The sequence below is a fragment of the Bradyrhizobium sp. Arg237L genome, from assembly GCF_029990105.1.
Taxonomy (GTDB): domain Bacteria; phylum Pseudomonadota; class Alphaproteobacteria; order Rhizobiales; family Xanthobacteraceae; genus Bradyrhizobium.
On the sequence record NZ_JAQMIL010000042.1, the window covers coordinates 1 to 55,380 of the forward strand.

The 55,380-nt window shown below is 63.4% G+C and carries 60 protein-coding genes (1 of these 60 only partly in view); 24 read left to right on the forward strand and 36 right to left on the reverse strand.

The features are described 5' to 3' along the window. Positions 1–683 precede the first annotated feature (683 nt). Complete coding sequence (locus OZ411_RS24085; protein WP_349017031.1) at positions 684–1,259, forward strand: Rieske 2Fe-2S domain-containing protein; 576 nt, start codon at positions 684–686, stop codon at positions 1,257–1,259. Between the two features lie 90 nt (positions 1,260–1,349). Beyond that, a complete protein-coding gene (locus tag OZ411_RS24090) occupies positions 1,350–3,077 on the forward strand; it encodes a methanol/ethanol family PQQ-dependent dehydrogenase (protein ID WP_282529944.1) in 1,728 nt (575 codons plus the stop codon). Between the two features lie 96 nt (positions 3,078–3,173). Here OZ411_RS24090 and OZ411_RS24095 read toward each other — a convergent pair whose 3' ends face one another. The 6 genes from OZ411_RS24095 to xoxF5 all read right to left on the reverse strand — a co-directional run bounded on the left by OZ411_RS24095 (position 3,174) and on the right by xoxF5 (position 10,713). Beyond that, entirely contained in the window at positions 3,174–5,492 is a 2,319-nt protein-coding gene (locus OZ411_RS24095) for a molybdopterin cofactor-binding domain-containing protein (RefSeq protein WP_282529945.1), read from the reverse strand. Position 5,493: 1 nt separating this feature from the next. After that, complete coding sequence (locus OZ411_RS24100; RefSeq protein ID WP_130580673.1) at positions 5,494–5,946, reverse strand: (2Fe-2S)-binding protein; 453 nt, start codon at positions 5,944–5,946, stop codon at positions 5,494–5,496. Positions 5,947–6,459: 513 nt separating this feature from the next. After that, entirely contained in the window at positions 6,460–7,023 is a 564-nt protein-coding gene (gene gfa, locus OZ411_RS24105) for an S-(hydroxymethyl)glutathione synthase (protein WP_282529946.1), read from the reverse strand. Positions 7,024–7,162: 139 nt separating this feature from the next. After that, a complete protein-coding gene (locus OZ411_RS24110; protein WP_130580675.1) occupies positions 7,163–8,272 on the reverse strand; it encodes an S-(hydroxymethyl)glutathione dehydrogenase/class III alcohol dehydrogenase in 1,110 nt (369 codons plus the stop codon). A 44-nt stretch (positions 8,273–8,316) separates the two neighbouring features. Continuing rightward, complete coding sequence (locus OZ411_RS24115; RefSeq protein WP_130580691.1) at positions 8,317–8,805, reverse strand: c-type cytochrome, methanol metabolism-related; 489 nt, start codon at positions 8,803–8,805, stop codon at positions 8,317–8,319. 102 nt (positions 8,806–8,907) lie between these two features. Then, positions 8,908–10,713: a lanthanide-dependent methanol dehydrogenase XoxF5 gene (xoxF5, locus tag OZ411_RS24120; protein WP_282529947.1), complete on the reverse strand. Its 1,806-nt coding sequence runs from the start codon at positions 10,711–10,713 to the stop codon at positions 8,908–8,910. Positions 10,714–11,088: 375 nt separating this feature from the next. Here xoxF5 and OZ411_RS24125 point away from each other — a divergent pair, with 375 nt between their 5' ends. Together OZ411_RS24125 and OZ411_RS24130 are read left to right on the forward strand one after the other, a co-directional pair. Beyond that, positions 11,089–12,069, forward strand: a complete 981-nt coding sequence (locus tag OZ411_RS24125; RefSeq protein WP_282529948.1) for a helix-turn-helix domain-containing protein — start codon at positions 11,089–11,091, stop codon at positions 12,067–12,069. A 98-nt stretch (positions 12,070–12,167) separates the two neighbouring features. After that, positions 12,168–12,566: a calcium-binding protein gene (locus OZ411_RS24130; protein WP_349017032.1), complete on the forward strand. Its 399-nt coding sequence runs from the start codon at positions 12,168–12,170 to the stop codon at positions 12,564–12,566. 6 nt (positions 12,567–12,572) lie between these two features. Here OZ411_RS24130 and OZ411_RS24135 read toward each other — a convergent pair whose 3' ends face one another. Continuing rightward, positions 12,573–12,812 (reverse strand): hypothetical protein, encoded by a 240-nt coding sequence (locus tag OZ411_RS24135; protein WP_282529950.1) that lies wholly within the window; start codon positions 12,810–12,812, stop codon positions 12,573–12,575. 158 nt (positions 12,813–12,970) lie between these two features. On the opposite strand from OZ411_RS24135, the gene OZ411_RS24140 reads away from it, so the two are divergent. Beyond that, positions 12,971–13,297 carry a hypothetical protein gene (locus tag OZ411_RS24140; protein WP_130580680.1) on the forward strand — a complete coding sequence of 109 codons (327 nt, stop codon included), beginning with the start codon at positions 12,971–12,973 and terminating at the stop codon, positions 13,295–13,297. Positions 13,298–13,551: 254 nt separating this feature from the next. Next, a complete protein-coding gene (gene pqqA / locus OZ411_RS24145; protein WP_035689484.1) occupies positions 13,552–13,632 on the forward strand; it encodes a pyrroloquinoline quinone precursor peptide PqqA in 81 nt (26 codons plus the stop codon). A gap of 98 nt (positions 13,633–13,730) precedes the next feature. Here the strand turns inward: pqqA and OZ411_RS24150 are convergent, their stop codons facing one another. After that, complete coding sequence (locus tag OZ411_RS24150; RefSeq protein ID WP_282529951.1) at positions 13,731–14,039, reverse strand: EthD family reductase; 309 nt, start codon at positions 14,037–14,039, stop codon at positions 13,731–13,733. 209 nt (positions 14,040–14,248) lie between these two features. On the opposite strand from OZ411_RS24150, the gene OZ411_RS24155 reads away from it, so the two are divergent. Then, positions 14,249–15,082, forward strand: coding sequence for a hypothetical protein (locus OZ411_RS24155; RefSeq protein WP_282529952.1), 834 nt, complete (start codon positions 14,249–14,251; stop codon positions 15,080–15,082). A 106-nt stretch (positions 15,083–15,188) separates the two neighbouring features. Then, on the forward strand, positions 15,189–15,425 hold the full coding sequence (locus tag OZ411_RS24160; protein ID WP_130580682.1) for a hypothetical protein: 237 nt from the start codon (positions 15,189–15,191) through the stop codon (positions 15,423–15,425). A gap of 2 nt (positions 15,426–15,427) precedes the next feature. Here OZ411_RS24160 and OZ411_RS24165 read toward each other — a convergent pair whose 3' ends face one another. Genes OZ411_RS24165 through OZ411_RS24180 form a run of 4 tightly spaced genes read right to left on the reverse strand, consistent with a single transcriptional unit; the run spans position 15,428 to position 18,242 of the window. Next, on the reverse strand, positions 15,428–15,781 hold the full coding sequence (locus OZ411_RS24165) for a hypothetical protein (RefSeq protein WP_282529953.1): 354 nt from the start codon (positions 15,779–15,781) through the stop codon (positions 15,428–15,430). 39 nt (positions 15,782–15,820) lie between these two features. After that, a complete protein-coding gene (locus OZ411_RS24170; protein WP_282529954.1) occupies positions 15,821–16,531 on the reverse strand; it encodes an ATP-binding cassette domain-containing protein in 711 nt (236 codons plus the stop codon). Next, a complete protein-coding gene (locus OZ411_RS24175; protein ID WP_130580685.1) occupies positions 16,521–17,258 on the reverse strand; it encodes an ABC transporter permease subunit in 738 nt (245 codons plus the stop codon). Before OZ411_RS24175 ends, OZ411_RS24170 begins: the two co-directional genes overlap by 11 nt. A 3-nt stretch (positions 17,259–17,261) precedes the next feature. Further along, complete coding sequence (locus OZ411_RS24180) at positions 17,262–18,242, reverse strand: ABC transporter substrate-binding protein (protein ID WP_282529955.1); 981 nt, start codon at positions 18,240–18,242, stop codon at positions 17,262–17,264. Positions 18,243–18,326: 84 nt separating this feature from the next. On the opposite strand from OZ411_RS24180, the gene OZ411_RS24185 reads away from it, so the two are divergent. Beyond that, positions 18,327–18,686 carry a hypothetical protein gene (locus OZ411_RS24185; protein WP_282529956.1) on the forward strand — a complete coding sequence of 120 codons (360 nt, stop codon included), beginning with the start codon at positions 18,327–18,329 and terminating at the stop codon, positions 18,684–18,686. Positions 18,687–18,798: 112 nt separating this feature from the next. Here OZ411_RS24185 and OZ411_RS24190 read toward each other — a convergent pair whose 3' ends face one another. Continuing rightward, on the reverse strand, positions 18,799–19,629 hold the full coding sequence (locus OZ411_RS24190) for a quinoprotein dehydrogenase-associated SoxYZ-like carrier (protein WP_282529957.1): 831 nt from the start codon (positions 19,627–19,629) through the stop codon (positions 18,799–18,801). A 59-nt stretch (positions 19,630–19,688) separates the two neighbouring features. Beyond that, entirely contained in the window at positions 19,689–20,615 is a 927-nt protein-coding gene (locus tag OZ411_RS24195) for a quinoprotein relay system zinc metallohydrolase 2 (protein WP_282529958.1), read from the reverse strand. Between OZ411_RS24195 and OZ411_RS24200 the strand changes: the two genes are divergently transcribed. The 3 genes from OZ411_RS24200 to OZ411_RS24210 all read left to right on the forward strand — a co-directional run bounded on the left by OZ411_RS24200 (position 20,584) and on the right by OZ411_RS24210 (position 22,326). After that, on the forward strand, positions 20,584–20,814 hold the full coding sequence (locus OZ411_RS24200; protein ID WP_165421262.1) for a hypothetical protein: 231 nt from the start codon (positions 20,584–20,586) through the stop codon (positions 20,812–20,814). The genes OZ411_RS24195 and OZ411_RS24200 overlap by 32 nt on opposite strands. A gap of 67 nt (positions 20,815–20,881) precedes the next feature. Continuing rightward, positions 20,882–21,766, forward strand: a complete 885-nt coding sequence (locus OZ411_RS24205) for a substrate-binding domain-containing protein (RefSeq protein ID WP_282529959.1) — start codon at positions 20,882–20,884, stop codon at positions 21,764–21,766. Beyond that, positions 21,763–22,326: a PQQ-dependent catabolism-associated CXXCW motif protein gene (locus OZ411_RS24210; protein ID WP_282529960.1), complete on the forward strand. Its 564-nt coding sequence runs from the start codon at positions 21,763–21,765 to the stop codon at positions 22,324–22,326. The genes OZ411_RS24205 and OZ411_RS24210 overlap by 4 nt, the downstream gene beginning before the upstream one ends. 69 nt (positions 22,327–22,395) lie before the next feature. Here the strand turns inward: OZ411_RS24210 and OZ411_RS24215 are convergent, their stop codons facing one another. The 8 genes from OZ411_RS24215 to OZ411_RS24250 all read right to left on the reverse strand — a co-directional run bounded on the left by OZ411_RS24215 (position 22,396) and on the right by OZ411_RS24250 (position 29,017). Then, positions 22,396–22,689: a copper-binding protein gene (locus OZ411_RS24215; protein ID WP_282529961.1), complete on the reverse strand. Its 294-nt coding sequence runs from the start codon at positions 22,687–22,689 to the stop codon at positions 22,396–22,398. Between the two features lie 130 nt (positions 22,690–22,819). After that, positions 22,820–23,434, reverse strand: coding sequence for a hypothetical protein (locus OZ411_RS24220; RefSeq protein WP_282529962.1), 615 nt, complete (start codon positions 23,432–23,434; stop codon positions 22,820–22,822). Then, the gene (locus tag OZ411_RS24225) at positions 23,431–24,279 is read right to left on the reverse strand and encodes an ABC transporter permease (RefSeq protein ID WP_130576782.1); all 849 of its coding nucleotides are present in this window, start codon (positions 24,277–24,279) and stop codon (positions 23,431–23,433) included. Before OZ411_RS24225 ends, OZ411_RS24220 begins: the two co-directional genes overlap by 4 nt. Beyond that, on the reverse strand, positions 24,276–25,046 hold the full coding sequence (locus tag OZ411_RS24230; RefSeq protein WP_282529963.1) for an ABC transporter ATP-binding protein: 771 nt from the start codon (positions 25,044–25,046) through the stop codon (positions 24,276–24,278). Before OZ411_RS24230 ends, OZ411_RS24225 begins: the two co-directional genes overlap by 4 nt. Positions 25,047–25,093: 47 nt before the next feature. Beyond that, entirely contained in the window at positions 25,094–26,065 is a 972-nt protein-coding gene (locus OZ411_RS24235; RefSeq protein ID WP_282529964.1) for a YVTN family beta-propeller repeat protein, read from the reverse strand. Between the two features lie 14 nt (positions 26,066–26,079). Continuing rightward, positions 26,080–27,261: an ABC transporter substrate-binding protein gene (locus tag OZ411_RS24240; protein ID WP_282529965.1), complete on the reverse strand. Its 1,182-nt coding sequence runs from the start codon at positions 27,259–27,261 to the stop codon at positions 26,080–26,082. 202 nt (positions 27,262–27,463) lie between these two features. After that, a complete protein-coding gene (fghA, locus tag OZ411_RS24245) occupies positions 27,464–28,309 on the reverse strand; it encodes an S-formylglutathione hydrolase (RefSeq protein WP_130576786.1) in 846 nt (281 codons plus the stop codon). Positions 28,310–28,396: 87 nt separating this feature from the next. Then, on the reverse strand, positions 28,397–29,017 hold the full coding sequence (locus OZ411_RS24250) for a response regulator transcription factor (RefSeq protein WP_028162622.1): 621 nt from the start codon (positions 29,015–29,017) through the stop codon (positions 28,397–28,399). A 192-nt stretch (positions 29,018–29,209) separates the two neighbouring features. Here OZ411_RS24250 and OZ411_RS24255 point away from each other — a divergent pair, with 192 nt between their 5' ends. Continuing rightward, positions 29,210–30,577: a histidine kinase gene (locus tag OZ411_RS24255; protein WP_282529966.1), complete on the forward strand. Its 1,368-nt coding sequence runs from the start codon at positions 29,210–29,212 to the stop codon at positions 30,575–30,577. A gap of 98 nt (positions 30,578–30,675) precedes the next feature. Here the strand turns inward: OZ411_RS24255 and OZ411_RS24260 are convergent, their stop codons facing one another. After that, positions 30,676–32,286 carry a rhodanese-like domain-containing protein gene (locus OZ411_RS24260; protein WP_282529967.1) on the reverse strand — a complete coding sequence of 537 codons (1,611 nt, stop codon included), beginning with the start codon at positions 32,284–32,286 and terminating at the stop codon, positions 30,676–30,678. Positions 32,287–32,481: 195 nt separating this feature from the next. On the opposite strand from OZ411_RS24260, the gene OZ411_RS24265 reads away from it, so the two are divergent. Continuing rightward, entirely contained in the window at positions 32,482–34,920 is a 2,439-nt protein-coding gene (locus tag OZ411_RS24265; RefSeq protein WP_282529968.1) for a TonB-dependent receptor, read from the forward strand. On the opposite strand, the gene OZ411_RS24270 is transcribed toward OZ411_RS24265, so the two are convergent. The 3 genes from OZ411_RS24270 to OZ411_RS24280 all read right to left on the reverse strand — a co-directional run bounded on the left by OZ411_RS24270 (position 34,917) and on the right by OZ411_RS24280 (position 36,605). Continuing rightward, the gene (locus OZ411_RS24270) at positions 34,917–35,291 is read right to left on the reverse strand and encodes a YkvA family protein (RefSeq protein WP_282529969.1); all 375 of its coding nucleotides are present in this window, start codon (positions 35,289–35,291) and stop codon (positions 34,917–34,919) included. The two genes, OZ411_RS24265 and OZ411_RS24270, sit on opposite strands and share 4 nt — an antisense overlap. A 73-nt stretch (positions 35,292–35,364) precedes the next feature. Beyond that, positions 35,365–35,739, reverse strand: a complete 375-nt coding sequence (locus tag OZ411_RS24275) for a response regulator transcription factor (protein WP_130576791.1) — start codon at positions 35,737–35,739, stop codon at positions 35,365–35,367. Beyond that, positions 35,736–36,605: a S1C family serine protease gene (locus OZ411_RS24280; protein ID WP_130576792.1), complete on the reverse strand. Its 870-nt coding sequence runs from the start codon at positions 36,603–36,605 to the stop codon at positions 35,736–35,738. The genes OZ411_RS24275 and OZ411_RS24280 overlap by 4 nt, the downstream gene beginning before the upstream one ends. Positions 36,606–36,795: 190 nt before the next feature. Between OZ411_RS24280 and OZ411_RS24285 the strand changes: the two genes are divergently transcribed. After that, the gene (locus OZ411_RS24285; RefSeq protein WP_282529970.1) at positions 36,796–38,025 is read left to right on the forward strand and encodes an amidohydrolase family protein; all 1,230 of its coding nucleotides are present in this window, start codon (positions 36,796–36,798) and stop codon (positions 38,023–38,025) included. Between the two features lie 25 nt (positions 38,026–38,050). After that, positions 38,051–38,476: a DOPA 4,5-dioxygenase family protein gene (locus OZ411_RS24290; RefSeq protein ID WP_282529971.1), complete on the forward strand. Its 426-nt coding sequence runs from the start codon at positions 38,051–38,053 to the stop codon at positions 38,474–38,476. Between the two features lie 147 nt (positions 38,477–38,623). On the opposite strand, the gene OZ411_RS24295 is transcribed toward OZ411_RS24290, so the two are convergent. Beyond that, positions 38,624–39,067 (reverse strand): MarR family transcriptional regulator, encoded by a 444-nt coding sequence (locus tag OZ411_RS24295; RefSeq protein WP_028162613.1) that lies wholly within the window; start codon positions 39,065–39,067, stop codon positions 38,624–38,626. Positions 39,068–39,250: 183 nt separating this feature from the next. Between OZ411_RS24295 and OZ411_RS24300 the strand changes: the two genes are divergently transcribed. From OZ411_RS24300 to OZ411_RS24335, 8 genes are all read left to right on the forward strand, one after another. Then, the gene (locus OZ411_RS24300) at positions 39,251–40,429 is read left to right on the forward strand and encodes a substrate-binding domain-containing protein (RefSeq protein ID WP_282529972.1); all 1,179 of its coding nucleotides are present in this window, start codon (positions 39,251–39,253) and stop codon (positions 40,427–40,429) included. A gap of 158 nt (positions 40,430–40,587) precedes the next feature. Further along, on the forward strand, positions 40,588–42,102 hold the full coding sequence (locus OZ411_RS24305; protein WP_282529973.1) for an amidase: 1,515 nt from the start codon (positions 40,588–40,590) through the stop codon (positions 42,100–42,102). A gap of 36 nt (positions 42,103–42,138) precedes the next feature. Further along, positions 42,139–42,996 carry a branched-chain amino acid ABC transporter permease gene (locus OZ411_RS24310; protein WP_282529974.1) on the forward strand — a complete coding sequence of 286 codons (858 nt, stop codon included), beginning with the start codon at positions 42,139–42,141 and terminating at the stop codon, positions 42,994–42,996. 4 nt (positions 42,997–43,000) lie between these two features. After that, positions 43,001–44,221, forward strand: coding sequence for a substrate-binding protein (locus tag OZ411_RS24315; protein ID WP_130576799.1), 1,221 nt, complete (start codon positions 43,001–43,003; stop codon positions 44,219–44,221). 7 nt (positions 44,222–44,228) lie between these two features. Then, positions 44,229–45,323, forward strand: coding sequence for a branched-chain amino acid ABC transporter permease (locus OZ411_RS24320; protein WP_282529975.1), 1,095 nt, complete (start codon positions 44,229–44,231; stop codon positions 45,321–45,323). Next, positions 45,310–46,044, forward strand: coding sequence for an ABC transporter ATP-binding protein (locus OZ411_RS24325; protein ID WP_130576801.1), 735 nt, complete (start codon positions 45,310–45,312; stop codon positions 46,042–46,044). Before OZ411_RS24320 ends, OZ411_RS24325 begins: the two co-directional genes overlap by 14 nt. Then, positions 46,037–46,738: an ABC transporter ATP-binding protein gene (locus OZ411_RS24330; RefSeq protein ID WP_282529976.1), complete on the forward strand. Its 702-nt coding sequence runs from the start codon at positions 46,037–46,039 to the stop codon at positions 46,736–46,738. The genes OZ411_RS24325 and OZ411_RS24330 overlap by 8 nt, the downstream gene beginning before the upstream one ends. A 287-nt stretch (positions 46,739–47,025) precedes the next feature. Beyond that, a complete protein-coding gene (locus OZ411_RS24335) occupies positions 47,026–47,922 on the forward strand; it encodes a DUF2778 domain-containing protein (protein ID WP_282529977.1) in 897 nt (298 codons plus the stop codon). A 51-nt stretch (positions 47,923–47,973) separates the two neighbouring features. Here OZ411_RS24335 and OZ411_RS24340 read toward each other — a convergent pair whose 3' ends face one another. The 9 genes from OZ411_RS24340 to OZ411_RS24380 all read right to left on the reverse strand — a co-directional run. Then, a complete protein-coding gene (locus OZ411_RS24340) occupies positions 47,974–49,020 on the reverse strand; it encodes a 5-methyltetrahydropteroyltriglutamate--homocysteine methyltransferase (RefSeq protein ID WP_282529978.1) in 1,047 nt (348 codons plus the stop codon). A gap of 23 nt (positions 49,021–49,043) precedes the next feature. Beyond that, the gene (locus OZ411_RS24345) at positions 49,044–49,913 is read right to left on the reverse strand and encodes a fumarylacetoacetate hydrolase family protein (protein ID WP_282529979.1); all 870 of its coding nucleotides are present in this window, start codon (positions 49,911–49,913) and stop codon (positions 49,044–49,046) included. Next, the gene (locus OZ411_RS24350; protein WP_282529980.1) at positions 49,910–50,575 is read right to left on the reverse strand and encodes a polysaccharide deacetylase family protein; all 666 of its coding nucleotides are present in this window, start codon (positions 50,573–50,575) and stop codon (positions 49,910–49,912) included. Before OZ411_RS24350 ends, OZ411_RS24345 begins: the two co-directional genes overlap by 4 nt. Before the next feature lie 12 nt (positions 50,576–50,587). Beyond that, positions 50,588–51,388 (reverse strand): ABC transporter permease, encoded by an 801-nt coding sequence (locus OZ411_RS24355; protein ID WP_282529981.1) that lies wholly within the window; start codon positions 51,386–51,388, stop codon positions 50,588–50,590. Between the two features lie 8 nt (positions 51,389–51,396). Then, positions 51,397–52,203 (reverse strand): ABC transporter ATP-binding protein, encoded by an 807-nt coding sequence (locus OZ411_RS24360; protein ID WP_282529982.1) that lies wholly within the window; start codon positions 52,201–52,203, stop codon positions 51,397–51,399. Beyond that, positions 52,182–52,925, reverse strand: coding sequence for an ABC transporter permease (locus OZ411_RS24365; protein WP_282529983.1), 744 nt, complete (start codon positions 52,923–52,925; stop codon positions 52,182–52,184). Before OZ411_RS24365 ends, OZ411_RS24360 begins: the two co-directional genes overlap by 22 nt. A 13-nt stretch (positions 52,926–52,938) precedes the next feature. Continuing rightward, positions 52,939–53,910, reverse strand: a complete 972-nt coding sequence (locus OZ411_RS24370; protein WP_282529984.1) for an ABC transporter substrate-binding protein — start codon at positions 53,908–53,910, stop codon at positions 52,939–52,941. Positions 53,911–53,962: 52 nt separating this feature from the next. Then, positions 53,963–54,691: a GntR family transcriptional regulator gene (locus OZ411_RS24375; protein ID WP_282529985.1), complete on the reverse strand. Its 729-nt coding sequence runs from the start codon at positions 54,689–54,691 to the stop codon at positions 53,963–53,965. Between the two features lie 223 nt (positions 54,692–54,914). Continuing rightward, positions 54,915–55,380, reverse strand: partial view of an EAL domain-containing protein gene (locus OZ411_RS24380; protein WP_282529986.1) — the end only. The gene runs 1,493 nt beyond the window's last position; only the last 466 of its 1,959 coding nucleotides appear in the window; its start codon lies off the right edge, out of view — the gene reads right to left on this strand; it ends in the stop codon at positions 54,915–54,917.

Below are 55,380 nucleotides of genomic sequence, written 5' to 3' on the forward strand. Positions count from 1 at the left end.
GTTGCACGGGACCCACGGGTGCAACCAGCACCCGGCTTTCCCTGCGCCCTCTGATATCGAGGAGGGTGGAACGAGACGCAAAGCTCGGACGCAAAGCGTCGCGAGAACGCGGACACATATCCTCACGCTGTTTGAATCAAACGTAGGATGGGTAGAGCGAAGCGAAACCCATCGCGATGAAGCAAGCGGCGTGAATGATGGGTTTCGCTCCCGCTCTACCCATCCTACGATCCTGCGACGGCGTCGTAGGGTGGGCAAAGCGAAGCGTGCCCACCATTACGAGCGGAGTGCTGATGGTGGGCACGCTGCGCTTTGCCCACCCTACGGCTGATTGACAACTGAATCGGAATTTCCCCTCGCGCCGGGCACGAGCGAGGATGTGTTAGCGGGCTATTACAATTGGCGCTGTCATCTGCACGCGCTGCACACTTTGCTTGGCGCGCCGCACAAATTCAGGAACGTCCAAGCTGACGCGCAATTCATCATTGACGCATTGCTGCTCGCGCGTGATGTGATGAGAGCTTGAGCATCGCGGCTGCTGCCAACAACGAGCAGCGAGAGAAAGAATGACTCGCTTCGACGGAGTCGTGGATTGCCTTCTTTTCGGCAGAGTTCCGGCGCTCATTTGCACCGGGTCTGAATTCAAGCTCGGTGTTACACCTCAACCCAAGATGGAACTCGAGATGCACCATCCAGACCAGACACGTCGTTCGCTTCTGAAGGTTCTTGCCACCGGCGCCTGCGTTGCGGCCACCGGGCCTGCTGCGGCGCAAGAGGATCAGCCCGGCAGCAGCGAGCGGCCGAAGAAAGGCGATCTCCTCGTTCTCTCCGAAGGAGACCGCGCCGGCCAAGTCATCAAGTCCGACGATCTCAAGCCAGGCGGCCCGCCGGTACGCGCCTGGCCGAAGGATCCCGCCACCTCGGTGGTCCGCAAAGGTTCGCGTTTGAATGAAGTGCTTGTCATCAGGCTAAATCCCGATGAACTCGATGATGACACGCGCGCGCGTTCGGCCGACGGCATCGTCGCCTATTCAGTGATCTGCGCGCATGCCGGATGTCCGATCACCGGCTGGGTGAAGGCGGCCGAAAGCGACGAGAAGGTCCTCAAGTGTTTTTGCCACAATTCCGAATATGACCCGCGGCACAGCGCGGACGTCGTGTTCGGGCCGGCAACCCGTCGTCTGGCGGCGCTTCCGCTGGCTCTCACTGACGGTTCGCTCACCGTGTCTGCGGTGTTCGTAGGAAAGGTAGGTGTTTGAGGCAAAGGATCAGGCAACGCTGTTGAATTGGAATTTTACAACCGAAGGTTGTGATCGCAAATGAAAAACAGAGCAGGGAGGTAGCATCTAATGACCAGGAAACAATGGCTTCTCACGAGTGCAGCGGCGTTCGCGTGCCTTGTCTCAACCGCCGCAGTGGCCGGCCCGATCGAGAATTACAGCCCGGTGACCTCGGCGCGTCTCGAAAATCCCGAGCCGGGCAACTGGATGCTGTATCGGCGGACCTATGACGGGCAGGGCTATAGCCCGCTCGAGCAGATCAACGCCTCGAACGTCAAGAGCCTGACCCCGGTATGGACCTTCTCCACCGGCGTGATCGAAGGCCACGAGGCGCCGCCGATCGTCAACAACGGCGTAATGTTCGTTGCAACCCCGATGGGGCAGGTGATCGCGCTCAACGCCAAGACCGGCGATGAATATTGGCGCTACAAGCGGCAGCTTCCGGAAGACCTGTTCCAGTTGCATCCGACCAGCCGCGGCGTCGGCCTGTGGCAGGACAAGCTCTATCTCGCCACGACGGATGACCATGTGGTCGCGCTCGATGCCAAGAGCGGCAAGGTGGTCTGGGATACGAAGGTGCAGGACTACAAGAAGGGCCAGTACATGACCCTGATGCCGTTGGTCGTCGACGGTAAGGTTATCGTCGGCGGTTCTGGCGGCGAGTTCGGCGTTCGCGGTTATGTCGTCGCCTACGACGCCAACAACGGCAAGGAACTGTGGCGCACCTTCACCATTCCCGCGCCCGGCGAGCCCGGCAGCGAGACGTGGAGCGGCGACGACTGGAAGACCGGCGGCGGATCGGCCTGGATGACGGGCAATTACGACGCGGATACCAAGACGGTCTATTGGGGCGTCGGCAACGCCGCACCATGGCCCGGCTCGGCGCATGCCGGCGACAATCTCTACACCAGCTCCGTGCTGGCGCTCGATCCGGACACCGGCAAGATCAAGACGCACTTCCAGTATCACCAGAACGATTCCTGGGACTGGGACGAGGTCGAGGCGCCGATCCTGGTCAACCTGGAACGGGAAGGCCGTCCGTTCAAGGCGCTCATCCATCCGGGGCGCGATGCGATCTTCTGGGTTCTGGAAGCGAAGCCCGATCGCATCAACTATGTGACCGGCTGGCCGTTCGTGTACACGAATGTCTGGAAGGGCATCGAGAAGGAGACCGGCAGGCCGATCGTCGATCCCGAGCACAAGCCGGTGCTCGGCAAGCGTGTCGAATTCTGTCCGTCGCTGTGGGGCGGCAAGGATTGGCCGTCGGCGGCCTATAGCCAGAAGACCAAGCTCGTCTACGTTCCCGCCAACGAGAACTTCTGCGGCGGCTTCTCCGGCGAGAAAACACCGCTGGTTCCCGGCCAGCTCTGGCTCGGCACCAAGCCGGAGGATATCGGTCTGACGGTGCGCCCGGGCGCCACTCACATGGGCGAGTTGCAGGCCTGGGATCCGGCCACCGGCAAGAAGGCCTGGTCGCACACCTTCCCGAAATCGCAACTGTTCGGTTCGGTGCTGGCGACCGCGGGCGATCTGGTCTTTGCCGGCGGCACCAACGATCGCAACTTCCGCGCCTTCAATGCCAAGAGCGGCGAGCTGCTGTGGGAGCAGAAGACCAATTCCGGCATCATGGGCATGCCGATGTCCTATGAGGTCGACGGCACGCAGTATATTGCGATCCAGTCCGGCTGGGGCGTCGACGCGCAGCGCATCCAGGATGCCTTGGCCACCCAGAATGTCGGCGTGGAGAACAACGTTCCCCAGGGCGGCGTCGTCTGGGTGTTCGCGGTCAAGAAATAGCGACGCGCAGGACAGCCAGCAAAAAAAGCGGCGGACCGAAAGGTCCGCCGCTCTTCTTTAGGGATCAGTTGATCGATGAACTGCTTGCGTTCGGCCTTACGCCTCCAGTTGCTTGCCGATCGGCATCGCGCGGATGCGCTTGCCGGTCGCGGCGAAGATCGCGTTGATCAGCGCCGGCGCGAATGGCGGCACGCCGGGTTCACCGACGCCGCTCGGCGGCGTATCGGGGCTGGCGGGCGGCACGATGTAGACATTGGTCACGGCAGGGGATTCGTCGATCCGGATCACCGGGTAATCGTCGAAATTGCCCTGCTGCACCTTGCCGTCCTTGAAGGTGACCTCGCCGTACTTGGCGAGGCTCAGGCCCATGATCGCCGCGCCCTCGATCTGCGACTGGATGCGCTCGGGGTTGACGTAGGTGCCGCAGTCGATCGCGGTGTCGACCCGCGGCACCGTCAGCTTGCCCTTGTCGTCGATAGCCACCTCGACGATGGTCGCGATGTAGCTGACGAAGCTCCTGTGCACCGCGATGCCGAGGCCATGGCCCTTGGGCACCGAGCGTCCCCAGCCGCCCTTGTCGGCGACCAGTTCGACCACCTTGCGCAGCCGCGCGGTGTCGATCGGGTAGCTGTCATAGGGCTCGCCATAGTTCCAGGGATCCTTCACCGAGGAAAGATTGACGATCCGCGGCGAACCGATCAGCTCCAGCAGCATGTCCTTCGGATCGCGGTTGGTGGCTTGGGCGATTTCGGCGACCATGGACTGCACCGCGAAGGCGCGCGGGATGTTCGACACCGACCGGAACCAGCCGATGCGGGTATGCGCGGCCGCTTCCGGATTCTCGCACTGCAGGTTGGCGATCTCGAACGGATTGTCGATCAATCCCATGCCGAGCTCGAACGGCGCCTGGTGGACGGTCCCGGCGGCGAACGTCGAAGCGATCGACGGGGCCACGCTGCGATGGCGCCAGGCGATCACCTTGCCACTCTTGTCGAGGCCCGCCTCGATCCGCTCGACGGACACCGTGTGCAGGAAGTCGTGGCGCACGTCGTCTTCGCGCGTCCACTGCACCTTCACGGGCACCCCAAGCTCTTTCGAGAGCAGCGCGGCCTCAAGCGCGAAGTCGCATTTCGACTTCCGCCCGAAACCGCCGCCGAGCAGCGTGACGTTGACGGTCACGTTCTCCTCGGGGATGCCGAGCGTCTTGGCGACGTCCTCGCGCGTTCCGCCCGGGCTCTGCACGGGAGCCCAGACCTCCGCCTTGTCACCCTTGACGTTGGCGACCGCGACCGGCGGCTCCATGCTGGCATGGGCGAAATGCGGCAGGTAGTACTCGCCGACGATGACCCTGTCGGCGCTCTTCAACGCCGCCTCGACATCGCCCTCCTTGCGCACGATGAGGCCTGGCTTGCGCGCGGCCGCCTCGAGCTCGGCGCGATAGGCGACCGAGTCGTATTTGGCATTGGCGCCGTCGTCCCAGGTCACCTTCAGCGCGTTGCAGCCCTTGATCGCCGCGCCGGTGTTGCGTGCGATCACGGCTACGCCGCCGAGCGGCTGGAATTTCGACGGCCACGGCCATCCCTTCACTTCCATCACCTTCTCGACGCCGGAGACCTTCAGCGCATCGGCGGGATCGAAGGAGACGAGCTTGCCGCCGGTCACCGGCGGACGCGCGATGACCGCATATTTCATGCCGGGCAGCCGTACGTCGCCGCCATAATGAGCGGCACCGGTCGTGATGTCGTGGAGGTCGACGATGCCAATCTCGCCCTTGCCGAGATAGCGGAAGTCCTTCGGGTTCTTCAGCTTCAAGCCTTCAACGCTCGGTACCGACTCCTTTGCGGCATCGGCCGCCAGTTCGCCGAAGCCGAGCTTGCGCCCGCTCGCGCTATGGACCACTTCGTGATTAGCGGCCTTCACCTCGCCTGCCGGCACGCCCCAGCGTTTTGCGGCGGCCTGCTCGAGCATGGTGCGGGCCGAGGCGCCGATCTCGCGCATCGGGATCAAATAGTGCCGCGTGCTGCGCGAGCCGTCGGTGTCCTGGTTGCCGAACTTGGCCTCATCGCCGTGCGCCTGCTGAACGCGGACGCGCGACCAGTCGGCTTCCAGCTCTTCGGCCACGATCAGCGGCAGGCTGGTGCGCACACCGGTTCCCATCTCGGAGCGGTGCGCGACGATCGTGACCATGCCATCCGGCGCGATCGAGACGAAGACGCGCGGGTCGACCACAGTACCGTGCGGCATCTTCCCCGCGCCGGTCTCGTAGGCAAAGCTCGGCCGCATCATCACCGGTGCAGCGAGCACGAACCCGCCGGCCAGCCCCAAGGTCTTCAGGATGCTGCGCCGCGAAACGTTCTCGATCTTGATGTGCTTCTCGAAACCACGAAGCTTGTTGGGATTGGTGAGGAGATTCATGTCACACCCCCGTCGATGCGAGATGAACGGCGTTCTCGATCCGCTGGTAGCAGCCGCAGCGGCAGATGTTGCCGGACATGGCCTCGCGGATCTGGTCGTGCGACGGTTTTGGATTGTCCGTCAACAGCGCGGCGGCCTGCATGATCTGGCCGGCCTGGCAATAGCCGCATTGCGGCACGTTGACCTGGCGCCAAGCCTTCTGCACCGGGTGATCACCGGTCGGATGCAGGCCCTCGATGGTGGTGACCTCGCGTCCGGCCGCATCCGAAACCGAGGTGATGCAGGCGCGCACCGCCTGCTTATCGATGATCACGGTGCAGGAGCCGCACAGCGCCTGACCACAACCGAATTTGGTGCCGGTGAGTCCTATTTCGTCACGGATGAACCAGAGTAGCGGAAGATCGGGATCGCCATCCCAATTCTGTTCCTGACCATTAATCTTCAACTTGACCATGATCGTCCCTCGCTCTTCTTAAGCTGTTGATGTTTCCAGGCCACGAGCGAGAACATATTTCTCCCTACGCTCGCGACCACTCCTGGGTCTCGTACGGCGGGCCGGTCCTTTGGAGATGCTTAAGGGGAGCCCGTTGCACGCTCGGTAGTCCGTGTCCGGCTGCTCCTTTGCTATGTTCAAATGAAATGCGCCGCCCGCGCGCATCGGGAAAAACAAACGTTACCAGAAACCGATGCGACAGTGACTTCACAGCCCGGTGTTCTGCATTTGCCGTTTGTCAAAAGCGGGGCCGACAGTCGATGATATGAGATCGTCAGGATATTTTTGCAAACGCGGCCGGCGAAAATGCACCGCCGCCGGGCAGGCGCGGATCGGGAAAAGGCGGAATTGACCTATTCACGGAAGCAATATGAAGGATAGGCGCGTGCGGCTAAATGCTGCGGTGCGGGCGCGAATGGCACCGCTGGCGGTCGAGCACCGCCAGCGGGAGCGCGGGCAAATCAGGCAGCCTTGTTAAGCGGCCTTGGATTTCGCCACGTGGGTCGCGATCGCATCCATCAATGCCGGCGACAGGCAGTCATAGGGCTCGAGTCCCAATTCCTTTAGCCGGCCGCGGATCGCCGGCATGTCCTCCGGCTTGGCGCCGGACTCGATCACCGACGAGACGAACGCAGCAAATCCCGGCGCCGCCGAGCCGCTTTCCTCGAACAGCTCGGGATGGATGAAGTCGAGGCCATAGAACGGATGCGCCTTGTTTTCGATCCGCCCGTACATATGCGTGCCGCAGTCCTTGCAGGCATAGCGCTGGATCACGGCCGCGGGGTCGACGACCTGCAGCTTGTCGCCATTTTCCAGGACCGTCAGGTTCTGTCTCGGCACCACCGCAACGACCGAGAACATCGCTCCTTCCGGCTTCCAGCATTTGGTGCAGCCACAGGCGTGGTTATGGGCAACGTCGCCCTTGATCGCCACTTTCACCGGTCGGTCCGCGCACTTGCAGACCAGCGTGCCGCCGGCAAAGCTGCCAGAGCCCTTCTGGACGCCGTTGTCAATCGACGGGTGGAGATGAACAGTCATGGGTCAATCCTCCTGGTGTTTGACACGTTGTTTCTGGAGCGGGACATCGTGATCCCGTTCCACCTTTTGCTGGAGCATGACCCTTCCGGGGAGCCGGGTCCGCTTCCGCCGACGAGGCTCTCCGGATTCGGATCACGCCCTAGTAGACGACGACCGAACGGATCGACTTGCCCTCGTGCATCAAGTCGAAGCCCTTGTTGATTTCCTCGAGCTTGAGCACGTGGGTGATCATCGGATCGATCTGGATCTTTCCGTTCATGTACCAGTCGACGACTTTCGGCGTATCGGTACGGCCGCGCGCGCCGCCGAAGGCCGTGCCCTTCCAGACCCGTCCCGTCACGAGCTGGAACGGCCGGGTGGCGATCTCCTTGCCGGATTCCGCAACGCCGATGATCACGGAGACGCCCCAGCCGCGGTGGCAGGCTTCCAGCGCCTGGCGCATCACATTGGTGTTGCCGGTGCAGTCGAAGGTGTAGTCGGCGCCGCCTTCGGTGAGTCCGACCAGGTGCTGGACGATATCGCCGCCGACTTTCGTCGGATTGACGAAATGCGTCATGCCGAAGCGGCGGCCCCAATCTTCCTTGGAGTCGTTGATGTCGACGCCGATGATCTTGTCCGCGCCGACCATCTTGGCGCCCTGGATCACATTGAGCCCGATGCCGCCGAGGCCGAACACCACGACGTTGGAGCCTGGCGTGACCTTGGCGGTGTTGACCACGGCGCCGACGCCCGTGGTCACGCCGCAGCCGACATAGCAGCTCTTGTCGAACGGGGCGTCCTCGCGGATCTTCGCCACCGCGATCTCCGGCAGCACCGTGTAGTTCGAGAAGGTCGAGCAGCCCATATAGTGGTAGATGGTCTTGCCCTTGTAGCTGAAGCGCGAGGTGCCGTCCGGCATCACGCCCTTGCCTTGGGTGGCGCGGATCGCGGTGCAGAGGTTGGTCTTCTGGCTCAGGCAGCTTTTGCACTGCCGGCACTCGGGCGTGTAGAGCGGGATCACGTGATCGCCCGGCTTCACCGAGGTCACGCCCGCACCGACCTCGCGGACGATGCCGGCGCCCTCATGGCCGAGGATGGAAGGGAAGATTCCCTCACTGTCGAAGCCGTCAAGCGTGTAGGCATCGGTATGACAGATGCCGGTCGCCTTGATCTCGACCAGGACTTCACCGGCCTTCGGGCCTTCCAGGTCGAGCTCGACGATCTCAAGCGGCTTCTTGGCTTCGAATGCGACGGCAGCGCGTGTCTTCATGTTGATCTCTCCGTAAAGCGTGTTGTCGCCCGCGCTCCGCAGCTTCAGTTCTTGCCCATGCAGGACTCTTCCGCCTGCTTATAGGCGGCGGGCTTCTCTTCATGCTTTGCGGGGCGTACGCGCCCCACCGCGTCATTCGCGCGGGCGCGCAGGTAGACATAGAGGTCGTCCATGTAGCAGGCGACGTTTGGATTGTCACCGAACGCCGGCATGACATTTTCCTGTGCGGTACTGATGTTCTTGCGGCCGCTGGCGACAACGCCGAGGAAATCGGCATAACTCATGGTCTTCAGCGAACTCGCCAGTGCCGGTGCATAGGTCGAACCCATGCCGTCCGGGCCATGGCAGACATGGCACTCCGAATGATAGCGCCGGTATCCGGAGTAGGTGTACCAATCTACCGCTCCGTCGGCTGCGACCTTGAAGGTCGGGTTACCTTCCTTGTCCAGATATTTGCCGTTCTCTTCCTTCACGGCGGTCGGATCGACCGCATCGTCGGCAAAGGCGAATCCTCCAGATACGGCGATGATCATCGCCGCAACTACAAACCAGCTTTTACGCAAGAGCATGTCCTCAAGATCAGATACAGGCAAAACCGGCGCGTGGATGGTCCACGCGCCGGAACGACGTTCGGCTCACTGCGGGAGGGAGAACACGGTGAGCGTTCCGCCGAGGGCGGTATAGTTGCTCAGCGCCGCGTAGCCGCCGACTGCGCCGAGACCGGCAGTCGGATCGGTCAGGCCGGCAGCAAGGCCGATGCCCGCCCAGCCGCCAACACCGGACAGCACGGCCACGTACTGCTTGCCACCCTGCTCATAGGTCGTGACGTTGCCGATGATGCCGGAGGGAGTCTTGAACTTGTAGAGCTCCTTTCCGGTCTTGGCGTCGACCGCCTTGAGATAGCCTTCGAGCGTGCCGTAGAACACCACGCCGCCGGCGGTCGCAAGCGCGCCTGACCAGACCGAGAACTGCTCCTTGTTCGACCAGACGATCTTTCCGGTCTTGTTGTCCCAGGCGATGAAGTTGCCCATGTGGGACTCGCCGGGAGGCGGATACATCGAGAGCGTCGCGCCGACATAGGGCTGACCCGCGGTGTAGCTCACCTTGAACGGCTCATAGTCCATGCAGACGTGGTTGGTCGGCACGTAGAACAGTTGCGTCTCCGGCGAGTAGGCTGCCGGCTGCTCGTCCTTGGTGCCGAGCGCGGCCGGGCAGATGCCCTTGACGTTGACATCCTCGCCCTGCTTGTCGGTCGAATATTGGTCGAGGACCTTCGGCCGGCCATAGGTCGGCGAGCTCTTGTTCATATCGACGCCGCTGGTCCAGTTGACCTTCGGGTCGAACTTCTCGGCGACGAGCAATTCGCCGTTGGTGCGATCGAGCGTATAACCAATGCCGTTACGATCGAAATGCGTCAACAGCTTGCGCTCCTGGCCGTTGAAGGGCTGGTCGGTCAGGATCATCTCGTTGACGCCGTCATAGTCCCATTCGTCATGGGGGGTCATCTGATAGACCCATTTGGCCGTGCCGTTATCCGGGTTGCGCGCGAAGATAGTCATTGACCATTTGTTGTCGCCGGGACGCTGCTTCGGGTTCCAGGTCGATGGATTGCCCGAGCCGTAATAGACGAGGTCGAGCGACGGATCGTAGGCTAGCCAGCCCCAGGTGCAGCCGCCGCCGACTTTCCACTGGTCGCCCTGCCAGGTCTTGAGGCTCGAGTCCTTGCCGACCGGCTTGCCGAGAGCGGTGGTCTTCTCGGGATCGACCATGATCTGGTCGTCAGGTCCTTCGGAGAAGGCACGCCAGACTTGCTTGCCGCTCTTGGTGTCGTAGGCGGTGAGGTGGCACTGCACGCCGAACTCGCCGCCGGAGATGCCGACCAGGACCTTGTCCTTCACGACCATTGGGGCGGAGGTGCCCGTCTGACCCTTGCCGGGATCGCCGTTCTTGGCGGTCCAGTCCACCTTGCCGGTCTTGGCGTCGAGCGCCACCAGCGTGGTGTCGGCCTGGTGCAGGAAGATCTTGCCGTCGCCATAGGCCAGGCCGCGGTTGACCGTATCGCAGCACATGACCGGGATCACGTTCGGATCCTGCTTCGGCTCGTACCTCCAGACGATCTTGTTGTCCTGCGACAGGTCAAGCGCATAGACCTTGTTCGGGAAGGGCGTGTGCACGTACATCATGTTGCCGATGATCAGCGGCCCGCCCTCGTGGCCACGCAGCACGCCGGTCGAAAATGTCCAGGCGACCTGCAACTTTCCGACGTTCGAGGCGTTGATTTGATTCAGCTTCGAGTAGCGCGTATTGGCATAGTCGCCCGTCGGCATAACCCAGTCCTTCGGGTTTTGCGCCATCTTGCTGAGTTCTTCATTGGCACTGGCAATACCTCCGCCTAACGCCGCCACGGCGCCGAGAGAGGTCGCGATTAGCACCTTGCGCATAGTGATTTCCTCCCAATGATGACCTTCCGCTTTCCATCGAAACGGCCCATTTTTTTGGTTCCTCCTCCTATCCCCTTCGTTGACGCGCGACTTGCCCAAGAGAGAAGGGCGGCTTGCTCAGAAGTGAAACTCGAAGAACTTTTTTGCTTGCAGTGCAGTGCGGTGGCGCGCCGGCGTGACGCCGGCCGCGGGCGCACGAGACTGATTTTCCTTGACGGCACTTGAAGTAAAGTCGAGGATTAACCCTCTAGGTTGTCAGGAGGAACGCTGCTCAGGGGTCAAAGACCGCATTAAGATTGAGGTAACGGTACTTCACGGTGACCAAAGCCTCTTGCGGCGAGCAGTCACGCTTTCATCTCGAATCGGTGGCTGGATATGCCCGATACCGTCCGTTCGCTCACTACCTCCGGATTGACGCCGAAGAAGCAGGTTCAATGTTGGACAGACGCACTGACCGATCTATGCGGCCGGTTTGATGTCGATCCGATGGACGCCTCGTCGCTCGAGGCACGGGTCAACTACACCACAGTCTCGCGGCTGAAACTCTGCCAGATCGAGGTGAGTCAGCACCGTATCGCACATGTGAACGCGCGCTCGAAACTGAGCGACCATCCCTATATCAAGATCCTGTTCCAGACCCACGGCATCTCCTATTTCGAGCAGGATGGCCGCCATTTCGAGCTCGTTCCCGGCGATTGCCTCGCCTACGACGTTTCCAGCCCACACACCATCATCAGCCCGTCGCTGACGCGGCATGAGGTCGTGATCGTGCCGAAGGCGCTGTTGCAGGAGCGCGGTTTCCGTTCGGCGCGGATGCCGGCCTGCAAGCTCTCGGCCCGCAGCGGCACCGGCCGCATCGCCTACGATTTCGTGCATGCGGCTTTTTCCGAGGCGAGTCGATTGTCGCCCTACAATGCGATGGGCGTCGCCGATTCGTTGATCGATCTGTTGCTGTTGCCGCTGCGTGAAGCCGAGACGACGTTCAATCATGGCGGTGCGGAGGCGACCTATATCCGTGCGCAGTTCTTCATCCGCGAACACCTGCGCGATCCGGATCTCTCCATCGACCAGATCTCGACCGCGCTAGGTTGCACCAAACGCTACCTGCACATGCTGTTCAGCGAGCGCGGCATGACCGTGAGCGACTATATCTGGCGTGCCCGGCTGCAGCATTGCCGCGAGGAACTGGAAGCGCAGCCCGGCAAGACGATCACGGACGTCGCATTCTCCTGGGGCTTTTCCAGCTCCTCGCATTTCAGCCGCGTGTTCCGGAAGTATTTCGGCATCGTGCCATCAGCCGTCCACCGGCAACAGCAGCTCGGCTCCACCGCGGAATTTTCCGCAACCTCGGACTAGATCGTAAGGCGCGCCGTGGGCGGCCGGCGTGCGCTCCGCTATCTATGCAAGCTTCTCTGCCGCCCTTGCCGTGCAGGCTCTGCCAAGGGAGATGAGAGATGAAATTGCGTGGTCTTGTTGTCTTGATATTGGCCGCTGCAGTGTTTTCGGCGCCGGCTCTGGCCGCGCCGAAACGCGCCGATCCGATCAAGATGTTCGACACCGATAACGATGGCACCCTCGATCTGGCCGAGGTGAAGAAGGCGGCATCGGCGCTGTTTGCCAAACTGGACCGGGATCATGACGGCACGCTCGATGCGCAAGAACTTCGCGGCCGCTTAAGCGCCAAGGAGCTGGCGGCTGCCGATCCTGACCACGACGGAACGCTGACGCTTGATGAATATCTTGCGGTCGTGGAGCAGCGCTTCAACGCGGCGAATCCGGACAAGGATGGAACACTTGACGCCAAGGAATTGCAGTCGCCCGCCGGTCGCGCTCTGCTACAGCTATTGCGATAGGACTTGCTAGCTGGCAGGCCCGTGCGCGCAGGCTAGAGGCCGCGGCCTGGAGCCACGCTTGTCGGGCGGAACGTTGCAATTATCGATCCGCTGCTCGTCCATCCATTTCCTGCCGAGCCGTTCCTTGCCGGTCAGCGTTGCCGGCACCTGCGTCCGCCCGGACTGAGGCCGTTGTTCGGCGGCGGCTGGCGACGCAACAGCGATCATGATGAATGGAACGAGCAAAACGCGGAACAATGTTCTCATGCGAGGCCTCAAAAAGCGCTTGCAACTAATGCGGCGTGAACGGCGGCATTGAACAGCATCGGATTTCACCTCGCCACCCGGAACCTGGGACGTGTGCTTCGGTTCTTCCGTGATACCGGCGCGCAGGGGCGCGCGCCGATTCGAGAAGGAGATGAGACATGAGCACAAGACGCATCATTTTCGCGGGTTGCTCCGTCCTGGTGTTGAGCGCCGGCGCCGCGCTGGCAGGTCCCTGCAATACCCAAGGCCAAAGCGCCAATAAGGATGCAGGTTCTGGCCCGGCATCGACCAGCAGCCAGACCACAACAGGCATGGCGAGCGACAAGGAGCATCCGCCGACCAGCACGATGAATAGGGCAACCGGAGATGTGGCCACGTCCTCGCAGGACGTGCAACGGCAGATGCAGGGCGAGCCGACGGCAGCACAACAAGCTGAAGGTAAGAAGCCCGAAGGCCAAATGGCGAGCAAGGACAACGATTGCTGAACGCGGGGCCCTTGAAAAGCGTCACGCCTCACGCTTCATCGTGCGATTGAGCGCGGAGGCGTCCGTGTGTGAGTGTGTGCCCAACTGACAGACTTGGCCCAAGAGGGAACTGGTTTGCCCAGGAGGGAACTATCGGCGCTCAACTGCGGCGCAGATGCGCTCGCTGGTCGATCTTGTCCACTTGCGCCACGCGCGAGCTGGCCATAGGTTCGACCTTGGCGTGAAACTCGCGCCAAGCCATTTGGGAGGATCGAATGAGCTGGAAGACTCCGAAGATCGTCGAAGTGCAGGTCGGCATGGAAATCAACATGTACGCCTGCGCATCGCGCAAGTAAGTGTCGAGCGCCTGCCCGGCTCGCGCAGCGATATCTGCGCAAGCCGCGGCAGGCGAATTCGTTGGGCTCACATTCGTTTGTCTCTATGTGAGACGCCCTCAAACTTCCTTCGTATTGAAAATGTAGAGATCGGCGCCGCCATCGGCAAAGTTGGCGAGGTCCGCGCCTGCGGCCTTTCCTTCCGCTGATCCCATGCCTGCCTTCAGCGCGTCGAGCGAGTCGAAATACAGCGTTGCAGCAAGGTGGATGTTGCTCTCGCCCGCTGGCGTCCTGAGCGGAGCCGTGCTGATGTCGTATTTCTTCAGTCCCGGGATCTTCTTGACCAGCGGAATGTGCACCGATGCATAATATTTGTCGAATGCCTCGGAGCTTTTCGGCGTCTTATAAAGTACCAGAACTCGTGCCATTCGGTTTATTCTCCCTGAAACGATTGTTCTTCCGCGGGCCCTTCCCGGGTCTTGCATTGCAGCCGAAATGGTCCATGCAATCAAGCTTCCAATCGCTGCCGCTCGACTGGACGTTGTGGTAGGGGTTTTCTTGTCAGCGCTGCTGACGCTTTCGATTCGCTCTCGGGACTGGAATGTCTTTTCGCGCAACGATGCTCCGGGCGGCTGCCGTGTGCTTTTTCACACTGCTTGCTGCCGTCGTCGCGCGTGCCGAGGAAATCGATACCGAGCATCTGTTCGGCTTCCTGATCGGCACCGACATCGGGCATGTCGGCGAGCGCGAATTCCAGACCGAGACCACGGGACGCTTTTCCAGGAATGGCGGCGGCTATCGTGCGGTTGCCCAGGAGTTCGAAGTGGAATTCGTGCCGGCCCGCGACATCCGCATCGAGCTCGGCGGTGCCTTTGTGGCGCACCAGATCTACGGCATTCCCGGCCTTGAAGATCGGCGCCAATTGACCTGGCAGGGTCTCTCGTTGGACGTCCGTTACCGATTTCTCGACCGTGAGACGGCGCCGTTCGGCCTGACCCTCGCAGTGGAAAGCCACTCTGACCGGATCGACGAGACCACGGCCGATCGCATCCGCAATTTCGGCACTGAATTGCGGTTGGCCTTCGATCGCGAGTTGGTACCGAACTTCCTGATCGCGGCACTCAATTTCATCTACCAGCCTGAATGGACGCGTTTTCTTGCCTCGCGCGCCGCGGAGCAGGAGGCGACAGTGGGCGCGGCCGTCGGCCTGATGGCGCAGATCAAGCCCGGCGTTTTCGTTGGCGGCGAGGCGCGCTATTTCCGCCGCTATGATGGGATCGGGCTGAACGAGTTCGAGGGGCAGGCCCTGTTCATCGGTCCGGTCGCCTATCTCCAGCTCTCGGAGCGTTCGCGGCTGACCGCGGCCTGGAGCGTGCAGGCCTGGGGCCGTCCGTCCGGATCGGCTGCGGCGCTCGATCTGGTCAATTTCGAGCGTCATCAGGCCCGGCTTGTATTTGGCATGAATTTCTAGGAATCTCCGGCGGTGGTTCTGGCTTTCACGGTGAGGCGAAACCTGGCCTTGCCGCCGACGTAGCTCGTAGTGCTATTGCTTTACCCGAGCACCAGGGATTTGAGGCATGAATCCGATTGATCTCATCGTGACCGTCTGTGCCGTGCTGTCGCCCGCCACCTGCGAGGAGACCCATCTCGTGTTCTCCTTCAACGGTTCGCCGCAGCAATGCGCGATGGCAGCGCCGCCCTATATTGCGCAATGGGTCGGCGAGCATCCGAAATGGACTGCCGTCAAATGGCGCTGCGAATATCCGCACAGCCATGATCGAGCGGAGAAGGGGGCGGCCCCGATCGCGGGCTGACCCTATTTGTTGCAGTCCTTCAGATCCTTGTCAGAGATCGAGAACACCGCGTCGGCCTTGATCTCGATGTCGCGGACGAAGCACTGCCTGGCGCCGGCATAACTCACCTTGGCGTCGTAACGTCCGGGCTCGACGCCGACGATGCGCAGCCGTTCGTCGTGGTCGACCTCCTTGTCCTTGTCATTCAAGGTCTGGTTGGGACCCCAATCGTTCTTGCCGGCCGGCGAAAGCTGGAAACCGGAGATGGTTGAACTGGTGAGATTCCAGAGTCTGATGCCTTTACCTTTGGCCTGCGCGCTGAGTTCGCTGGGCAGTGCGACCAGCAGGATGGCGACAGCAATCAATCGGCGCGGCATCGTGACCTCCCAAGTTTTTCTCAATATGAAGACCACGTCTCATATCTTTGCAAGCCGCCGCCGCACCAGGTCGGCCTTGATGTGGTTGATCTCGGCAGCGCTCCGTGCCGCGCGCGGTGTCGGGATCGGCACTTCCTGCAGAATCCTGGCCGGCCGTGCCGACAGCAGGAACAGCCGGTCGCCAAGGTAAACGGCATCGTCGAGATTATGCGTCACCAGCAGCGTTATCATCACACGGCTTTCCACCAGCGTTGCGATCTGCTCGCGCAGGTGGGCGGCGAGGGCGTCGTCGAGCGAAGCCAGGGGCTCGTCGAGAACGAGGAAATCCGGCTCGATCGCGAAGGCCCGCGCGAGCGCGACGCGGCGCGCAAGGCCAAGCGAGAGCTCGCCGGGGAAATGGCTGCGATGCTCTGTCAATTCCAGGACGGAGAAGAGTTCTGAGAGCCGCTTCTCGTCAATGTGTGGCGCGGCAAGCCGGATATTGTCCTCGACCGATCGCCACGGCAGAAGCCGCGGCTCCTGGAATACCATCCCGAGCCTTGCTGTGGCCGGCCGCGAGACCTTTCCCTGATAATCGTGGTCGAGGCCAGTCAGGATCTTGAGCATAGTGCTCTTGCCGCATCCGGAAGGGCCGACGAACACGCCGACTTCGCCGGCCGGAAGCGAGAACTTGATGCCGGCGAGCACGTGGTGCCGCTCGCCCGCCGCATTCTCGAAATGCTTACCGGTGATATCGACCTCAAGCTGCACGGGGCCGCCACCGGGATGAGCGTACTTCGAATGGTTGCACCAGCACCGTCTCGATCACCAGCACGACCGCGGCAAAGGTCAGCGAATAGGCGAGCAGGAGCGGAATGTCGAACAATTGGAAGGCGACGCCGATTTCGAAGCCGACGCCGTTCGGACGTCCGAGATATTCCGCAACCAGCACGATCTTCCATACCAGCGAGAGCCCCGATCGCGCGGCGGCTGCGATATAGGGGCTAAGCTGCGGCAGGATCACATGCCGGAACGCTCTCCCGCGCGGGATCGCGAACACGCTTGCCATCTCGTCCAGCGAGCGGTCCAGCGCCCGCGCGCCCTCGCGCAGCGTGACGACCGCGGTCGGCAGCTTGTTGACGGCGATGGCCGCGATCGCGGCGACCTCGGTGAGCCCCGCCCAGATATAGGCGAGCACGATGACGACGAGCGCGGGCAGATTGAGCAGCAGGATCAGCCAAGGATCGCCGATCCGGTCGGCGAGCTTGACCCGGCCCATCAGGTAGCCGATGGCGGCGCCCAGCGCCATCGCGAGCGTGAAGGACAGTGCCACCCGCGCCAGGGTCACGCCGAGATTGATGAACAGCGCGCCGGATGCTGCTTCTCTCAGCATCACCGCCAGCACTGCCGGCGGCGCCGGCAGCTTCACGTCACCGATCAGGAGCGCCGCAATCCACCACGTCGCAAGGAACAGGAGGAAGGACAGAAGGCGCACCACGGCTCAATCTCCTGATATCGCGTGATAGAACGTGCCGGGATCAAGCTCCGTTGCCGATCCCACCAGTTCGCGGCCGCCGATCTTGGCGAGCACCCGGTACAGCACCTGTGCGTCGGCCTCTTCGTCCGCGATCGGGCGGCGTGGAATTCCTTCACGATAGCGGTCGCGATAGGCATGCAGCGTTGCAGCGTCCGCCGCGCCGGTCAACGGCGCGATCCTCTCCCATTCGTCGTCGGACTTCGTAAGGATCTCCTTGGCCGCGCGGGTCATCGTGATGAAGCGCTCGACCGCGTCGCGGTTCGCATTGGCCCAGCCTTCGTCGAAGACATAGCCGACCATCGCGATGCGGCCCTTGGCGCCGAGTTTCGGCAGGATATCCTCGATGCCGGCGAGGCGGCGAAAGCCCTTGGCTTCCAGCGCGGCGCAAAAATTCCAGTAATTGACGACGGCATCGACCTCACCGCCTACGGCCTTGGCCGCGAGCAGCGGCGGCGCGCCATAGACGATGGTCGCCGCCGACTTCAGGTCGAGGCCTTCCTGCTTCAAGGATGCCTGCAGCAGGAGCCAGCTCTTGTCGATCGGCCCGCCGGCGACGGCAAGCTTGCGACCCCGGAGATCGGTGAGCGAACGGATCGGCGATGAGGTCGGCACCATCACCGCGCCGAGCGCGCTCGAATAGGGATAGAAAGCGAGCTTGGCGCCGAGCATGCGCTCGCGCGACACCCACAGCCAGTCGGAGACCATGACATCGGCATTGCCGGCGCGGAGCGCGATCTTGCCCGCCTCGGGGCTTGCGAGCTCGGTGGCCTCGATCGTGAGATTGGCCTTCTTGTCGAGGCCATGCGCGCGGATGACCGCCAGTTCCCAGGCAAAGGTGCCGGTTTTCTGCACTGCAACGCGGATTGTGTCTGCGCCGAAGCAGGCGGCGAGCGGCGTCACCGCAAGAACCGCGGCAACCAGCAGCGTGCGAATGATGGCACTCATTTTGTTGAGCCGTTTCCTCGAACGTGTTCTTTTCTATCACGTAGTCATAGCATAGCTTGCGCCATTGAAAGCGGGAGGATGGCTATGATGCGTGCGGGACCGGTACGACCTATTGTCGCCGCTTTGATCGTATTCGCGGCAACCGCGGCGATCGCGGGTGGCGAGGAGGTCAACGATTATCCGACGGCCGCCCGCGCGGAATACGTGTTCGGCTGCCTGAAGGCGAATGGCGAGACACGGCACGCCATCGAGCAATGCTCGTGCTCGATCGACGTGGTCGCGTCGCTGATTCCCTATGATCGCTATATCACCGCCGAGACGGTGCTGAGCCTGTCCCAGGTGAGGGGCGATATGGGTTCGCCGTTCCGCACGTCCGAACAGGCAACCAATGCTCTCAACGATCTCCGCCGGGCCCAGGCCGAAGCTGAAGTCAGGTGCTTCTGAGACCGGCCAGAGCGTTTTCGAGCGAAGCTTGCCCTCGGACTTGATCCGTGGGTGGATACCGGTTCGCGTGAAGAAAACGCATCAAAACAAAATAAGGGCGGAGCCCGGCCGTTCAACTATCCGAATCGATCTTCCATTCGTGCTCGAACACGTGGCCGTCGGTGTCCTTGGCCTCGGCGCGGAAACGCTTGGCGCCATTCGAGACATAGGTGAAGCGGATATTGGGATCCTCGGAGATCGAGATTCCGCCTTCCATCGTCAGCACCAGGCTGTCGTCCTGCCAGAGCTGCAGCCGGTCGACATAGAAGGCGGGAATATAGAGCTGGGTCACCTGGTCCATCTGCAGGCCGGAATTGTTGGGATGGCCGATCATGACCTGCGCCTCCCGAGCTCCGCTCGTGGAACCTTCACCAGGTTTCGAAAGCTGCCGGTATCGTATCTGGCCGAGCCTGGCCTTGGCCTCCTCGGCGTTCTTCAGTGCAGGCGCGGCGCAGCCGCCCGACGCCTTCACGTAAGTCTTCACCATATAAAGCTTGCCGTCGGTGAGTTCGGCCACGGCATGGACGTCGGTGTAGTTGTTGATGCGCACGCGGGTCGAGATTTCCGTGACGTTGGCGTCCGGCCCAAGCTCGAACTTGGCCGCCATTGGCGCCGGATTCTGGTCGATGACGAGGGTGATCGCCCGCACGCGGCGGGTGTCGTCGGGCGCGAGCTTGCTGCGCAGCGTCACCGGCACGATTGCGGCATCTTCCGCACGGGCCGGCATCTCGATCGCGATCACGTTGCTGCCGTCGCTCATCGGGCGATTGTTGAAGATGTCCTGGACCAGGCCCGGCCAGGGATCATAGGCCTCGGCGCTCACCGCGGGCGCAAGGCGTGCGCCAAATGCGATGCTGCTGAGCAGGCCGGCGACGCAGAGCAGACGGAAAGGTGCTCCGAACATGGTCGTTCTCCCCGCGGCGACGATGGAAGCAACGCCTCCACTATACGGCCTCGCCAAACCTATTCCCACTCCAATTGCGAAAATGCTGCAGTTGCGTTGCGGGCGTTGTAGTCGTCGAACAGTTTCCAGCGCGGCCGCTCCGATGCCGCGGCGGTTTCGGCGGCAGCGGTGATCGGCTTGCCCTTGGCGATCAGCGCGCGCACGTCGGCTGCCAGCGTCTCGAGGTAGCGGCGTTCATCGGCCAGCCCCGCGGGCCATTCGCTCACAGGCCCGTGACCGGGAACCACGCGCTGCGCGGGCAGGGCGGCAAGCTGGCCGAGGATGGCGAGCCAGCCCTTGATGCTGCCGTCCACGACCGGGATGTGCGTGACGAATACGAGGTCGCCGGCGAACAAGGTCCGGGTCTTCTCATCGAACACGGTGAGATCGTTATCGCTATGCGCAGTCGGCCATGCTCGCAGCGTGAGCGATCGTCCACCGAGATCGAGGGCGAGGCTGCCGTCGACCAGTATCGTTGGCGGCACGATGCGCACGTCATCCATCAGTTCCGCGCCCATCGTCCGGCGGAAGGCGTCGAGATAGAACTGGCCTCGTGCGGTCAGCGCGTCGGGAAGCTTCTTGTGGCCGACGAAAACGGTTCCAGCACCCGCAAACGCCGCGTTGCCGAAGGCATGATCGGGATGGGCGTGGGTGTTGATGACATAGCGGATCGGCTTGTCGGTGCGGGCGCGGATGGCGGCCAATAATCGCCGTCCTTCGCGGACGCTGCCGCCGGTATCGATCACGGCAACGGCGCTGTCGCCGACGACAAATCCGATGTTGGCAATGGCGCCTTCATTGTCGCCGGTCATCAGGGCGATCTCGCCGATATGCACCAATATTCCGGGCGCGACTTCGCTCACAGGCAATTCTTGTTCTTGCGCCCGCGCTAGGGTCGATAGGCAGACTGCAGCGATGAGTGTGATCAGCGAGACGATACGAGCCATGTTTCCGCCCAAGTCCATGCGCGAAGCGGCATCGGCCGTTTCGCATTCACATCGCGCCTGTTTGCGCTGCAGCACGCCGGGCGAGATCATCACGAAGCTGTTGCACGCCGTGACGTGCCGGGCAATCTATGGCTACAGCATGATCCGGAAAAGTGGACACCGGTTTTCCGAAAAAGATCATGCTCAAACAAAGAGCTAGAGCGGGATGACGATTCGAAGAAAAGTCATCACGCTCTAGCCCCAAACAAGAAAGAGGAGGAAACGCGATGGCGGGTGCCGGACGATATCGCCGCTGGTTGCCGGCGCTGCTTGCGATTGCCGCGATGGCGATCGGGCATGGTGCCGCTCGCGCGCAGACCAACGAAAGCGGCGATCTCTCGATCGAATTGATCGATCCCAAGGTCCTGCGCGTCTGTGCCGACCCGCGGAATCTGCCGTTCTCCAACGACAAGGGCGAAGGCTTTGAGAACAAGCTCGCCGAACTCTTTGCCCAGAAGCTGCAAAAGAAGCTTGAGTTCACCTATTTTCCGCAGGCGACCGGCTTCGTGCGCATGACGCTCGGCTCGCACCGCTGCGACGTCATCATGGGCTTTCCACAGGGCGACGAGCTGGCCCAGGGCACCAATCCCTATTATCGCACGGCCTACGCATTGATCGCGAAGCAAGGCAGCGGCCTCGACGATGTGACTACGCTCGAGGACGAGCGGCTGAAGGGCAAGCATATCGGCGTGGTCGCCGGCACACCGCCCGGCACCAATATGGCTGTGGCCGGCCTGATGGCGAATGCAAAACCCTATCCATTGATGATAGACACGCGCATCGATTCCTCGGCGGAGGCGATGATCAGTGATCTTGCCAAGGGCGAGATCGATGCCGGCGTGTTGTGGGGGCCCATGGCCGGCTTCTATGCCAGAAAAGCCAATCCGCCGCTGCACGTCACGCCGCTGGTGAAGGAAACGACGGGTCCGAAACTCGTCTATCGCATCGGGATGGGCGTGCGCCCGGCGGACCAGAACTGGAAACGCCAGCTCAATCGCCTGATCCAGGAGAACCAGGGCGAGATCAACAAGATCCTGCTCGACTTCGGCGTGCCGCTTCTGGACGAGAACGACCGACCAATCGGCCCGGACACGGCGGCGAAATCGCCATGAGGCGCTGGCTCACCAGCCTGGTCGTTGTCGCAGCGTCGCTCGCCGTAGCGGCCCATGCGCAGCAGCAGGTCCCCGAGCCGCAAGAATACCGCACCGAGAATTACCGCGCGCTGGTGCCGGCAACGCTTGCCGGCGCCCGCGTGCTCTCGACCGCGGAAGCCGAGGCGATCTGGCGCGACAAGACCGGCGCCTTCGTCGACGTGCTGCCGCGTCCACCTAAGCCCGCCAACCTGCCGGAAGGCACGGTGTGGCGCGACAAGCCGCGACACAACATCCCCGGCAGCATCTGGCTGCCCGACACCGGCTATGGAAAAATCGCCGATGTCACTGAAGACTATCTTCGCCGCGGCCTTGAGCGTGCCTCTGATGGCAACAAGGCGGCGCTGCTCGTGATCTATTGTCAGGAAAATTGCTGGATGTCGTGGAACGCAGCCAAGCGCGCGCTGACCTACGGCTATTCCAACATCGCCTGGTATCCCCTGGGGTCCGATGGATGGGAGCACGCAGGCTTACCACTCGCCGAAGCCAAGCCGGCGCCGCGGACGGGTGAAGAGAAATAAGCCCTGCGACTACTTCACTCAGACGAAGCTGAACCTCGGCCGCGGGGGCCGAGGTTCAGTGTGATCACATTATTGCTTCTTCAGATCGGTGATGGTCTTGGTGCTGCCACCTTCGGAGGCGGAGAAGTTCACCTTGTCGCCGGCGTGGAAGGGTTCAAGCTTGTTGGTATCCGTCACCTTGAACTCCTGGATTGCGCCGCTGCCTGCGCCGACCGTGCCACTCTGCGTTTGCTGGATCGAGATGGTGCCATTCAGCCGGTCGATCTTGGTGATGGTTCCCGTCATGTTTTGTTGAGCCGAAGCCGCGGTTGCAAAGATTCCGAGGGCCGTCGCGCCCGCCAAGATGATCGTCGTTGTTCTCATCAAAACTCTCCGGATTTCGAGATGGCTTGAGCGACAAGACGCTGGAATCACGTTTGGTTCCGGAATCAAGTCGGCGGAACCGGACATAAAGGTGAGCTATACTGACCTTTTTGCGCCGGAACCGGCGGCGCTACTCCATCTCTTGCTGGATCGTGCGGCCAAGCGCGAACAGGCGCTGGTCGATCGTTGTCGGTACTTCGCAGACAAATCTGACCACACGTTGGCGGTCCTCGAAGATCCGAGTTTCCCACAGGAGGGTGTTGCTGAGTTCGTCGACCTTGGCCTGATCGGGCGAGGACGCGTTCTGCAGCGCTTGCAGCGCGAGCGTGTCGGCGCGAATCTTCTCGGCCGCCTCGCGTTGCTTGCGCGTCACCCGCTCGATGCCGCTCATGACCGAGGAACGCTGGGCATTAAGCGAATCGAACAAGCCGGCGAACAGCAGCTTTCCGGCGGTGGTCTTGTCGGCCGCGGAAGCCGCGAGGAAATCCGTGATCGCTTTTTGGGCGTCATCAAGCGGCGTGCGCCGCGCCGCTAATTTCTCCACCAGTGCGCTGATCTTGGGGTCCTCCTTCCATTTGTTCTGGACGTCGTCGAGCGGCGGTCCCGCCCACACCGCCGCGAGCGAAATCTCCGGCACCTTGGCCTGCGCGCAGGGCCAGTTCGGATAGCGCGGATCGGCGGCGCGACCGACCCCGGTCGATGCCGCGATGACAAGCAATGCTCCGATCGCAATCCGCCCGATCATGTCTCCCCTCCGGCAGGCCCACGCCGCGCCAATCCGCGCGAGGGATCGTAGGCCAGGATCGCGCCGATCATGAAGACCGCCGTGCAGCCGACGACGACGAAAAACGAAATCCAGTTGATCTGGCCATACAGCGCGAAGCGGATCAATTCGACCGCGTGGGTGAATGGATTGAACTGGCAGACATAGTAAAGCATCGGGCTGCCCTCCTGCACCCGCCACAGCGGATAGAGCGCGGATGAGGCAAAGAACATCGGAAAGATCACGAAGTTCATGACGCCGGCAAAATTCTCGAGCTGCTTGATCCCTGAGGAGATCAGCATGCCGAGCGACCCCAACATCAGCCCTGACAGCACCAGCGCCGGCAGCGCGGTGAGATAGCCGATCGGCGGCGGCGTGATGTCCCAGAGCCATGCGATGACGAGGAAGGCATAGACCTGCAACAGCGAGACCGCGGTGCCCGCCAGCAGTTTGCAAAACAGCAGGTAGCCGCGCGGCAGCGGGCTCACCAACAGCGTGCGCATATTGCCCATCTCGCGGTCATAGACCATCGAGAGCGAGGATTGCATGCCGTTGAAAAGCTGGATCATCGCCATCAGTCCCGGCGCGATATAGACCTCGTAGAGGATGTAGGTCTCGTAGGGCGGGATGATCGAGATGCCGAGCACCTGGCGGAAGCCGGCAGCGAAGATGAACAGCCACACCAGCGGCCTGACCAGTGCCGAGACGAAGCGTTCGCGCTGATGCAGGAAGCGCAGCGCCTCGCGCCACACGATGCCGTTGAGGCAGGTGATATATTCGCCGAAGGAAAAGCCGCGTCGCGACGGCGTGACGGTGGTGGAGCTCATGGTGCCTCGCTCCCGGCTTTGCCCACAGCTCCGGTCAGGCGCATGAAGGCGGTGTTGATGTCCTGCGCGCCTGTGTCCGCGATTACGCGCGAGACCTGGCCGCGCGCCAGCACCTTGCCCTGGTGCAGCACCACGAGGTCGTCGCTTGCCGTGATCTCGTCGAACAGGTGTGTGGCCCAGAGCACGCCGATGCCCTGCTCGGCGACGAGCTGCCGGACGTGGTTAAGGATATCTGAACGCGCCTTGACGTCGAGGCCGACCGTCGCCTCGTCCAGCAGCAACAGGCGCGGCCGGTGCAGCAGCGCACGCGCGATCTCCAGCCGGCGCATCTGGCCGCCGGAGAGGTCGCGCACCTTGCTGCCGGCACGGTCGGAAAGCGCGATGCGTGCCAGCACCTCGCCGCTGCGCAGCCGCGCCTCGCGCCGGCCGATGCCGTGCAGGGCGGCGTGATAGAGCAGGTTCTGCGTCACCGAGAGATCGAGGTCGAGCGTGCGCGGCTGGAACACGACGCCGAGCAGCCGCAGCGCCTCGCCCGGCGCGCGGGTGATATCGTGGCCGAAAATGCCGATGCGACCGGCCTGGATGCCGAACAATCGCGTGATCAGCGAGAATAGCGTGCTCTTGCCGGCGCCGTTCAGGCCGAGCAGCGCCGTAAAGCTCGCCGGCGCGACGTCAAAACTCACATCGATCAACGCACGGCGTGCGCCATAGGAATGGCTGACGCTTTCGATCGACAAGGCGGCCACGCCGGCGGGATCATGGCGCATCAAGATGTCAGGCGATGGTTTGTCAGCGATGGGTTTTTGGGTTGCTGTCATTGCGGTGCAATCGTAACGCCCCAGGGAAGTTCGCCAACCTGGATGGTCTTGATCACTTTTTGCGCGGCGACGTCGATGACGGAGACATCGTTGGACACGCCATTGGTCACCAGCAGGTATTTCTCGTCCGGCGTGAACGCCATGTGCCAGACGCGCTGCCCGACCAGGAGATATTTGGTCACCTTGTGATTGACGGCGTCGACCACCGCGATGCGGTTGGCGGGGCCGAGTGCGACGAAGGCGGTCTTGTCGTCCTTGGTCATGCCGATGCCGACCGGCTGGATCGCTTCGCTGCGCAGGCCGGGAATGTTGAAGGTGACCTTGCCGGTCACCACGTGCTTGACGGGATCGATGATCGACACCGTGCCGCCGATCTCGGAGGATACCCACAACTCGGAGCCGTCATGCTTGAACTCAGCGAAGCGCGGCCGCGCATCGATCAGCACATTGGCGACGATCTGGCGCGTCGACGTGTCGATGAAATGCGCCATGTTGGTGGTCTCGGAAGTGTTGATCAGGATCTTGCCGTCCGGGCTGATCGTCATGCCCTCCGGCTCGACGCCGACCTGGACATCGCCGATGCGGGCGCGCTTTTCGAGATCGATCACGGTCACCGTGTTGTCGTTCTCGTTGGCGACATACATGATCTTGCCCGCGGCATCCTGGGTGAACAGTTCCGGATCGGGCCCGGAGGGCAGGGTGTCCACCACCTCCTGCTTCTTGGCATCGATCACCTGGATGGTGTCGTCGTCGCCGACCGCGACCATCACGAACTTGCCGTCGCGGCTGAACTCGATGCCGCGCGGCCGCTGGCCGACCTTGATGGTTTTTGTCACCGTCCAACTATCGGTGTCGATCACGGAAACTGTGTTGCCCTTCTCGTTCGAGACATAAGCCATGAAGGCGGAAGCGGGGGCGGCGGCCGCGAGCCAAAGGACCGTTCCGGAAAGCAGACAGCGGCGCCACATGCGCGATCTCTCCTTCATTGCAGTTTGCATTTTGTCTCGGGGCGGTCGACGCCGAGCGTGTCGAGCTCGGAGACCTGGTGCAGGAAGCCTTCCTGCGGGGACACCGAGACGACCATGCGCCCGTCGACCAGAAGAATTGGCTGGCGAAGCTGCAGGTTCCAGTCTCGCAGCGTCAGCCGCGTGCCCTTGAACGCCGCCACCGAGAAATCCGGTCCTTTGAGGAATGCAAGGAGCTTCTTCGGATCACCGGAGTTCGTGCGCGAGGCCGCTTCGCCGATCATGCGTGCGGCGGTCCAGGCCTGCATGTCGAGTGCGGTCATCCGCCGCGAATTCAGCTTCATGAAGCGGTTCTGGATCTGGACCGCGCCCCATTGATCCTGCGCTGCGTCCCAGCTCGTCGGTACGAGCCCGGCCGAGCCCGCAACCGGCCGCGGGTCCCAGGTGCGGTAAGGCAGATAGGACGCGAAGACCTCGCTTTCATCAGCGGCAACCAGCACGTCATAGGCCGGGATCTGCTGAGTGAAGACCGGCATTTGCCGCTGGATGAGCGTCACGCCGCTGTCGGTGCGGCGGGCGCCGCCGGTGTCTTCGAAAGTCTTCTCCTGCACGACCTTGGCGCCGAATCGCGTCGCGGCGCGTCGCAGGGCATCGGCATAGAGCTTGTCCTTGTCATGTGAGCCGACCACCAGGAACCAGCGCTTCCATTGCTTCCACACCAGATATTGCGCCAGCGCATCCGCCAGCATCGAACGCGTCGGCGCGACGTGGATCACGTTGGCGCGGCAGTCCTGCTCGCGCAACCGGTCGTCGATCGCGCCGGCGTTCAACAGCACCGTACCGCGATCGCGCAACGCATCCGCCGCCTGCAGCAGCGCATCCGGTGGAAGATCGGCGATGATGAAGCCATTGCGATCGGCAAGCGCAGTCGCGGCCTTCGCCACGTCCTCGCCTTCCCTCAGCCGGACCTCTTCCAGGTTGAAACGCTGGTTGAGGAATTTTCCCGTGGTGTTGTTGTCCTCGACCGCAAGCCGTACACCGGCGATGCCGTCATTCTCGGCGGGCTGCTCGACCAGCGACAGCCTCTGCTGAACGCCGGCGCGGCCGAGATAGCCGATGCCGATCTCGATCGGCTCGGCGGCACGCACGGGCGTCGCCATCGCGATCAGACCGATTGCGGCGACCAGCCATCGGACCATGTTTCCTCCCGACGCCTCCTCGCCTTGACCGGCGATGGAGCTGCTCTTGGATTGCAAGATGACTGAATTGTCCTGGCTTGCAACCCCGCATTTTGTCGTTGCGATGCTCTCGATTCCGCCCGATCACGATCATGAGAGCGCGGTTTTCCGTCGCGGCAATGATGTCGAATGCCGGCGTACCCGCAAGCGCAATGGAAAGGGTTCAGGCCGCCAGCCGTGCGGCGTGCCAGCGCAAGTGATCGCCCATGAAGGTAGAGATGAAATAATAACTATGGTCGTAGCCTTCTTGGCGTCGGAGCAGGAGTGGGATCTGCGCCTGCGCGCAGGCCTGTTGCAGTAGTTCCGGGCGAAGCTGTTCAGCCAGGAACGAGTCGGCATCGCCAACGTCCACCAGCAGGTCGGAAAACCGCGCGCCGTCCTCGATCAGCGCCACTGTATCGTGCTTGCGCCATGCGTTTCTGTCGTCGCCGAGATAGCCGCCGAGGGCCTTGATGCCCCAGGGCACCTGTGACGGCGCCACGATCGGCGCAAAAGCGCTCGCCGCGCGATAGCGGTTGGGATGGCGCAGCGCCACCGTCAGCGCACCGTGACCGCCCATGGAATGGCCCATGATGGACTGCCGCACGGGATCGATCGGGAAATTCGCGGCGACGAGCTGCGGCAATTCCTGGGTCACATAGCTCCACATCCGGTAGTTCTCGGCAAACGGCTCCTGCGTGGCGTCGACATAGAAGCCGGCGCCAAGCCCGAAGTCGTAGGCGCCGGCAGGATCGCCGGGCACGCCCTCGCCGCGCGGGCTGGTGTCGGGCGCGACGAAGATCAGGCCGAGATCGGCGCAGGTGTCGCGGTATTCGCCTTTCTCGGTAACATTGGCATGGGTGCAAGTCAGGCCGGAGAGATAGTACACGACCGGCAGCTTCGCGCCCGCCGGATGCGGGGGAACATAGACCGAAAAGGTCATGTCGGTCTTGGTTTCGCGGCTGGCATGCTTGTACACGCCCTGGATGCCGCCATGGGATTTGTTGGTTGAAACGGTTTGAATCGTCATCTCTTGAACTCCGGCGCTGTGCTTTGTTGGCGCATGATCTTTTCGGAAAACCGCTGCCTACATGTCCGGATCATGCGTGCGCGATCTTCAGGCGACGCCGCTCTCGATCGCCAACCGCACCAGTTCGGCTGAGGTGCGCACACCAAGTTTCTGGCGCATGATCGAGGAGGTGTTGGCGACGGTCTTGTAGGAGGAATGAACCAGCCAGGCGATCTCGGAGAGCGTCTTGCCGGCGCTGAGCAGGCGCAGGATCTCCATCTCGCGCGGATTGAGCTTCGATAGGGGGCTCTGCGCCGCGGCGGGGCCGGCAAAGGCCACGCGCCGCGCGATCGCGGGCGGCAGATAGACGCCGCCATTGCCGACTTCGCGGATCGCCTCGACGAGATCGTTAGGATCGCCGGTCTTCGCCACATAGCCCTTGGCGCCAATCTCGATGGCGCGGGCGGCGAACACCGGATCGTCGTTCATGCTGAACATGATGATGCGCGCGGAATCGTCCCGCGCCAGCATCCGCCGTGCCAGTTCGAAGCCGGAAACGGTCGGCAAGTTGATGTCGACCACGGAGATATCGGGACGTTCGGCGACAAAGACGCGTTCGCCGCTTTCGGCGTCGCATGCTTCAAGCAATTCGATCTCCGGTTCGTCGGCGAACACGGTGCGGCAGCCGGAAGCGACGATCGGATGGTCGTCAACGATCAGCACGCGCATGCTTGAAGCCCTGGATAGCTGCGTCAGTCCGTTGCTGCACCGCATCAGAATACACGAGCGCGGCTCGCCCGCGGGCTCGCTCATGCATCTCCAGCGCGATTGCTGTACCCTTCGATTAGACAGACGCGGTATTTGTCTGTCAACGCTCCTCTTGATTGAGGAACCGAACGCGGGTGATCGTGGGCAAAGGCGATGTGGCAGAAACTTTCCTTGCGCGGGCGGATCAACCTGCTGCTGGCGCTCGTCCTCGCGCTCGGTCTCGCCATCAACATCGCCCGGCTCGTCGTCGAGGCCGGGCCCCGGGTCCAGGCCGAAGACCAGAGCGTCATTCGCCTGGCGCGGGAATTCGTCACCACGATCGTTGCCGGGTTGAACGAGGCGCCGGATCCCGATGCCCGGCTCGACCAGATCGTTCGCGATCTGAGCCGGCTGCGTCACGTCAGCATCGCGCGGCAGGATGGCGCGACCGCAAAGTCCGAGCAGGACGAGGCGATTGACAGCCGCGACGAAGCGCGATCGCCGCCGGCCTGGTTCGTCGCGCTCGTCCATCCGGAGACAACTTCCGTTAGCGTACCGATCTCGATCCGCGGAAAATCGGAATCGCTCGTGATCACATCGCATCCGAATGACGAGATGGCGGAGATCTGGGACGGCATCATCACCCAGCTCGCGGTCGGTTCCGCGATCGTCGTCGTGCTCTTCCTGATCATCAGGAGCGTTGTCGGCCGCGCGCTGGCGCCGCTCGAGTCGCTCTCGCAAGCCATGGCGAAGATCGAGGCCGGGCAATACGATGTTCGGGTGACGCCGGGTGGTGCGCCGGAACTGGCTGCGATCTGCGCCAAGCTCAATCACCTCGCGGCCACGCTGGGCGAGGCGATCGAGGACAAGCGGCAGCTCGCCGAACGCGCGTTTTCGCTGCAGGACCGGGAGCGCAAGGAGATCGCGCGCGAACTGCACGACGAGCTCGGCCCGCATTTGTTCGCGTTGCGGGCGCATGCAAGTGCGTTGATGCGGCTGTCGGATGCGCCAGAAGCGGCTCCGGACCAGGTGCGGAAGCACGGCGGGGCGATGCTGGAGCAGGTCAATGCGCTGCAGCAGTTCACGCGCCGGATATTGGAGAAGCTACGGCCGGTCGGACTCGCCGAGCTCGGACTTCACGAGGCTCTCTCTGCCCTGTTCCGCCTGTGGAAGGAATCGCATCCGGAGGTGGCGATCGAGACCAGCATTTCGCCTGCACTTGGCGAGACCGGGGAGACCGCCGATCTCACGATCTACCGGGTCGTTCAGGAGGCGCTGACGAATGCCTTCCGCCATGCCGGCGCGACCGCGGTCAAGGTCAGCGTCGAGCCGGCGGAACAGCCGGACAGCGTGCGGGGAGATCGCGGCTGCGCGCGGGTGCGGGTCCGCGACAACGGACGCGGCTTGAGCGCTGATCACCAGTTCGGCTTCGGCCTCACCGGCATGCGCGAACGCCTGTTGGCATTGGGCGGCTCGCTGACGGTTTCGTCCGCTGATGGCGTCACGGTGGAAGCGCTGATCCCTACGGGAGCGCGCTCCTAAAGCGTGATGACTTTTCTTCGAATCGTCATCCCGCTCTAGCTCTTTGTTTGAGCATGATCTTTTTCGGAAAACCGGTCTCCACTTTTCCGGATCATGCTCTACACGACGTGAAAGTTGGACACTGAATCGTTTGCGAGCTGGGCGACAAGGTGCAGCTCCCAATCGATGTAGGCCTGCATTGCAGCCGCCGCATTGTCCGTTCCCTCGTACGGGCGCTTGTAGACATCATCAGGGTGCGAGATCCACGAATGCCGGTCCCGCTCCAGTGGCTGTTTGCTGCCGGTCCAGGCGCGCGTTCCGCCTTTCAGCACGGCCACCTTCCGCTGTGTCGAGGCGGCCGCATCCGCAAGCGCGAACATCGCTTCGTCGCCGTCAGCGCTGGTGAGAACGATCGCTCTCTCCCCGGGCAGTCGCAGCAAATCCTCACTGAAGCGCGAGGCCAGCACGAAATGTGCGCCGGGAATGTGGCCCGCGGCATAGGCGGGGCTGCGCGCCAAATCGATGACGGTCCAGCTATCCCGGTCTGCGATCAGCTCCGCTACGTCGACCGAGGGGCCGGAGGCTGCCGGCACTGGACGGCGCGGTGGCCGAGTGCCGGTCTCGGTCGCCTCAATCACTTCCGGCCCGACGATGTGAGCATCCCAGCCCATCTGGATCAACCAGGATGCGGCCATGCGGGCGCGAACGCCGTCGTCATCGAACAGCACCAGCCGCGATCCGCGTACGGCAACCCATTCATCCGTGGCCTGTACGAGCTGCCCGCCGGGTGCTGAGGCGAAGCCGGGCGGATGTCCGCGCTCGTATTCCTCCGGTGTCCGCACATCGAGCAGGTAGAGCGTGCGTTCGTTCGCTTGCGCGACAAAGCGATCGAATGTGCTGCGGTCAAGCGCTGGAACGCCGACGCGCTCGGCCCACTGCGCCGCGCTGGCCAGTGCCGCGGAATAAGTCGCTTCGGGGCGCCGCAGGAACCGGTCAGTCCGGCCCCGATCGACCTGATGTCCGGCCAAGGTCCAGCCGATCGTGCCGTTTCGCAGCGCGAAAACCCTGTTCGGAAGCCCGGCATTGATCAACGACTGCGTGCCGATAATGCTGCGCGTCCGGCCGGCGCAATTGACGATGATGGTGGTGCCCGGCGCGGGCGCGATTTCCCTTGCGCGAAACGCGAGGTCACCGCCGGGAACGCTGACGCCGCGCGGAATGCTCATGGTCCGGTATTCCTCGAACCGGCGGGCGTCGAGCACGACCAGATCGGGCTCCGTTTCGATCAGGGCCTTGACCTCGTTCGCCGACAGGGAAGGTGTGTGGCGGATCGCCTCGACGAGTTCGCCGAACGCCTTGCTCGGCACATTGACGTCGCGAAAGACCTCGCCGACTGCCCGATAAGCTCCCAGGCCGCCGTCGAGGATCGAGACATCGGTGTAGCCAAGCGCCAAAATGCGTTTCGCCGCCCTCTCGGCATATCCTTCGCCGTCGTCATACACCACAATGGGGGCGCCGAGCCGCGGGATCAGATCGAGAACACGCAGCTCGATCTGCGAAAGCGGCAGGGACACGGCGAAGAAGGGATGCGCCAGCGAGTAGGGGCCTTCCTCGCGCACATCGAGCAGCGCTACCTCCTCGCCGGCCCGCCAGCGTCGGCGCAATTCCGTGGGCGTAACGAGTGGTGCGGCGTCAGACGGCTTCGGCTGGGTGCCGGGGATTGGCTTCATTGGTGCATCCAGAGAGGACTTCGAGAGGATCGGCATATAGCAGATATTCTCGATGGCCGATGGCGCCGGCCGAAGTGGGTCGGGAATTTTCCCGAAACTTTCGGGAACACTTGCAGGTAGCGCACTTCTCGTTCTGCACTCTAGTATCGCTCGAACCGGCGACAACGGCCGGAGGGTGGGTGGAACGGGTGGTAAATGGTGGGCGTGCGGGTGCTGCTTGCCGCATCGATTGCGGCAGGCGTTGTCGTTGTCGTCGGGAACGAAACGGGATTCGCCCAGAGCGGGGGGCAGCAAGTCGAGACATTGCCGCCGGTGGAGGTGACGCCTGCGGACCGCGCCAGGCGCGGCCGTCCTACGGCGGCTCCTGTACGCGCGCGGGCAAGATCGCCAAGAGTTGTGTATGTCCCGACCGCGCCGACGCCGACCTCGGATTCGGCCGCTGCGGTCGAAGCGGACAAGATTCCTGCGGCGGTCAGTGTCGTCGACACTAAGGAAATCCAGCGAACCGATTCGCTCAATATCACAACTGCGCTCGACCAGCGCGTGCCGGGCATCATCGTCAACGAGGTCGCCGGCAATCCCTTCCAGCCGGACGTCCAGTTCCGCGGCTTCGTGGCGTCTCCAGTGGCAGGCACGCCGCAGGGTCTTGCGGTCTATCAGAACGGCGTACGGGTCAATGAAGCCTTCGGTGACACCGTCAACTGGGACCTGATTCCGACCAGCGCGGTCAGGTCCATCGATGTTGTGACCAACAATCCGGCCTTCGGTCTCAACGCGCTGGGCGGCGCGGTCGTCGTCCAGATGAAGGACGGTTTTTCCTATCAGGGCGCCGAGATCAACACCATGGGCGGCTCGTTCGGCCGCATCCAGGGGGCGGCGCAATGGGGCAAGCAGATCGACAATTTTGCCGTCTATGGCGCGCTGGAAGGTCTGCACGACAACGGCTTTCGCAACTTCTCTCCTTCCGACGTCCGCCGCTTCTACGGCGATGTCGCCCACAAGAACGACGTCAGCGAATTCCATCTCAATATCGGCCTCGCCGACAACAAGTTCGGCGCGGCGGCAACGGTGCCGGTCGAATTGCTGCAGCGATATTGGGGCGCGACCTACACCACGCCGCAAACCACTGCCAACAAGGTCGGCTACTTCAACCTGACGGGAAAGGTGGAGGCGACCCCGACCTGGACCATCGAGGGCGCCGCGCATCTGCGATTCTACAAGCAGAAGACGCAAGACGGCAATCCGACAGCGACGGAGCCGTGCGAGGCCGATGCCGGACTACTGTGCTTCAACAGCGATGATGTCCCGGCGAACGGCCTGAATGGCGTCCAGCTCGCCAATCCATTTCCGGCGGGCGCGGTGCTTGGCGAGATCGACCGAACCACGACGAAGTCGACCACTGCCGGCATGCAACTGCAGGCGACGAACGCAGATCAACTCTTCGGCCATGACAACCGCTTCACGATCGGTGCCAGCTTCGACACCAGCGTCACGAACTTCACCGCGAGTGCGGAGCTCGGCACCATCGGCCCGAACTACGTCGTCAGCGGCAGCGGCATCTTTCTCGGCCAGTCTGGCGATCCCGTCTCGATCGGCCCGGTCTCGCTGCGCACCACCAATCAATATACCGGCATCTATGCGCTCGACACCTTCGACGTGACGAAGGCATTCTCGATCACCGCGGGCGGCCGCTTCAACGATGCGCGCATCAGGCTTGAAGACCAGATCGGCACCGAGCTGAACGGCTACAGCACCTATGACCGCTTCAATCCGCTCATCGGCGGCACCTACAAGATCACGCCGGAGCTGACCGCCTATGCCGGCTATTCCGAAGCCAACCGCGCGCCGACACCGCTGGAGCTTGGCTGCGCCGATCCCGCGCGCCCCTGCATCGTCGGCGCCTTCCTGGTCTCCGATCCACCGCTGCAGCAGGTGGTGTCACGCACCGTCGAGGCCGGCCTGCGCGGCACCAAGGAATTGAACATCGGCACGCTCTCCTGGAAGGTCGGCGGCTTCCGCACCACCAACAACGACGACATTCTCGCGATCCCGAGCCCGGTGATACAGGGCTTCGGCTACTTCCAGAACGTCGGCTCGACGCGGCGCCAGGGCGTCGAGGCCGAGATCCAGGTGAAATCATCCGCACTGCAGATGTATGCGAGCTATGCCTTCGTCGACGCCCGCTTCCTGGACGCGCTGCAGATCGGCTCCAATAGCCCCTTCGCCGATGAAAACGGCAACGTCCAGATCCTGCCCGGCAACCAGGTTCCCGCAGTTCCCCGCCATCGCATCAAGGCCGGCTTCGACTATGCGCTCACTGATCAGTTCAAGGTCGGCGCCGACGCGATCTACGTCAGTGGCCAGTATTTTGTCGGCGACGACTCCAACCAAGCGCCGAAGCTCGCGTCGTACGCTGTGTTCAATGCCCACGCCTCCTACCAGCTCACTAAGAACGTCCAGATCTATGGCCGCATCGATAATCTGCTCGACAGCCGCTATGCGACCTACGGCACCTTCTTCCAGACCGACAATGTGCCCAATTTCGCCGCTGGCGGCGTAGCGTTTACGGATCCAGCCTCGGTCAGCCCGGCGCGTCCGCGCGCCTTCTATGCGGGAATGCGGGCGACGTTCTAACCCCAATACCTGCAGGCCACCCAACCAAGGGTAAGCGCCGCACTGACCCAGACGAGGATGATGACGGCCATCGCGGTGCGGCTGGCCGGAGGCGAGGCTTCGCTCGCTTTGTCGCGGCACTCGACCATGATCTCCTTCGGAACCAGCGAGATCACGAGCCAGATGCCGAGCGGCACCAGCACGAGATCGTCGAGATAGCCGATTACCGGAATGAAGTCGGGAATGAGGTCGATGGGCGAGAGCGCATATCCGGCGACCGCAACGGCAAGCAGCTTCGCATACCACGGCACCCGCGGGTCGCGGGCGGCGAGATAGACGGCGCGGCTGTCGCGCTTGAGCGTGCGCGCCCAGGTCTTGATACGGTCGAGCATAGGGCCCCGCGGCGGAGTTCGCCGGCACCACTAGCATCGCCAGCATCGCTTGGCGATGCGGCACCTCGCGCCACTAGAGATGGATCACCCCGCGCCGCGCCGCATGCGCCACCGCATCGGTGCGGCCGGTGGCATCGAGCTTGTCGAGCAACGAGCTGACGTGGAATTTGGCGGTGTGCACGGAGATCCCGAGCTGCCGCGCAATCGCCTTGTTCGAGGCGCCCTCGGCCATCAGCGCCAGCACGTCGCGCTCGCGCGGCGTCAGCTCGATCTCGGATCGTTCGCTCGCAGGCTGATCCCGCGAGACCAGCGCGAGGCTCGCCGCTTCGCCCGGCGCGGCAAGGCGCAAGCCTGCGACGCCGCCGAGCAGCGACGCGAGCCGGTCCGCCAGCGCGGGATCGCCGACGTCGATGGCGATGACGAGGGGAGGCGAGGTCTGTTCGCTCACGTCTCCGGCCTTTCCCCGACCGTCAGCTTGACCCGCACCGGCTCGCCGCCACGCTGCACCGCGACGTCGACGGTGGCGCCGACGCTGTCGGGCCCGAGCGCCCTGAGCAGCGCCCGTACGCCGGAAATCTTCTCGTCGTTCCAGCCGACGATCACGTCGCCTTGCCGGATGCCGGCGGCCGCGGAGGGACCAGTCTTGTCGACGCTCATCACCATCGCGCCGATGCCGTCGTCGAGCTTGACCGGCTGCAGGCCGAGCCCGAGATAGCCGCGCGCGATCCGGCCATGGGTCTCCAGCCGGCTCGCCACGCGCTCGATGGTCGCGGCCGGAATGACAAGAACGCGCCGCGCGCCGAGCACGGCCATGCCGATGGCATCGCCGGAGGCATTGAGCGCGAGCCCACCCTCGTGACTGGGCCTCAGGCGAACGTCGAGCTCGATGCGCGCATCGATGTCGCCGCCGCGCAGGCTGCGCCAGGTGCCGCCGACCAGCGATATCAGGCCGAGCGCCGCCGCGGGCACGCCACGCTCAGCGGCGACGACCAACGCCAGCGATCCGAGCGCTGGCACCGCCGATGAAAGCTTGATCGACGCGACGTTGGAGGTCTCGACCCGCAACAGCGCGACATCGGTGGTGTGATCGCGTCCCGCGATGGTCGCAGACCGCTCCGTTCCGTCGGCAAAGCGGACGATGACCTCGCCCTCTTCGGCCAGCGCCTCATCGGCGGTGACGACCAGACCCGCTTTCCAGACAAAGCCCGAGGCGCGCGAGCGGTGCGAGTGCACGGAGACGACTGCAGGTGCGGCGCGTGCGACGACGTCGGCCATCGCGCCGGAGAATGTGGCAAGCACTGAGGGATCGGACATGGCAAACTCCGTTGGCAAAACTCCGTTGGATTTTCCCCAATCTGGGCATGCTCCCGCGCCGTTGGAAACTGCCCGGGTGGGCAGGCGTGAACGGCCGCGCCAGAACGGTATCCTTCTTGCATCAGATGTGCATTGCGGCCCTCGAAACGAGGCCTGGCTTCCCGATTCTCCTTTCTGACTGGAATTCCCGATGACTGACCTGCTGATCCGAAATGCCCGCTTGCTGCGACAGGGCGACGCGCTTGTGGACATCGCGATTTCGGATGGCGTCATTGCCGAGATCGCACCGCGCCTCGGCAGCGATGCCCGCCTGACGCTGGATGTCGGTGGAAACCTGGTCACGCCGCCTTACGTCAACGCGCATCTGCACCTCTGCAAAGTCTGGACGCTGCCGATGATGTCGGAAGCGGCGCTTGAGGCCTATCACGGCGGCGGCATGAGCGAGGCGGCGAAGGCGATCGATCTCGCCGCCGCGGTGAAGGAGAAATACGACGCGTCCTGGATCATTCCGAACGCCAGGCGTGCGGTCGCGCTGGCGGCGCTGCATGGCAATTTGCATATCCGTGCGTTCGCCGATGTCGACACCAAGGCGCGGCTCGAGGGCGTCAAGGCGCTTGTGGCGGTCCGCGAGGAATTCCGTGGCATTGTCGATCTCCAGGTCGTGGCGTTCGCGCAGGACGGGCTTGCGCGCGAGCCGGGTGCCGACCGATTGATGCGGGAGGCGATGGCGATGGGCGCCGACGTCGTCGGCGGCATTCCCTGGATCGAATCCAGCGCAGACGACATGCAGGCCCACATCGATTTCTGTTTCGATCTCGCCGCCGAGTTCAACGCTGATATTTCGATGTTGCTGGACGATGTCGGCGATCCCAACATGAAGACGCTGGAAGCGATGGCGCGCCAGGCGATCGCGCGCGGCTATCAGGGACGCGCGCTGGCGCATCATTGCCGGGCGATGGCGCTCTATCCAGAATCCTATTTCGGCGAATTGACTGAGCTGTTGCGGCAGGCGCGCGTCAGTATCGTTAGCGATCCCCACACCGGTCCATTGCACGCGCGGGTCAAGGAACTCTTGCAACAGGGCGTCAACGTCTGCCTCGGGCAGGACGATATCTCCGATGCCTACTATCCATTCGGCCGGAACAACATGCCCGAAGTGGCGTTCCTCGCCGCGCATCTCCTGTGGATGACGAAGGAGCAGGACATCGATACGCTCTATGATATGATCACGTCGCGCCCGGCAGCGGCGGTCAATCTGGCGAAGTACGGCATCGAGGCGGGCTACCCCGCCAACCTTGTCGTGCTCGACCACCCCGATGTCACGAACGTGCTTCGCTTTCACGCGCCGCCCGCCGCCGTCGTCAGCCACGGACGCGTGGTCGATTTGGCGCATATGCGCGATCTGGCGCAGATCAAGTGAAGGATCGGTCGGAAGGTCAAGACGGATGAGCGATTTGCAGGAAGATGCCGCGCCGCGGGCGACCGGCGAGATCGCGAGCTATCACGCCCATGTCTACTATGATCCGGCGACGACGCGTCTGGAGGCCGAGCGCTTGCGGACATGGATCGGCGAGCGCTTTTCGGTCACGCTCGGCCGATGGCACGACGTGAAGGTCGGGCCGCACGATCAGGCCATGTACCAGGTCGCTTTCGCCACGGAGGTGTTTGCCGAGTTCGTGCCGTGGCTGATGCTCAACCATGGCAGCCTCAGCATCCTCGTGCATCCGAACACGAGCAATCCGCGCCGCGACCATCTGGCTGATCCGCTCTGGATCGGCCGGCCACTCACCGTGCACGGTGAGAAGCTGCCGGAAGAGAGCGAACTCGAGCAGGCACCCGCGCCGAACACGACGCCGCATCTTCGGCCGTGAGTTTTGTAGTTTCGTAGGGTGGGCAAAGCGACTTCTGGCTGAAACCTATCAACACCTGACGGCGGAAGCGTGCCCACCGTTACAAGCGGAGCGCTTGATGGTGGGCACGGCGCTGACGCGCCTTTGCCCACCCTACAAGTTCGCGCATCAATTCGCGCTGTCGATCAGGTTTTCGAGCAGCCGCTTCAATTCGTTGGTGGACTTGTTGCCGTAGTTCTCGACGATATGCGCTTCCTGGCTCATCGCGAGCGAGTTCAATCGCTGGCACAGAATTTTTCCGCGCTCGGAGCAGAACATCAGCACCTTGCGGCGGTCCTTCGGATCCTGGACGCGGTAGACGAGGGCGTCGGACACCATGCGGTCGACGATCTTCGTCAGCGTCGGGTGGTTGAGCAGCACGGCTTCGGCGAGCTCGCCCATCGAACGTCCATTGCCATCGAACAGGACCTTCAGGATTCGCCACTGCTCGACCGGCACACCCTCCTTGGCCAGCCGCGATTCAAGCTGCCGGTTGATTTCCCGGTTGGCTTGCGCGAGCAGGTAGGCGAGATGTTCCGTGAGAGGGGTATCTTGGCTTGGCGGTTTGGCCACGATTGAAGACTTTGTTTTGACCCTGATGAGTGAATGACTGGCGCTGATTGCCCGTTCTATATGCATGGCAATTGTTGAAGTTTCAATATTTTCGCCTAGGATATTTGTCGAACGGGTGGAAGCCGGCGGCGGGCGCATCGATGCGTCGCGCGACAAGGGGCGAAGTGTCGGACAGGAGTGGGCGTGCTCTCAACAGTCAGCGTCAACAGCGGCGGCGCCCCCATGCCGCCCTTCGTGTTCAAAGGCCTGTCGGCGCCGACGACCGATCCGTCCTGGCATCCCGCTGATGTCGGCTTCAGCAAGCGAGGTGGCGCGCACAACAAATTGAGGGTCGCGAACTTCCTCACCTTCTCCGGTTCGCCGGGAATCTGGGGGCCGGCCACCACCAACGCGGTGTTGCTCGCAGTCTCCGAGATTAATCGTCGCGGCGGCATTCTGGGCCGCGAGATCGAATTGACGATGTTGGATGCGGGCGGACCGATCGAGGACGTCGTGCGCCGTGCCGCAGAGGCGGTCGCCTTCGACGAGGTCGATGTGATCATGGGCTCGCATATCAGCGCGGTCCGCGTCGCGCTGCGCAAGGTCACCGGCGGCCGCGTGCCCTATATCTACACGCCGGTCTATGAAGGCGGCGAGCGCACGCCGGGCGTGATGGCGATCGGCGAGACGCCGCGCTGGCAGAGCAGACCCGCGATCCATTGGCTCGCCGACGTCAAGAAGGCCTCGCGCTGGTACCTGATCGGCAGCGACTATGTCTGGCCGTGGCAATCGCATCGCGCGGTCAAGAAATACATTGCCGAGTCCGGCGGGCAGGTGGTCGGCGAGGAGTTCGTCCCCGTTGGCGAGGACAATCATTTCGCCCATCTCGACCGCATCCGTGCCGCGCGTCCGGATGTCGTGCTGATCTCGCTAATCGGAACCGACAGCATCACCTTCAACCGTGCCTTTGCCGAGAGTGGCTTGGCGGCAACGACGCTCAGGCTGGCCGGCGCGATGGATGAGACCGTGCTGCTCGGCATCGGCGCCGACAACACCGAGAACCTGTTCTGCGCTTCCGGCTATTTCATCGGCATGGGCTCGCGCGCCAACGACGACTTCCTCAGTCAGTATCACGCCACCTTCGGCCCCACCGCGCCGCCAATCGGTTCGGTTGCGCAGTCCAATTACGAGGGCCTGCGGTTCCTGCAGACCGCGGCCGAGCGCGCGGGCTCGCTGGCGTTCAAGCCGCTGCTCACCGCGGGGCGCAACATCGTCTATACCGGCGCGCGCGGGCCGGTGACCATTCGGAGCGGCCGCGCCGAGATGCCGATGTATCTCGCCGAAGCCGACGGCCTCGATTTCAAGCTGATCAAGACGATCTGACGCACGGACGGAATTGCGCCCGCGCGCCGCCTTATAAAATAATCCTTGAAAAGGAAAATATTTCCGTCAGTAATACTGCGGCGGCTTCGGGTGGGACCGCATCGTCTTCGCATGCATTCCGCGGCCGCGCGCAACATCAAGCTTCCAGGGAGAGTGTCTTGTCCGTCGTGCTTCCGACCCCAACGCAACTTCGCGCGGTCGCCGCGCAATGCGGCCTCGCGCTTTCCGACGAAGACGTCGCTTCGTTCCGCGGGCTGATGCAAAGCTCGGTCGACGCCTACAACCTCGTCGCCGCGATGCCCGACGAGGTGCCGCCTGTGAAATATCCGCGCACGCCCGGCTATCGGCCGAGCCCGGAAGAGAATCCGCGCAACGCCTGGTACCGCAAGGCGACGGTGAAGGGCGCAGACTCCGGCAAGCTCAAGGGCAAGAAGGTCGCGCTGAAGGACAACATCATGCTCGCCGGCGTGCCCATGATGAACGGCTCGGCAACGCTCGAGGGCTATGTCCCCGATTTCGATGCCACGATCGTGACGCGCATGCTGGATGCCGGCGCGGAGATCGCCGGCAAGGTGCATTGCGAATCCTTCTGCATCTCCGGCGGCAGCCACACCAATTCCACCGGGCCAGTGCATAACCCCTACAAGATGGGCTATTCGGCCGGCGGATCGTCGTCAGGCAGCGGCGTCGTGGTGGCGCTCGGCGAGGTCGACATGGCGATCGGCGGCGACCAGGGCGGCTCGATCCGCATGCCGTCCTCGTTCTGCGGCACCTACGGCATGAAGCCGACCTGGGGGCTCGTGCCCTATACGGGCGTGATGCCGATCGAGGTCTTCGTCGATCACACCGGCCCGATGACGGCGACGGTGGAAGACAATGCCTTGTTGCTCGAAGTGCTCGCCGGTGACGACGGCTACGATCCCCGCATCAAGGCGCCGAAGGTCGATGAATATACCAAGGCGCTCGGCCAGGGCGTGAAGGGGTTGAAGATCGGTGTGCTGAAGGAAGGTTTTGAGCAGGCCGGAGCGGAGCCTGCGGTGAACGAAAGCGTCCGCGAGGCGGCAAAGCGCCTCAAGGACCTCGGCGCGTCCGTCAGCGACGTCTCCATTCCGATGCATCTGCTCGGTCCCGCGATCTGGATGCCGATCGGCACCGAGGGCATGACGCAAACCATGATGTACGGCGACGGCTACGGCCTGAGCCGTCCGGACCTCTACTCGACCTCGCTGATGGATTTCCACCGCGGCTGGCGGCGGCAGGCGGACTCGCTTTCGGAAACCACCAAGCTGCTGCTGCTGTTCGGCACCTACATCAACAACGCCTTCGGCCCGCGCTATTACGGCAAGGCGGTCAACATCTCGCGCCGGCTGACGGCCGCCTATGACGCGGTGTTCAAGGACTATGATCTCCTGCTGCTGCCGACCACGCCGATGAAGGCGACACCGCTGCCGCCGGCGAATGCGAGCCGCGAGGAATATGTGGCGCGTGCGCTGGAGATGATCTCCAACACCGCGCCGTTCGACATCAGCCACCACCCCGCGATGTCGCTGCCGTGCGGCATGGTCGATGGCCTGCCGGTTGGCTTGATGCTGGTCGGTCGCCACTTCGAGGAATCCACCATCTACCGCGCTGCGCATGCCTTCGAGCAGTCCGGCGACTGGAAGAAGATGTGAGGGAGCTAGCGTTGCACTTCGGCCGGATCGCGATGCATGGGTAGTGCATTCGTCGCCGCTTTCGAAATCCTGAGCTTCGGCGCGATCATCGTCCTGGTCGTGCTGGGGCTCGGGATCATCGCCAGCATGATGGGCATCTTCAACTTTGCGCAGGGCGAGTTCGTCCTGCTGGGTGCCTACATCACCTATCTCGCCTATAGCCATGGCCTCCCGGTCTGGGTCGGCATGGCGGCCGCGCCGTTTCTGGTCGGCGCGCTCGGCTTCGTGCTCGAGGCGCTGATCATCAGACGCTTCTACGCAGCCCCGATCGTCGCGATGCTCGGCACCTATGCGCTCGGCCTGATTATCCGCGAATGCGTGCGCGGCCTGATTGGCGGGCTCTATCTCTCGGTGCCGGAGCCGATCGGTGGCTCGATCGATCTCGGCACCGTCCACATCTCGGCATGGCGCTTCACCATCATCGTGATCACGATCCTGGTGATGATCGGCTGCTATCTCCTGCTGTCGCGCACCACTTTCGGCCTCCGGGTGCGTGCCACGTTGGAGAATCCGGCGCTGGCGCGGGCTTCCGGCATTTCCACTGCCGCGATGTACGGCACCACCTTTGCCTTCGGTGCGGCGCTTGCAGGGCTCGCCGGCGCGCTGCTGGTGCCGGTGTTCAGCCTGTTCGCCGACCTCGGCATCCGCTTTCTGATCCAGGGCTTTGTCGCGGTCATGGTCGGCGGCGTCGGCTCGTTCATCGGGCCGGTGGCGGGCGCGGCGGTGATCGGCACGCTGAGCGCGGCGCTGCCGTGGGTGATGGCGCCCGTGATCGCCGACATCCTCGTCTTCGTGCTTGCCATCGTCTTCATCAAATTCCGGCCGCAAGGCCTGCTTTCGGGAAAAGGGGTCTAGTCTCATGCGTAGCGATTATTTGAAATTAAGCCGGCGTCGTTTCCTGCAAAACTTTGCCTTTGCCTCCACCGCGATCGCGACCGGCGTGGGAAGCTGGGTGATCCGTCCCGAATGGGCCAATGCCGCCGAAGGCCCGATCAAGGTCGGCATCGCCACCGACCTCACCGGCCCGATCGCCTATGCCGGCAATGCTGACGCCAACACCGCCAAGATGGTGGTCAAGGAGATCAACGATGCCGGCGGCCTGCTCGGCCGTCCGATCGAGCTCTTCATCGAGGACACCGCGTCGAACGAGTCGGTCGCGGTCGGCAACGTCCGCAAATTGATCCAGCGCGACAAGGTGGATCTCGTGCTCGGCGGCATTACGAGCTCGATGCGCAACGCAATCAAGGACCCGATCGTCGCCCGCGGCAAGACGCTCTACATCTATCCGCAGCTCTATGAGGGCAAGGAGTGCACGCCTTATCTGTTCTGCACCGGCCCGACGCCTGCGCAGCAATGCGACGAGTTCATCCCCTGGCTGATCAAGAACGGCGGCAAGCGCTTCGCACTGCCAAGCGCCAACTACGTCTGGCCGCATACGCTGAACGTCTACGCGCGCAAGGTGATCGAGGCCAATGGCGGCGAGGTGATCTTCGAGGAATATTACCCGCTCGACCAGGTCGATTTCAGCGCCACCGTCAACCGCATCATCTCCAATAAGGTCGACGTCGTTTTCAACACAGTAATCCCGCCCGGCGTCGGTCCGTTCTTCAAGCAGCTCTATGAAGCTGGCTTCCTGAAGAACGGCGGCCGGCTATCCTGCGTCTACTATGACGAGAACACGCTCAACATCAACCAGGCCAACGAGATCGAAGGCCTCGCGAGCTGCCTCGACTATTTCAAGGTGCTGACCAAGGACGATCCGGTCAGCGCCAAGATCCAGGCGACCTACGAGAAGGACTTCCCCGGCAACTTCCTGTTCGCCGCCGGCAGCGCCGCGACAGGCACCTACCGCGGATTGAAGCTATGGGCAGCCGCCGTCAAGGAGGCCGGCAAGGTCGATCGCGATTCCGTTGCGGCTGCGCTGGATCATGCCAAGATCGCGGAAGGGCCGGGCGGTCCCGCCGAGATGGTGCCGGGCAAGCGGCACTGCAAGATGAACATGTACACCGCCGTCGCCAAGGGCGGCGTGTACGAGATCGTGGCCCGCAGCAGCGGGCTCGTCGACCCCAAGGAATGCTGAGTCAAGAATGGGCGCAACCGAGCAGGCGGTTCGTACGGGGATCGACGAACGGCCGGACATCTCGAAGGCTGAACGCGGCGCGACCGCCGCGCTGGCGTCACAGGCCAGAACGCCGCGCAGGGTCCTGCCGATCGTGGAAGTCCTGGCGCTGCTGGTCGGGGTGTTCCTGCCGCTGGTGCTGCAGGACTACCTGACCGTCTTCGCCACCCGCGTCATCATCCTTGCGCTGTTCGCGCTGTCGTTCGATCTGGTCTGGGGCTATGCCGGCATCATGAGCTTTGGCCAAGCGCTGTTCTTCGGCTCGGCCGGTTACGGCGTGGCGCTGCTGGCACGCGATCTCAACGTCACTTCGATCTTCCTGGTGCTACCGGCGGCGATGCTGATCGGGTTGATATTCTCGCTCCTGCTCGGCTGCTTCCTGTTGCTCGGCCGGAATCCGTCGAGCATGATCTTCGTCGCGCTCGGCACGCTCACCGGGTCCTATGCCGCCGATCGCCTGGCGCGCGGCTGGTATTATCTCGGCGGGCAGAACGGCATTCCTTCGATCCCGCCGATGTCGCTCGGCAGCTACGATATTACGGAGGGGCCGGTCTATTACTATCTCGCGCTCGGCATTCTGCTCGTCGTCTATCTGCTGTGCCGCTTCCTGGTGCGCTCGCAATTCGGCCTTGCGCTCGCAGGCCTGCGCGAGAACGAGCAGCGCATCGCCTTCTTCGGCTACAAGGCGCAGCATCTGAAGGCGATCGTCTTTACCGTCGGCGGCACCATCGCGGGCCTCGCCGGTGGTCTCTATGCGTTTCACGAGGGGTTCGTCTGGCCCAACATGCTGGGCGTCGTGATCTCGACCCAGGTCGTGCTCTATGTCCTCTTTGGCGGATCGGGCACGCTGATTGGCGCCGTCATCGGCACCGTGATCATCGAGGGCGTCAGCTTCTGGCTGTCGGACAATTACCGCGACATCTGGCCGATCCTCCTCGGCGTGCTGCTGCTCCTGGTGATCCTGTTCCGCCCGCTCGGCCTGATCAGCTTCGTGCTCGGCGAACGCGAGCGCGTCGGCAGCTTCGGCGGAAAGACGAAGGGGAGCAGCCATGCCGCTCCTTGAAGCCACCGGCATCAAGAAGGTGTTCGGCAAATTGACCGCGCTTGACGGCGCGGGGCTGACGGTCTCCGAGAACGAATTTCACGGCCTGATCGGCCCGAACGGTTCGGGCAAGAGCACGCTGATGAAATGCGTCGCCGGCGCCGAAACGCCGACCGAGGGCACCGTGCACTTTGCCGGCAGCGACATCACCGCGCTGTCGCCGACCGAGCGCGCCCGCGCCGGCATGAGCCTGAAATTCCAGATCACCAGCGTGCTGCCGTCGCTGACGCTTTACGACAACATCCTGCTGGCGCTGCAGGCGCAATGCTCGCTGCTCGACCTCGTGCTGTCGCGCACCCGCGGCATATTGCACGACCAGGTCATGGCGATGCTCACTCAGTTCCGCCTCGCCGATCGCGCCCATGACGCGGCGGCGACGCTGTCGCATGGCCAGCAGCAATGGCTGGAGATCGCGATGGCGCTCGCCGGCAAGCCGCGGCTGTTGCTGCTGGATGAGCCGACCGGCGGCATGAGCCTGGAGGAGCGGCGCGTCACCGGCGAATTGCTGCAGCCGATCAAGTCGCATTGCTCGCTCGTGATCGTCGAGCACGACCTCGATTTCATCCGCGACATCTGCGACCGGCTCACCGTGCTCGACCAGGGCCGGGTGCTGGAGAGCGGCACCGTCGCCGAGATCCAGGCGAGCCCGGACGTACAGGAGATCTATCTGCGCCGTGCCTGACAGCCAGTTCCTCGATATCGTCAATCTCGACGCCGGCTATGGCCGCAGCCAGGTCCTGTTCGACGTCAATATGGGCATTCCCTGGCGCGGCGGTGTCGCCGTGCTCGGCCGCAACGGTGCCGGCAAGACCACGCTGATGAAGACCATCGTCGGCGAACTCGGCCTGTCCAAGGGCGAGCTCAAGTTCGACGGCAAGGATATCGGCCGCCGCCCGACCGAGGAGCGCGTGCGGCTCGGCATCGGCTATGTGCCGCAGGAGTATTCGGTGTTTGCGCGGCTGCCGGTGCGCGACAATCTCGCGGTCGGCGCGCTCTATAATCGGGACGCCGCCGCCATCGACCGGGTGCTGGCGATCTTCCCGAAGTTGGCCCAGCGACTGGACCAGCCCGCCGGCACGCTGTCGGGCGGCGAGCGCAAGATGCTGGCGATCGGCCGCGCGATGCTCGGCGACCCGAAACTGCTGCTGCTGGATGAGCCGACCGAGGGCGTCTGGATCGGCGTGATCGAGGAGATCACCGAGCGCCTGATCGAGCTGGCAAAGGACATCGCAGTCGTCATCGTCGAGCAGCACCTCGACCTTGCGCTGCGGGTGGCCGACTACGCCTATGTCCTCGATCGCGGCAGGGTGGCGCTGCAGGGCCCGGCCGCCGCCATCAGGGACGACCCGGAACTGCTGCGGTATCTGGCTCCCTAAGCTGGGCTTGCGCGGGCCTTTCCGTGATCACTTTTCGGGGGTGATCGGGGATTTGGTCTCGATTGTGCCCAAGTCTTGTTCCGTGATATCCCCAGTCATTCGGTGAATCCCTTCTGGAGCCCGTCAGAGGCTCCGATGCGCCGAACCGGGGTTAGATGGGTCATATTGGGACAGGTGCAGCCGAGCGCCCGCGGGGTGGTGCTCGATGGGTGGGCAAGGCGACATTTTCTGTCGCCTCGTTTGCGTTGGCGTCTGCCCTTGCAGTCTGGATCGCAGAGATTAACCCCTTGGATTTGCTGCGCGGTTCGGCCTTGGCGAACACGTCCGCGGCGATTTCCTTCAACGATCGGTTCGGGGCGCGCTCGACGCTCGATTCCGCCTTTATCTACTATCCCTCGCGCCCGATGCTTCGTGGCAGCCGTAACGATTTCAATGCGGAATTCGCCCATATCCAGGGTTCGCTGACCGAGCAGCTTCGCGACACCCAGACTGATGAACCCGCGCAAGCCAGCCCGCCCAACCCGGCGCCGTCTTCCACGGTCGCCGCGATTCCGCTGCCGCGGTCGCGCCCGGTCGATGCGAACCTGCAGGTCAAGAACGATCTGCCGCCCGCTCCGGCACCCGTCGCGCAGGCGGAGGAACGCTCCATTTGGCAGAAGATCACCGACTGGGTGCCAGGACGGGTGCAACTGGCGTCCCTCGAGCCGAATGGCGGAATCCTTCCCGGCACCGGGCCGAGCCTGACGACGCTCGGCTATGACAGCACCACCGCCGTCTATGACATCACGGCGCGCACCGTTTACATGCCTGACGGCACCAAGCTCGAGGCGCATTCGGGACTTGGCAGCCTGATGGATGATCCTTCCCGTGTGACTGCCCGCAATGCCGGCGCGACGCCGCCCGGCATCTACGAGATGAAGCCGCGCGAGAAGCTGTTCCATGGCGTGCCGGCGCTGCGCATGACCCCGGTCGATGGCACGGATACGTTCGGCCGCGCCGGCCTGCTGGCCCACCCCTACATGCTCGGCCCGAACGGCGATTCCAACGGCTGCGTCTCGATCAAGAACTACGACCATTTCCTGAAGGCCTACCGCAACGGCGAAATCAAGCGGATCGTCGTCGTGGTCCGGCTCAACGACCGCCCACCGCAGGCCGCAGCCACGCGCTCGGCATCGCAGTCGTAAGGCCCAATCTCTATCCGCCGCCTACGGGCGCAAGCGGCGGATGTGATCGCATCAACCGCCGATCTCTTTCCGCACCAGCGCGGCGGCGTCGCACATCGACTTCAGCTTTCCGAACGCAACGTGGCGCGGCATGTACTTCATGCCGCAGTCGGGCGCGACCACCAGCCGTTCGGCGGGCACTTGCTTCAGGCCATTGCGGATGCGTCCCGCGACCGTCTCCACCGACTCGATCTCGGGATTGCCGAGGTCAAGCACGCCAAGCATGATCTTCTTCGACGACAGCTCCTTGAGCACGCCGAGGTCGAGCTTCGGCTGCGCGGCCTCGATCGAGATCTGGTCGGCCGTGGTGTCGTTGAGCTCGCCAAGGAAGGAGTAGCCGGCCGGCTTGTTCGAGCCCGGCACAACCGCGGCATAGCCGAAGCAGAGATGCACGACGGTTGGCACCGTGATGCCTTGAAGCGCGCGGTTGATCGCCTTCACGGCGTAGCGCTTGGCGAGGTCCGGATTGTTGCGCACCCAGGGCTCGTCGAGCTGGATCACGTCGGCGCCAGCCTTCTGCAGGTCGAGCGCCTCGGCGTTGACGGCCTCCGCGAACGCCATCGCGAGTTCCTCGTCATCCTTGTAGAACTCGTTCTTGGCCTGCTGGCTCATGGTGAACGGGCCGGGCAGCGTGATCTTGGCCGCGCGGTCGGTGTTCTGCCGCAGGAACTGCATGTCATGCAGCTCAACGGCGCGCGTGCGCTTCACCGGGCCGACCACGCGCGGCACCGGCGTCTGCGTACTGCCGGTGCGGGCGGTGATGATGGCTGGATTTTCGTCATCGATGCCTTCGAGCGCGGTCGCAAAGCGGTTGGAATAACTCTCGCGGCGGATTTCGCCGTCGGTGACGATATCGATGCCGGCGCGCTCCATGTCTCTGATGGCGACGATGGTTGCATCGTCCTGCGCTTCTTCCAGGTGCTCGGCCGGCAGCCGCCACATCGCATGCAGGCGGGTGCGCGGCACGACCTTCGACAGCATGGCGCGATCGACCAGCCATTCCGGCTGCGGGTAGCTGCCGACCACGGTGGTCGGCAAAAGATGCGTTGGGAGGTTCATGATAGTCTCCTTGTTGTTCTTCTTCAGGCCGCACGCGTCGCTGCGGCCGCGGCTTCGTCCTTGACGGGATTGCGCAGCACGCCGATGCCGGAAATCTCGACCTCGACCACGTCGCCCTCCTTCATCCAGAGCGGCGGGTTGCGATAGGCGCCGACACCGCCGGTGGTGCCGGTGACGATGACGTCGCCGGGCGCAAGCTCGGTGAAGGTGGAGCAGTAGGCGATCAGGGCAGGGACATCGAACACGAGGTCCGAGATCGGCGCGGCCTGCACCTCGACGCCGTTCAGGCGGGTGGCGATGCTCTGCTTGCTGATGTCTGATATCTCATCCGTCGTCACCATCCACGGGCCGAAGGCGCCGGTGCCGACGAAATTCTTGCCCGGCGCGAATTGCGAGGTGTGGCGCTGCCAGTCGCGGATGCTGCCGTCATTGTAGCAGGCGTAGCCGGCCACATGCGAAAGCGCAGCCTCGCGCGAAATCCGCCGGCCGGCCTTGCCGATGATGACCGCCATCTCGCCTTCATAGTCGAAACGCTCGGACTCCAGCGGCCGGATCATCGGCTGGCCGGCGCCGACCTGGCTGTTGGCGAAGCGGGTGAAGATCATCGGATGCGGCGGCGTCGGATGGCCGCTCTCGGCAAGGTGCGTGGCGTAGTTGACGCCGATGCAGAGGATCTTGTCGGGATCGGGCACGGTCGGCAGCAACTCGACCTCCTTGAGCGCATAGTCCGCGCGTTCGCCCTGCAGCTTCTTCAGCTCCTCGAGCGAGCCTTTCGCAAGCAGCGCCTTCAGCGTGGGAAAGTCCTTCAGCCGCTTGCCGGCGTCGATCACGCCGGCGTCGGTGACGATGCCGTAGCTTGCGACATTGGCCGCCTTGAAACTTGCGATCTTCATGATTTGACTCTTTCTTCGATGGAGGAAACGTAGGCGTCGATAGGCAGCACGATCTCGCCCGAACGGATCGGGACGCAGTCGGGCGGAAACTCCTGGCGGAAGCGGGCACCAAGGGCGGCGGCGCGATCGAGGAAATCCTCGAGATGCTCCATCGCGCCGGTCGGCAGGTCGTGCACCACCATCAACGTCCAGGGCTGCGAACGGCATTGATCGAGTGCGCGGTCGACCCAGCCGTCCGGATCGTTCCAGTCGCGCGGGATCGCATTCCAGAGCACGCAGCTATGTTTGTTGCGCTTGAGGTAATCGACCACGGACGGCTTGAGCAGCCGGTCGTCGAGATTGCCGCCGCCGCCGAACGGCCGGAACCAGCGCTGCGGATGGGCGAGGGCGCCGATCGCGGCCTGCGTGCGGCCGATCTCGTTCTCCGCCGTATCCGCATCAGGTTGCAGGCCGAGCGGAATGCTGTGGGTGAAGGTGTGGTTGCCGATCCAGTGGCCGTCGTCATGGGCGCGGGCCGCGAGCCTGTGTCGCGCGGGATCACTGAGCTTCTCGCCGATCACGAAAAACGTCGTCTTGATGTCGCGCTCGCGCAGGATGTCGAGCACGCGCGGCGTGACCTCAGGCTCCGGGCCATTGTCGAAACTCAGTGTCAGGTCGAACACGCTTGATATCCCTTACGTCGCTGGCTGCACGGCACCGGACCCGATGTCGTCGGCGGCGCTCTGGCCGGCGCGGGTGCCGGTCTGCCAGATCGCGGCCTTGCGCTCGATCCACTTGATCAAGGCATTGAAGGCCATCGCCATGAACAGCACCAGCAGCACGCCGGCGAACACATGCGGGCTGTCCAGGATGGTGCGGTAGCGCGAGATCAGGTAGCCGATGCCGGCCGACGAGATCAGCATCTCCGACACCACGACGCCGACGATGACGAGCGCGCCGCCGACGCGCAGGCCCGACAGCACGGTCGGGATCGCGGCGGGAATGATGACACGGACAAGCCGTTGGCTCATCGTTGCACCCATGCTGCGCGCGGCAAGTATGAGCTGTGGGTCGATGGTCTGGATTCCGGCCGCGGTCGCGAGCATCGTCGGCAGGAAGCCGTAGATCGAGGCGAAGGCGATCTTGGATTCCGTGCCGATGCCGAGCCACACGGTGAATACGGGATAGAGGATCACCAGCGGCACCGCATAGAGGCTCGAGACCATCGGCATGATCAGCACGCGCGGCCGCGGCAGGCTGCCGACGATGGCGCCGAGCAGGATGCCGCCGCCGCAGGCGAACGCCATCGAGATCGCGACCTCGTAAAGCGTCACCGCCAGCGCGTGGCCATATTCCGGCGCCTCGTTCCATCCGGCCCTCAGCGTCGAAGAAAGGGACGGCAGGAACAGTTCCGGAATGAGGCCGGTGCGCGGCAGAATTTCCCACAGCGCGATCAGGCCGATCACGATCAGATGCCGTAGCGTCTTCGCGCTCATCGCAAGCCTCACGCCGATTTGCGGATGTGCCGCCAGATGCGGTCGCGCAGCGTGCCGAAGGCATCGCCGCTCAGCATCTCATAGGTGCGCGGCCGCGGCAGCGGCACCTGCAGATGGTCGACGATGCGGCCGGGCCGCGCCGACATCACGATCACCTCGTCGGCGAGGTAGACGGCCTCGGTCAGGCTGTGGGTCACGAACACCACGGTCTTGCCGGTCGCCGACCAGATGCCGAGCAATTCGTCGCCCATGGTCATGCGGGTCTGCTCGTCGAGCGCGGCGAACGGCTCGTCCATCAACAGCACCGGCGGATCCTGCACCAGGCCGCGGGCGATCGAGACGCGCTGCTTCATGCCGCCGGACAATTCATGCGGATGACGTTTGCCGAAACCGTCGAGCCCGACCAGCTTCAGCGCCTCCTGCGCCTTGGCGCGACGCTCAGCTTTCGCCACGCCGCGCAGCGCCAGCGGAAACTCGACATTCTCCTCAGCGGTCAGCCACGGGAACAGGCTCGCTTCCTGGAACACCACGCCGACGCGGTCCGGGTCAGGCTTGGGGATCGGCGCGCCGTTGATGGTGATGGTGCCCGTGGTCTGCTGGCGCAGGCCCGCCATCATCATCAGAAGCGTCGACTTGCCGCAGCCGCTCGGGCCGACCAGCACGACGAAGCGGCCCGGCTTGATCTCGAGCGAGACGTTGTCGAGCGCGACCACGTCCTGCGTCGTGGTCTTGAAGACCTGGCCGACATTCTTGACTTCGATCGCGCCGGCGCGCGGCGGAGGCTTTAGCGGTGTTACGTTCGCCAATGGCTGCATCGCGTTTCCACCCATCTGATCAGTTCGTTGAAGGTCATCGCGATCGCCGCGACCATCACCACGCCTGCCAGCAATTGCTTCATCTGGAAGTTCTCGCCCCAGGTCGCGATCTGGTGGCCGATGCCATCGCGCGAGGCGTACATCTCGGCGAGGATCACGCCGGTCAGGTTGAAGATCATGGAGATCCGCAACGCTTCCAGCAGCACCGGCAGCATGCTCGGCAGATAGACGCGGAATGCGGTCTGCGCGGGCGTTGCGCCATAGGAGCGGGCGACCGTCAAATGCTCCACCTTCACCGACTCCACCGCCGTCGTAGTCGACATGATCACGATGAAGATGGTCGAGAAGAAGCCGAACCCGACCTTCTGCGAGAAGCCGACGCCGAACACCAGGATGAACATCGGCAGGAAGATCGATTTCGGGATGCTGAAGGCAAAGAACAATAGCGGCTTTGCCACTTCCGCAAAGTAGCGGTTTTCCGCGATCAGAAACCCGATCAGCGCGCCAAAGGGGACCGCGAGCGCAAACGCGGCCAGCACTTCGGTCGCCGTCACCATCAGATCCTTGCGCACGGCGGCGCGCTGCAGGAGATCGCCGAGCGTCACCAGCGTGTCGGACGCCGACGGCAGCAGCCGCGGATTGACGATGCCGGTGCGCGACAGCAATTCCCACAGCGCAAAGACCGCGACCACGATCGCGATCCGCGCCAGCTTTATGGTCAAGTTACTCTGCATCTCAGAACTTCGTCGGCGCCGGCTTGAACTTGGTGGAGATGATTTCCTCCACCGGCACGATGTCCTTGAGCCCGCCGAGTTTGGCGAGATCAAGCGAAAGCTGCACGGCGGCGGGCACGTTCGCGGCACCCATATTGCCGTCGGTCTCCAGCTTCAGAATCGTGTTCTCATATTCCAGCGCGGCGATCTCGGCCGGCATCTCGTAAAGCTCTGCGATCAGCTTCACCGTCGTGTCGCGGTTGGCGCGCATGAATTGCAGCGCGCCGTAGAGCGCGTTGACGGCCTTCTGCACCACCTCGGGCTTGGCATCGGCATATTTGTCGAGCACGATCCAGCCGGCGCTCAAATTGGGCGGCACCTCCTTGGCATAGTCGAGGATGGTGCGTGCCTCGCTCGTTTTCGCAATCTGGAAGCTTAGCGGCGAATAGACCACGGCGGCATCGACATTGCCCGCGAGCAGGTTCGGCACCAGGCCGCCACCGCCGACCGGCACGCGGGTGAATTCGAGCTTCTTGTCCTGCGCGGTCCACAGCGCGAGCAGGTCGGAGCCGGAGCCAGCCGAGGTGATCGCGACTTTCTTGCCGTTCAGATCCTTCACCTCGAGCGTCGACTTGACCGGCACCATCAGTTGCCAGCCGAAGCTGCCCATCGCGGCGTTGGCAACGAGTTTCGACATCACGCCCTTCTTGCGCCCGGCCGACACCAGCGAGGGCGGATCGAGAATGATGTCGGCAGCACCTGCCGCCATCGCCTCGAAGGTCTCGGCGCCGCCGCGGTAGATCGTCAGTTCGGCGTTGATGCCTTCCTTTTCGAACAGCTTCTGCCGCACGGCGGTCTCGGCGATCGTCGTCGGCCAATAGGTCTTGGTCGGCAGTCCGACGCGAATCGTCTCGGCCGCGGAGGCGGCGACAGGCGCAGCGAGCACGGTGACGGCGACGAGCGACGCCAGGGCATGGCGGCGGGACATGGGCATAGTTCTGTTTCCTCCGGGATGGCTGTTTGTTTCCGGGAACTGCTCCCGGCCTTCAGTTCGTGCCGTTCACCTCCGAGATCCGGGGCGCGGCGAGCTCGACGAATTCCATGGTGACCGTGAAGTGCTTGGACAGCGCGATGACGGCGGCATCCGCGTCGCGCCTGCGTACGGCTTCGACAATCGCGGCGTGCTCGGCTTCGACATCGCGCGGCTTGCCGACCTCGCGCCGGATCGACAGCCGGCGATAGCGCTCACTCTGCTCGTGCAATTCGTCACGAAAGCCGAGCAGCCACCGCGAGCCGCAGGCATTGACGAGCGCGCGATGAAAAACGCGGTGGCGCACCACCCATTCCTCATAGTGCACGCCCGGCTGATCGGGATAGCGGTAGGGCACCGCCTTCAGCGCCTCCCAGGCGGCCTCGACGGCCGCGAGCCAGGCGGCGTCGCCGCGCTCGATCGAACGCCGCAGCGCCAGTCCCTCGATATCGATCCGCGTCTGCGTGACGTCGGCGAGATCGGCGAGCGAGACCGGGCTGACGCGAAAGCCGCGCTGGTCGGAGGCCTGCACCAACCCATCCGCCACCAGCCGCGACAGCGCCTCGCGCACCGCTGCGAGGCTGACGGAAAACTGTTTGGCGAGACCCGCGATGTGGAGCTTCTGGCCGGGCAAGAGCCGGGTCGAAAGGATGTCCGCGCGCAGCCGCTCCTGCACCGCAGACGTCAGGCTGCGCGGCCGCTCTTCGCCAAATCCCTCACGAAAACTCAACTCGATGCCGTTCATGGCGGCGGAGATTGACGGGCTCGACCATTGCCGTCAATCGAAAATCGATTTTTTCTACCCATGAGTTCCGTGATGCGACGACGTGCCTCGCGGTGTTCGAGGTGACTGGTCCTGGTATCGCGGATGCCATTTCGCAGTCGCAAAAAATCTGACCACTTAAAGACAGAGCAGGGCGACGCGTCATCACAGTGGCCGGAGCAAGTCGGAACGGTTCGGCGTCCAACTAGGCCGCGTGGATCGAGCGCTGCATCTTGTCCAGCAGAGCAGGGATCTGTTCGGCCGGAACCGGCCGGCCAATGAAATAGCCCTGGGCTTCGTCGCAGTTCGTCTGGCGCAGATATTCGAGCTGGTCGGCCGTCTCAACGCCTTCCGCCACCACGCCGATGCGCAGCTCCCGCGCAAGCCCGATCACGGATTTGACGATTGCGGCGCAGTCGGGCTGCACCAGCATGTCGCGGATGAAGGATTGGTCGATCTTGATGCGGCTGAAAGGCAGTTTGCGCAAGTATGTCAGGGAGGAGAAGCCGGTGCCGAAATCGTCGAGCGCAACCGTCACTCCCAAATCCAACAGCGAGTTCAGGATCGACAAGGCCGATCCATACTTTGCGATCAGCATCGATTCCGTGATCTCGATCTCGAGCCGATCGGGGCGCACGCCGGCTTGCGCAAGCGCCTGCACGATCGTCTGC

Coding starts and splice junctions, on each gene's coding strand:
- OZ411_RS24085 (WP_349017031.1), top strand. CDS start 684: ATGCACCATCCAGACCAGACACGTCGTTCGCTTCTGAAGGTTCTTGCC.
- OZ411_RS24090 (WP_282529944.1), top strand. CDS start 1,350: ATGACCAGGAAACAATGGCTTCTCACGAGTGCAGCGGCGTTCGCGTGC.
- OZ411_RS24095 (WP_282529945.1), bottom strand. CDS start 5,492: ATGAATCTCCTCACCAATCCCAACAAGCTTCGTGGTTTCGAGAAGCAC.
- OZ411_RS24100 (WP_130580673.1), bottom strand. CDS start 5,946: ATGGTCAAGTTGAAGATTAATGGTCAGGAACAGAATTGGGATGGCGAT.
- gfa (WP_282529946.1), bottom strand. CDS start 7,023: ATGACTGTTCATCTCCACCCGTCGATTGACAACGGCGTCCAGAAGGGC.
- OZ411_RS24110 (WP_130580675.1), bottom strand. CDS start 8,272: ATGAAGACACGCGCTGCCGTCGCATTCGAAGCCAAGAAGCCGCTTGAG.
- OZ411_RS24115 (WP_130580691.1), bottom strand. CDS start 8,805: ATGATCATCGCCGTATCTGGAGGATTCGCCTTTGCCGACGATGCGGTC.
- xoxF5 (WP_282529947.1), bottom strand. CDS start 10,713: ATGCGCAAGGTGCTAATCGCGACCTCTCTCGGCGCCGTGGCGGCGTTA.
- OZ411_RS24125 (WP_282529948.1), top strand. CDS start 11,089: ATGCCCGATACCGTCCGTTCGCTCACTACCTCCGGATTGACGCCGAAG.
- OZ411_RS24130 (WP_349017032.1), top strand. CDS start 12,168: ATGAAATTGCGTGGTCTTGTTGTCTTGATATTGGCCGCTGCAGTGTTT.
- OZ411_RS24135 (WP_282529950.1), bottom strand. CDS start 12,812: ATGAGAACATTGTTCCGCGTTTTGCTCGTTCCATTCATCATGATCGCT.
- OZ411_RS24140 (WP_130580680.1), top strand. CDS start 12,971: ATGAGCACAAGACGCATCATTTTCGCGGGTTGCTCCGTCCTGGTGTTG.
- pqqA (WP_035689484.1), top strand. CDS start 13,552: ATGAGCTGGAAGACTCCGAAGATCGTCGAAGTGCAGGTCGGCATGGAA.
- OZ411_RS24150 (WP_282529951.1), bottom strand. CDS start 14,039: ATGGCACGAGTTCTGGTACTTTATAAGACGCCGAAAAGCTCCGAGGCA.
- OZ411_RS24160 (WP_130580682.1), top strand. CDS start 15,189: ATGAATCCGATTGATCTCATCGTGACCGTCTGTGCCGTGCTGTCGCCC.
- OZ411_RS24165 (WP_282529953.1), bottom strand. CDS start 15,781: ATGCCGCGCCGATTGATTGCTGTCGCCATCCTGCTGGTCGCACTGCCC.
- OZ411_RS24180 (WP_282529955.1), bottom strand. CDS start 18,242: ATGAGTGCCATCATTCGCACGCTGCTGGTTGCCGCGGTTCTTGCGGTG.
- OZ411_RS24185 (WP_282529956.1), top strand. CDS start 18,327: ATGATGCGTGCGGGACCGGTACGACCTATTGTCGCCGCTTTGATCGTA.
- OZ411_RS24190 (WP_282529957.1), bottom strand. CDS start 19,629: ATGTTCGGAGCACCTTTCCGTCTGCTCTGCGTCGCCGGCCTGCTCAGC.
- OZ411_RS24200 (WP_165421262.1), top strand. CDS start 20,584: ATGAGTGTGATCAGCGAGACGATACGAGCCATGTTTCCGCCCAAGTCC.
- OZ411_RS24195 (WP_282529958.1), bottom strand. CDS start 20,615: ATGGCTCGTATCGTCTCGCTGATCACACTCATCGCTGCAGTCTGCCTA.
- OZ411_RS24205 (WP_282529959.1), top strand. CDS start 20,882: ATGGCGGGTGCCGGACGATATCGCCGCTGGTTGCCGGCGCTGCTTGCG.
- OZ411_RS24210 (WP_282529960.1), top strand. CDS start 21,763: ATGAGGCGCTGGCTCACCAGCCTGGTCGTTGTCGCAGCGTCGCTCGCC.
- OZ411_RS24215 (WP_282529961.1), bottom strand. CDS start 22,689: ATGAGAACAACGACGATCATCTTGGCGGGCGCGACGGCCCTCGGAATC.
- OZ411_RS24220 (WP_282529962.1), bottom strand. CDS start 23,434: ATGATCGGGCGGATTGCGATCGGAGCATTGCTTGTCATCGCGGCATCG.
- OZ411_RS24225 (WP_130576782.1), bottom strand. CDS start 24,279: ATGAGCTCCACCACCGTCACGCCGTCGCGACGCGGCTTTTCCTTCGGC.
- OZ411_RS24230 (WP_282529963.1), bottom strand. CDS start 25,046: ATGCGCCATGATCCCGCCGGCGTGGCCGCCTTGTCGATCGAAAGCGTC.
- OZ411_RS24235 (WP_282529964.1), bottom strand. CDS start 26,065: ATGTGGCGCCGCTGTCTGCTTTCCGGAACGGTCCTTTGGCTCGCGGCC.
- OZ411_RS24240 (WP_282529965.1), bottom strand. CDS start 27,261: ATGGTCCGATGGCTGGTCGCCGCAATCGGTCTGATCGCGATGGCGACG.
- fghA (WP_130576786.1), bottom strand. CDS start 28,309: ATGACGATTCAAACCGTTTCAACCAACAAATCCCATGGCGGCATCCAG.
- OZ411_RS24250 (WP_028162622.1), bottom strand. CDS start 29,017: ATGCGCGTGCTGATCGTTGACGACCATCCGATCGTCGCTTCCGGCTGC.
- OZ411_RS24255 (WP_282529966.1), top strand. CDS start 29,210: ATGTGGCAGAAACTTTCCTTGCGCGGGCGGATCAACCTGCTGCTGGCG.
- OZ411_RS24260 (WP_282529967.1), bottom strand. CDS start 32,286: ATGAAGCCAATCCCCGGCACCCAGCCGAAGCCGTCTGACGCCGCACCA.
- OZ411_RS24265 (WP_282529968.1), top strand. CDS start 32,482: ATGGTGGGCGTGCGGGTGCTGCTTGCCGCATCGATTGCGGCAGGCGTT.
- OZ411_RS24270 (WP_282529969.1), bottom strand. CDS start 35,291: ATGCTCGACCGTATCAAGACCTGGGCGCGCACGCTCAAGCGCGACAGC.
- OZ411_RS24280 (WP_130576792.1), bottom strand. CDS start 36,605: ATGTCCGATCCCTCAGTGCTTGCCACATTCTCCGGCGCGATGGCCGAC.
- OZ411_RS24285 (WP_282529970.1), top strand. CDS start 36,796: ATGACTGACCTGCTGATCCGAAATGCCCGCTTGCTGCGACAGGGCGAC.
- OZ411_RS24290 (WP_282529971.1), top strand. CDS start 38,051: ATGAGCGATTTGCAGGAAGATGCCGCGCCGCGGGCGACCGGCGAGATC.
- OZ411_RS24310 (WP_282529974.1), top strand. CDS start 42,139: ATGGGTAGTGCATTCGTCGCCGCTTTCGAAATCCTGAGCTTCGGCGCG.
- OZ411_RS24315 (WP_130576799.1), top strand. CDS start 43,001: ATGCGTAGCGATTATTTGAAATTAAGCCGGCGTCGTTTCCTGCAAAAC.
- OZ411_RS24320 (WP_282529975.1), top strand. CDS start 44,229: ATGGGCGCAACCGAGCAGGCGGTTCGTACGGGGATCGACGAACGGCCG.
- OZ411_RS24325 (WP_130576801.1), top strand. CDS start 45,310: ATGCCGCTCCTTGAAGCCACCGGCATCAAGAAGGTGTTCGGCAAATTG.
- OZ411_RS24340 (WP_282529978.1), bottom strand. CDS start 49,020: ATGAACCTCCCAACGCATCTTTTGCCGACCACCGTGGTCGGCAGCTAC.
- OZ411_RS24345 (WP_282529979.1), bottom strand. CDS start 49,913: ATGAAGATCGCAAGTTTCAAGGCGGCCAATGTCGCAAGCTACGGCATC.
- OZ411_RS24355 (WP_282529981.1), bottom strand. CDS start 51,388: ATGAGCGCGAAGACGCTACGGCATCTGATCGTGATCGGCCTGATCGCG.
- OZ411_RS24360 (WP_282529982.1), bottom strand. CDS start 52,203: ATGCAGCCATTGGCGAACGTAACACCGCTAAAGCCTCCGCCGCGCGCC.
- OZ411_RS24370 (WP_282529984.1), bottom strand. CDS start 53,910: ATGCCCATGTCCCGCCGCCATGCCCTGGCGTCGCTCGTCGCCGTCACC.
- OZ411_RS24375 (WP_282529985.1), bottom strand. CDS start 54,691: ATGAACGGCATCGAGTTGAGTTTTCGTGAGGGATTTGGCGAAGAGCGG.